The following is a 57,671-nucleotide window of genomic DNA, read 5'->3' on the forward strand; positions in this document are numbered from 1 at the left end:
GATGATGTAGGTTCCGTCTCCGTTATCTACTAATGTAGTGGTGTTGGCATCAAAAGTCACTATTGTTCCATCGATAGCAGTGTGAGTAAAGGTACCGTCGCCGTTGTCTTGTAATACATCTGGGTCGTTATTTAGTATATTAACTATATCTTCTTGACTGACTATACGTTGCCATTTTGCCCCATCCCAATAATGATATCCAGGAGCAATATCTCCTACCACAGTATTGGTGTTATAAACTAAAAGACTAACAACATTGCCGTTAGTAATTGTAGTCGCATCTGTACTGTTTGTAAGTGAAATTCTGGGAATTAAGACCCCTTTACTGTTAGATACTACATCTAATTGGGATGAGTTATCTGGCAAAGGTGTTCCTACACCTACTTGCGCATAGGTAGTTCCTATAGTTATTAAGAACAATAGCGTAATTATTTTTTTCATAATGCGTTTTTAAAAAATTATTTTCATTAAAGGTTTAAAAGGCAAAGAGCCTGTGATAATAGCAATGGCAAAGAAATAATGATTTGTTGGGCTATGTAAACGCCATGTAATAAATGAGCTTATACAGAAATAAGTGTTCTATTATTGAAATAAGTGGAAAAACAGAGGAAAATACGTGGTATATATCTTATGTAAAACTTTTTTAAAGATTTAATTTTTATTACTAACGCTCCTTAAATACGCTACATAATTTGTAAAAACTTGCAAAGCGCTTCATACCTTCTTACTGATACCTTTAAAGAAACTCCATTTCTTAAAGTGCAAGAAATACTAGGTAAAGTATCAATTCTTGATACAAAGTTTAAGTTTACTAAATACTTATGATGAATTCTAAAAAATTGAAATTTGCTTAATCGCTTCTCGTAAGCACCTAAGTTCTTACTCGATATTTTTAATTCGCTATCAACCGAAGTGAATTGTGTGTACTTACCTTGTGCTTCACAATACATCACATTTTTAATGTCTATAAATTCAATTTTTTTAAACATAGGAATAGCGAGAATGGTATTAATTTTTTTTGCATGTTGTTGTTGATCAAAACCATAATAGCTTTTAATTTTTGATATCGCTTTTATTAAAGCTTCTCTAAAATCTTCCTCTTTAATAGGCATCAACAAGTAATCTATTACATTATATTTAAGAGCAGTTAAAGCGTATGCATCGCTACTAGATAAAACTATAGTTTGAAAATCTACTATACCACAATTATCAAAAAAATAGTTAATATCATTCTTATTGGATATTGCATTTAATATAACTAAATGAGGCTTTCTAGCTTTTAAAAGATTTATTCCTTCATTAAAAGAATTTGTTACGCAAAGAGCTTGTTTATCTACAAAACTGTTATTAAGATATCTCCTAATTACCCTATCATTAACTTTATTCTTATTAATTAAGAGAATTCTGTACATTTAAAATTTGCTTTTGTAAGAAGTTTATTTTTTAATAAAAAGCACAGGTAAAAAAAATCAAAACCCTAAAAATCAATGATTTAAACAAATTAAAACGCTAACCTTTTAGTATCAAATGTCATCATTATACTTGGAGTATATAAACAAAAAGTAATAAGTGTAGCTATACACAAACAAGTGTACCTTATATGGAATATGTGTGAAAAACACTTCATTGTTTGAAGGCAGAAGTGTCATTAAGGTGTAAGTTTTTAATCTATAAAACACATAAAGTGATCAATTATAATTACTAAATTTCTTTATAATTAATACTTTGTTTTATATTCTTTTAATCCCTATATTTAAATCGCAACTAAATTGTTTTTAAAAATCTCTCTAAACTTAAATGTTAAGCCTTAATAAATAAACTTTAATTATTTTTTATTTGCTTACTTTTTTGTTTGTAATTACTTTACATAAACCTATAATATCTAAGTTAATTAAACACATACATTTTAAAAACAATTTCTTAAGTGGAATCTCTAGGTTATACCTAAGACTCTAAATTTGTCAAAAAATAATTATCTTTTGTGACATAATTATCATCATTGTGTCAAAAGGAATAACTTAACCCCTAAAATTTGCTATGAGACAAGCTAAAACCCTAATTGTTGATGACGAGAAAAAAAACATTAAATTACTAGAACACTTTATTAAAACCTATTGCCCAAACATTAAAATAGTTGGGAAAGCTTCTACAAGAAAAGACGCTATTAAACTTATAAATGAAAAAGAGCCTGAGTTAATTTTCATGGATATTATTTTAGATGCAGGCACAGGTTTTGATGTTTTAGAAACCATTAAACACTCAAAATATAAAGTCATTTTTGTATCATCTTATAGTGAGTATGCCATTAAAGCATTTAAGTTTAACGCTATAGATTATATTTTAAAACCTATAGCTATAGAAGAATTGATTTTGGCTGTTAACAAGGCTTATGAAGATATTGAAAATGAATTATTTACATTACCAGATCAAGTACAAAATTTGTCTGGAGCTTTTATACAGAATATCCCTCTTGATTTTATAGCGATTTCTTCAATTAACAAAATTGAATTTGTTAAATTAAATGATATAATTTATTTAAATTCTGAAGGCAGGTACACAGTTTTTAATCTTGTTAATAATCAAAAAATAGTAGCTTCCAGAAATATTGGTGAGTTTGAAAATATTATTAACGAAAATGATTTTTTTAGAATTCATAATAGCTACATAGTAAACTTAAAGCATGTCGAAAAAATCACTAAAGTAGATGGTAATTATTGCGAAATGTCTAATAAAGAATCACTCCCTATTGCTAGAAGAAGGCAGGAGCAATTAAATCGATTTCTACGTATCAAATAATTTCATATTAATCAAACTATTTATTCTGTCGTACTACATTATTGCTACTAGAATAAAAACTATTAAGCAAATAGCTGTACTCGTATGTGTTATATAAGTTTATTAAACAGTTATAAATTTTAAATTCGTTTTCCAAATCATTTTTTGAAGGTAACGACTCTAAGAATGAATAGATTTCTCTACTACACAATTGAGCTTGACTTTTTAAATTTATATTAGAATATGGTTCTTTATTTATTATATCTGTATTAAAGACTTTTCTAAATACTCCAAACCAAGAATTTGATTTTGCTTTTTTAAAAATACCTTGTATTAATTCATCATCAAAGTAAGGCTCGCTAGTTGTTTCTATAAACTCAAAATATTTATTGAATTGATATTTTATTACAAACTCTTCACTTTCATCAAATTGAATAAATGAGTTTTTCAAAAAAAGATCTGCATCGCATGTATTAACAAAGCTAATAACGTGCTTTGTTAATTTAGCTTTAGAAAACTTTTTTTTCTCTCTATTATTATACTCATCAAGAATTTGATGTGCATAATCGGAGGCATTATTTATTATTTTACGTTCTAAAAAATCATTTTTATTTAGAATATTTTCTTTAAATGAAATGCCTATAATTTTGAACCAATCGTTCAATTTAAACATACCTTCTATTTGCCTTTTTAACTTTAAAGTAAAAGAACGATTGTCATAAAATAAAATTATTTCTTTAATCGAATATCCGTAAGCGTATAATTTTAAAAAGTTAAGCTGCTCTTCATTTAGTTCTTTATCAAATGTTTGTACCATACATAAATTTTAGGGAGGGGCCAGATAATTTTGCTTGGAATTATTGATTATTGCTATTAATCATTAACTGTATAAATAAAAAAATCTATTTACTTAGCTAAAGTATCATAACATAGTACTTAAGCAGGAGCATAAATTAATAAACGTAACATATTATGTAATAAGTGGTGTTTTATATAGTTTAATGTGATAAATTAAGAAGTTTTATATAAAAAAATGGCTGTTAGCTAACCTTAAAAGCGACAAAACCCTATTAATCTGAAGATTAATAGGGTTTTTGTTGTAATTGATATTAATAATTTTGTCGGGGTGGCAGGATTAACCTCAACCTCTCTCACTCCCTATATTTACTGTTATTCTATAACTTTCATCTATTTATGCACACCTAATTGCACACCAAAACTATAAAAAGAACTTCGAAGATATAATTTGATCTTCTTTGGTGTTATAAAGGTACAAATTATATAAAAATAAAATTATCCAAAACTTTGACTTTTCTTTGAATTATTTATTTAGTAATTGATTATTTTCTAATCTCTAAACAATACTCATCATGCTTTTACTGTAATACATTTACATCAATATCGATAAACAATAAAATGTTTTAGATTACCTATCATTTCTTAAACCAATTCCTTTTACTAAAATTTTAAAATTATTTCTCTAATAATATGGTATTAAAATCATACTCTCCAGGATTGGGTACATATTGTTTGGCTACCACATAATCGCTCTCTTCCAAAACATGTAAGTTCTGAAGGCATAAATGAGCGAATTCCGAATCTATATCGACCAGTCGAGGCTGGATCTTACCGGTTTTATCCTGTAAATCGGTTAAATATATTGGTAAGATCTCCCCTTTTGAATTAGCAGAGACTAAGCAACCGCTCTTTCCTTCATCGAACAGCTTTTTAACCCCAATGCCCAACAGCGTACACAAAGTAAGTGTTAGACTGCAACAAAAAGTGAACTTTTAAAGTGTTTCTGTTAAATTTTTACTTAATTTCTCTAGTGATTTCCCTTTGGTTTCCGGCATTTTAAAGTGCACCCAGATAAGCTGCCAAATCATCATAACAGCGAAGAATGCAAACACAACTCCTGGACCTATGATGGAGAACAGGGAGGGTATAAGTGATGGAATTGCAGCCGCCAAAACCCAGTGCACAGAGGAACCAAAAGCTTGACCAGATGCCCTTAAGTGATTGGGGAAAAGTTCTGAAATAAAAACCCAAATTACAGTGCCTTGCCCCATTGCATGGGCTGCAACAAAAACAAAAAAGCAAGTAACTATAACTATTCCTCCCCAGTTAAAAAAGAATGCTGCGGCCACCAAACCTAGTGAAAGAATGTATCCAAAAGAACCAATATACATTAACTTTTTCCTTCCGGACCTGTCTATTAAGTACACACCTAACAAAGTGAAAACCACATTAATAAAGCCGATACCTACACTACTCAATAATGCCGAACTTGTTCCAAGACCAGCCTCTTCCAAAATTCTTGGGGCATAATACCAGAAAGCATTAATACCTGAAAACTGATTAAAAAAGGCTATAAAAAAAGCCAGTAATAAAGGAATTCTATATTTTTTTAAAAAAATATGCTCATTATTCTTAGGCGTATCAAGATTAATAGATTTTATAAATAACTCTATGTCTTTTTGAGGATCAATTATTTTAAGTGTTTTAATTGCCTCATTAATCTTCCCCTTTGTTATTAACCATCGTGGGCTTTTAGGAACTCTAAAAATTAATAGACAAAAGATAAACGCAGGAAAGGCTTCAACGCCGATCATCCAACGCCAAGCATTTTCACCAAGATTGCTTAATAGATAATTAGATATAAATGCTACAAGCACCCCAAAAACAATACTAAATTGATACATTGCTACTAAGCGCCCCCTTTTTTTTGCTGGTGCTATTTCTGAAATATAAGCTGGTGCTGCAATTGTAGATGCCCCTACACCTAATCCGCCAATAAATCTAAAAAAGGCAAATGTATAGGGATCATTTACCGTTGCTGAACCAATGGCAGAAACAAAATACAAAACACCAATCCAAATAAGCGTATTTTTTCGCCCTATTCGGTTGGTTGGAATGCCTCCAAATATTGCGCCTATCACAGTTCCCCATAGCGCCATAGCCATAACCACCATACCATGAAAAAGATCTGAGGAGCCCCATATATTTTGTAAGGTTTTGTCTGCTCCTGAAATCACTATGGTATCAAAACCGAATAAAAATCCAGCCAATGACACTGTAAATGACCAAATAAAAATTTTATTCATGAAATTCATTATATCCTGTTTTTGATTCAATTTGGTTCTCCAAGTTGTAAATAGCTTCAGCCATCTTCTTTCCCAAATCTATATATCCCTCACTATTGTAATGTGCTGCATCTGAATAATTATAATTAGCTGTAGTTCTAACTATTTCTGAATTTTCGTCTATTCTTACATACTTTTCCTGAGCATGTTGAACCAGCTCGCAATAATTCCATACTTTTCCATCAGTGTCTTGTCCTGAATCAGAAATTTTCCCAATTACAACGGGTAAATCATCCTTTAACAAACTTGCTCGAATTAAATTCAATAATCTCCTTAAATTTGGATAATAGCGCAATGCAATCTCTTCTGTATAGTAGGCATCACTCTCTCCTTGCATCCAAATTATTCCAGATGGCATAAATAGGTCCGCTATCCCATTTGAATCAATATCATTTTTACTAAAAGCCGACCTTATGGTATTTAAAAAATGATCATATTGATTTAGTCCATTGGTCCCTCGATAATCTGGCTCCCATGAGCCATACTCCCCTGCGGCTAAACTATCAATAGACGTCCCCCCTCTTGAATATTTAATTATTGCAATTTTATCATTCGGGTAAAGCTCTTGCAGTCTTTTACCAAAAGACAACTCCAGACCAAATCTATCTGAAAGGTTATTACCTTTCTGATCTGCTGAAAATCCATAGCCATGACCAGGTTGCATAATGTTCCATTTTCCTAAACCTCCATTAGTCTCATTATCACCGACTGGGTTTCCATGAAAAATCCAAATATTTTCCACGGACTTTTCAAACGAATTTGGCAATTGATCGTTATACCCAAAACCATCCATATTTGACTGCCCTCCCAAGTAATAAACCCTTATTACCTCCTTTTTTTGACCATAAGTGAAAATGGATTGTACAATTATAATTAAAAGCCATATTTTATTTAATCTGATTGGATTCATCTTTACACCTTTTAGTTACTCTTGATTTATTGCTTTGTTAATAGCTTTCATCACTATGGGTTCCATGATTTTATAGCCGGCAAGATTAGGGTGAACACCATCATAAGTAAACTCTTTTTTCAATCCATTTTTATCTGCCTGTCCCATGTAGGGATGATCAATAGTGATAAGGTCATAACGTTCAATTAGATGCTCTATAGGCATATCACCAAATTCTTTAAGCGAGCGCACATCCCATTTTATTATGACATTAGGATGACTCTTTTTAAATTCCTCTGATGTAGCAATTAACGGTTCATATCCTCTTGGATGATCCCAGGCTATTCCCTTAAGTTCAATCATTTTTTATAGTTTTAAATCCTTTGCATTGTTTAATCTATAACCAACAAATATTTACAGGTGTCTCTACTTCAACCAAAGAATTCAAGTTCAATGTTCCATCTATCTCATTAATTTCAAATACTGCTATTGTGCTTGAATCCTGATTCGCAGCAATGAGCCATTCACCACTTGGATCCATATTAAAATCACGAGGGGTCTTACCCTCAGTTGATTGGTGGGCAACAACCGTTAATTTCCTTGATCCCTTATCAACCTTAAAAATGGCGATAGTATCCGAACCTCTATTAGAGGCATAGAGGTATTCTCCGCTGGGGTGCATTCTTATGGCAGCACCTCCAATCGCTCCTAGGTATGCTCTTGGAACAAATGATATTTTCTGTACAATCTCACTTTCTCCACCACGCAGATCCGCAACAAATATTTCCCCAGTCAACTCGCTTAAAACGAACGCAAGTTCTTCTTTGTTATCCATAACCATATGGCGCGCGCCACTCCCTGCTTCAATTTTTATGTCTAAAGCCGGAGTTTTTTTCCATTGTCCTGTTCTTGAATCGATTCGATATGCCTTTGCCATATCCAGCGTTAAATCGACCACATATATGTGGTCATTACTGAAAGGGTAAACCATATGGGCATGCGGGGCTTCCTGTCGTTTTTGATTAAGCCCAACACCTTCATGCTTAATTTCCTGTTCGCAAGCCGCTAGACGGCCATCTTCCATAATGGGATAAGACAAAATGCTACCTGAGACATAACAAGCAACCACTAATTTATCCTGTATAATTGCTAAATGGCAGGCATAATCGCCATTAATCTTTTGCGTATTCAAAAGCGTTAACTGTCCTTTCTTTTCAATTTTATAGGCATGAACTTGAGGATTTAAGCTTTCGTACATTTCCTCAACGGCATATAAATGGTTCCTATCCTTTGAAATCACAAGATAACTCGGGTTTCTTTGTAAGGTATTATGCAAAAGCTCTATCGCCCCTGATTCAGAATTAAGCTGAAAACACCCGATTCCTTTTCCTGTTGGATTAGCCGCAGGTGCTCCCTGTTGTGTATAACTACCTGTATAAAACATGATTATTGTGGTACGGTGGATTATTTTTTCTTACCAATTTAAGAAACCTATTTCTTTCAATTTAACTTTCTTTTCTAGTTGGTCTAGGGTCATATTGTATTGTATTATTCATATAACCGCCATCAATATACAGATCAGCACCATGAATATATGAGGCCAAATCACTAGCCAGAAATGCTACAGAATTGGCAACATCATTAACTTCTCCTATATTTCCCGAAGGAATCCATTTTTCGAATTTATCTCGTCCAAAATTGTTTATTTCTTCTCTATTCATACTGGTTTCAATCGCTCCTGGAGCAACAGATATGACCCTGATATTACTCTCTGCCAATTCTAAGGACAAACATTTAGAAAACATTTTAAGACCTGCTTTTGCCGAACAATAATGAATTAGCCCTTTCCTTGGTACCACATCATGAATTGAAGAAATATTAATAATAACACCTCCGCCTGTTTTCTCCATTCTTAATCCTGCTTGTTGCGCACACAACCAAGGCCCTTTTAAATTAATATCTATAATTTTATCCCACTCCTCCTCTGTTAGATCTAGTACATGATTGATAGTTTCTACTCCTGCATTGTTTACCAATATATCTACCCCTCCCATTTTTTCATCAACAGTTAAAAACATTTTTTTTACGTCGCTACTTTTAGCTACATTGGCATAAACTGACCATGCTTGAACACCGTAGTTTTTTTTTAATTCAGAAACCAATTCTTCTGCTTTTTCTTTATTGCTATAATAATTAACAAGCACATCGGCGCCACATGCTGCTAACTTTATGCAAATTCCTGCTCCAATACCCTGACTACCTCCCGTAACCAAAGCCTTTTTTCCTCTTAAATCTATGCTCTCCATTTATAAATTCATTTTGATGTTATTTTCTAGTTTTTTCTCTCCAGAATCTTTCTATTTCTTCCAATGATTTACCCTTAGTTTCAGGAACAAACTTCCATATAAACCAAATGGCCGGAAGTGTTAGCAAAGCGTAAATAAAGAAAGTCCCAGAGGGCATTACTGCTTTTATTAAAACTGGATTGGTAAGGGTTATTACAAAACCTGTTACCATTAGTGAAAAACTACCTAATGATACTGCCAGTCCTCTTATTCGAGTTGGGAATATCTCACTAATAATAACCCATACAATTGGTCCGAAGGAAAAGGCAAAACTTGCCACATACATTAATAATGGAATGATAACAAATTTAGATCCTATCGCAAATAATATCCCTACTCCGGTTAAAGAGACAAAAGCTCCCATAACGCCAATTAAAAGGAGTTTTTTTCTTCCAAACTTTTCAATATTCATAATGGCAACAAAAGTAAATGCACAATTTACTATGCCTACCAATACGGCTCCTAAAAAAGAACTTTCAACACTATTAATAGATTCATTGATGATATTGGGTGCAAAATACATGATAGCAGCAATACCACTTAAGTGGGCAAACATGGGCAGCAGTATCCCAATCCAAAGTGGAATTCTTAAAAATGGCTGAAACAATTCTTTTATACCACCTTTTTCAGAACCCACCATTTCTTTTATCTCAGCCATTTGTAATTCGGCATGCTCTTTTCCGTTGATTTTTATCATAATTTGCATGGCCTCATTATACCGCTCTTTAGAAACCAACCACCTTGGTGTTTCGGGAACCACAAAAAGAAGGGTTAAAAATAGTAGCGCAATTGGTATTTCGGTACCAAACATACCACGCCACAGTTCATCTACAAACAACCAATTAAAGAAACCTGAAGGTGCATTAGAAATAACACCCGCAGCACTTCCTGCATGATTTAAAACGATCCAATCCACCAAAAACGCCAATAGAATTCCCAACGTTATAGAAAGTTGGTACAACGAAACCATTTTACCCCTGTTCTGTGGCAATGATAGCTCTGAGATATAAATGGGTGCCACAACAGATGTAATACCGACACCTATGCCCCCAATAATGCGAACAACTAACAAAAAATTAAACGCCTGTCCTACCTCTGATGTAACCCACATTGGGTTTTCTAAATCACCCAAAAACTGAGGAGGCAGCATAGAACCCAATGCAGAAATGGTTAAACAAACAGCAGCAATAATTAAGGCCTTTTTCCTGCCTAAGCGATCCGTAATCATCCCAGAGACAATACATCCAAAAATGGTTCCCAGAAGTGCCGAGGAAACAACCCATCCAAGCATTACGGGAGTTAATTGAAACTGTTGTTCCAGAAAGGTATTACAACCGGATATTATGGCAGTATCATAGCCGAAAAGAAAGCCTCCTATAGTTGAGACAAAACTGATTCCTAAGAGGTATTTAGACGTTTTGGTTTTCATGTTTATTCATTATTTAATTCATAAAGAAGACTAGCAAATGATTCTCCTAAGCTTATATACCCAGCACTATTGTAATGTGCGCCGTCTGAATATCCGTAATCTTTAGTGTCTCTTACAATTGCTGCATTTTTATCTATTCTTGCATATTTTTCTTGAGCATATTGAACTAACTCACCATATTTCCACATTTTCCCTTCTTTATTCATTCCTGAATCCGATATTTTTCCAATAACAACAGGTAAATCATCCTTATGCAATGCGGCACGAATAAGGTCCATCAACCTCTTAAGATTTGTATAATATCGCAATGCTACTTCTTCAGTATGAAGTGCATCGCTTTCTCCTTGCATCCAAACAATTCCTGAGGGTATTAATCGATCAGAGTGGCCATCACCGTCTATATCTGATATTGCATACGCCTTATGCATAGTTCTGAGAAAAAAATCATATTGATTGATTCCCATTTTGTCTTTATCACCATTATAATCAGGATCCCAAGATGCAACTTTCTGAATACTGTCAATTGAAGTCCCTCCATGAGAATATTTAATAATTGCAATTTTCTGATCGGGGTAAATTTCCTGCATCCTTTTTGCAAAGGAAATTTCGACTCCGAACAAATTAGACATTATATTTTTATGCCCATCGAATGAAAACATTTCACCATGACCCGGTTTCAATTTTTCCCATTTTCCAAGTCCTGCCAATGAATCATTAACCACGCTAGGGGTACCATGAAAAATAAAAACATTTGCAAACTCTTGATTTAAGGACTTTGGCAAATCTTTATTGATACCATATCCAACCATATTTGACTGACCTCCCAAAAAGAAAACTCTAATCCCGTCCGTTTCTTTATGCTGACCGAACATAATGAATGGAAGAACCATAAAAATTAATACTACTCTTAGTCTAATATCTCTCATAAAAGAAAATTATTTACATAATACCAAACTTATTGAAAGCATCTACAGTACTCATACCATTCTCTAAGGCTTGTTTTACCAATTTTTCTCCTCTAGCTTTTTCAATCGCGCCAGTAAAAGCTTCGGCAACCACTTTTTCAGGCACTACCAATACACCATCCCGATCTCCGTAAATGATATCTCCGGGATGGATGCGTACACCTTCTATTTCAATAGGGACACGATAGTCTATAACTTTACCCCTAGGCCCTTGATCCTGTGCATAACCTCCATAGGAAAATGTAGGAAAATCAAGATTCAAAATTTCATTTGTATCCCTAGACCAGCCGTGTAAAACAGCACCCGAAGCTTTCAATTTTATAGCTCTAGTACTCATTAAACCACCCCAAAGAGCATATCTTGGGGAAGATCCCGAACAGATATATACCTCGTTTTCTTGAAGACTATCTAAGGCTTCAAACATAATTCCAAAGGGTTTTTTCATCATTGGATTGTTAGTTACCTCTGCAGTCTCTTCAAAAACATCAGCTTCCAAAACTGGCATAGCTCTACCTATAACCACAAAATCATCACGCAACGGTTTTATGGTTGGTGGTAAAAATTGATGTTGAAGCCCTAGTTTATCCAAAATATCGCCGACAAGAGCCACAAAAAGTTCCTTTTTTGCAATATCAAAAAGCTCTTTATCATCTTTCCATAAATTCATAATTCTCTATTTTTTTAATCTATTATTAGTTAGTACTTTATTAACTTCAACACGCATAGCAGACAGCTGCTCTAAATCCAGTTTATAATACTCAAAATCAGACAGATGCGTATTAGCTTTTTCTACAATCAACACCTTACTTTCCTTTTCCATCGCAATATTATGCCAAGTACCCTTAGGTACATTATACGTCACCATAGGCTTCATATATTCGGCAGTAAAACTCAAACGGTTATTTTCAAATACCGCAGCTATCAATACCGCCTCGCCTTCCAGTAATACAAAAACTTCATCTGTTTCATAATGGACATCTATCTTTTCTATATTTTTGATGTCCTGATCTTCAATATAATTTAATTGTGCTACCTGCCAATCGCCCTTAATTAAGAAAGGATGAAACCCTCTTTTTTTAATGATAAACTGCTGAATTGTTCCTTCCTTATTTATTTTATGCATATATTTTTAATATTTAATCCCATTTTACTTTTTCAATATGAGCATATAGGTATCAATGGCATTCATGCCTATATTAATGCTAATTTCCGTACCTGTTTGGGCTTCAATAGTTTTTTCCTCCTTTTCTATCAAATTTACCTTAATCAACTCCTTGCATTCTTCGGGTAGTTTTATTGTTACCTGTTTATCCTTTCCTTCCATTTCTACCAAACGCACTATAATACCCTTACCATCTTCACTCCTTTTAACAGTGCTAATGCGCACCATGGGATCGGACACTTCAAAAAAACCAGTGTTTTCTCCTAATACTCCTTTAGTGTTAAGGTTTTGTTTTAAAACAGTCCATAATTTATGATTGGAAGCGGTACCAAACTGGTAAGGTATACTTTCACTTGGATTATGCGATGTCATTGAAAACTTAAAATGGTGGTCTCCTGTTTGATGGTACCAATTTCCTTCCCCATGACAACTTTTATGCGATGACAAAAGAATCCCCTGTAATACAGAATAATCTACTGCTTCGCGAGTGGGATCAATCCAGTCTGCCAAAGCAACATCTGTAGCAAGCGTCACGCCAAATGTTTCATTCTCCGAACTAATAAAATTCATTACCTCCCTCGGGTGAATGGCATCAGGTTTTTGATCGTATGTACCGCCCCAAGCCCAACCCATAGGAGCTTCCTTCATTTCGGTTTTACCTACTTCGGCTATGGCCAAAGGCACTTCATATTTAATCTTTGCATCTTTGGTATTAATAGGAAGCGCAAAACGGAATTCGCGATTATGGGTACCATCCCAGTTGAGTAAATCAACAAAAAAATCAATCTTCTTGTCTTGATGATACACACGTATCCTTTGAACTACTTGGGCATGTTTGAATTTGGTTCGTGTTTCATATTCCGTAAAAACTTCCCCATCCACCAAAACACTCCAATTTGAAGGATTGGCGCTCGTTATTTCATAAGTCGCATTATATGAATTTCCATTGGGGTCAAATACACCATTCATTTTAGGCTCCGTCATTTGCGTAAATTCACCAGCGCCATTACCATCGTATTCCAGCATCATCACATCGCCACCAGAGAACTTTGTTGTATTCAAAACTTCTTTGTTTAAAACGTGGTCATATAAATATGTAATTCCTCCGTTACCAAGATGCATCGTGTAATACGCATTGGACAACATATTTGGTGCTATTTTTTTATTGACTCCCGAACTATTGGCAGCTCCACGCTTTAAATAGAATGTTTTATATCCAATGGAAGGAATATCCGAAGCATAAAAGTGTAATTTGTTTTTGTCCGATGCACTAGCCTGTGATGGCACCATTTTTCCATTATTATCTACAACATGGTATTTGTTTGCATTCGCTATGGTAACAGATGCCAATCCACTTCGTTTCCACGAAAGATCATTATATACCACTATGGCATTCTTCTTATTGGTCTTGATATTTTTAGAAATACCTTTCAGGGATTTCCCAACCAACCTATCCGCTTCATTTGCAGCAAACTCCAATTTTGATTTAAATATACTATCGGTTATATGGCCATTTTTACCTCCCCAACCATGATCCGGGTAAATAGACTCCTCAAAAGCCTTGGACAAATCGTCTTGAGGGTAATTTGCAAAACTATTGTTCAATATGGATTCAACGGCACCAAATATCTCGGCCGAGGGCAACAATCTACCGGCTTTTCTTGAAGCTGTTATGGCTTTGTGATGACCGGGACCATGGATATATGCCCAGATATTGGGACGATCCCCTTCAAGATCTTCAAAGTCAGCGTTTGGGTTTCTAACATCAGATAGAAAATCCGCCACCGTCGAATGCCTTAAAGTCGGAATTTTAGCTCCTGTCTTGGAAATGATGGTATTCCATTCCTTAACAAGCTTACCATAATCTGTTGGACCAGAAGCATCGTTACTAATTACAATAGCAAAATGTGGTGAGAGCTTGCGTTCCCTATAATAATCACTCCAAATTTTAACCCTGTTCTGAATTTTATGCATGGCTTCAATGGCATCCTCATCAAAAAGCTTATAAAACATAGCTGCCCAACCATAATTGCCCGGTGAATATGTAAGTACTGAAGAACCATCTGGTGAATGCCAATCGAAAAAGCCTTCTTTCATTCTAGAAACAAATAGGTTTTTGACCCCTGATTTTGCTAATATCTGCGGAAATTGCAATGTTCTCCCGGGAACATCGGTATTAAAGGCTGTTTCCTCATTGATCCCATCAAAGTTGTTTTTAATCCATAATTTACCAAAATACATTTCCCTGATCAATTGTTCCCCTGTTTGCATTCCTTCATAAGGCTGATTGTAAGTGGCCCCCCAAGTAAACCTTCCCTCCCGATAGCGTTCTATTACTTCTTCCTTTCGTTCTGGTTGATCCTCAATAAACTCTTTGAGGTTTAAGGCTTGTTCCATGCCGAAATAATAATGCTCATCTGTCTTCATAATATCAAGAGCTGGTGCGATGATATCATTTATTCGTTCATGTCGGCAATATTCTGGGGTATCCATCCATGCTATATCCTGATGTGAAGACGCAATAATATGAAAGGTTCCTTCTTTAAAATAATCCCAATCTGAAGTAACCAAAGGCGTAAATAATTGCTCCTTGTTAGCGTCCCTTTTTTTGCCAACAAACTTTATAATCCCAGCTTCACCTATAACCGGTAACCAAACCTTAGCCTTTCCGCCTTCAACTTCTATTTGAAACGTTCGACCATCCTGAAAAATTACTTTTTCATAACTGTCTTTAGAATCTATATCTAAAGTTCCTTTAACTAAAATATTAGTTCCTATGTATTCATACTTATAAGGTTTCTCATATTCAATTGAAACGGTAGCCTTGTTTGATGAATTTTGAGAAAACCCAAATCCCATTATCAATACAAAAAAAATAGTGCAAATATTATATTTCATCATTAAATTATTTTTACTTATTGAACTCATCTTGATCTTTTATAAAACTATTATTTGTTTCTTTATTAATTTACCAAACTATTTTAAGCGTTATAAAATCAGTTGGTGGCACTGCTATAGCATCTTTAACCACTTCCCCTAAACTATCATCCTTCATATTGTATTTATAAACCCCTAATGGTAGTTTACTTTTCCAGTTTAAACGAACATTCTCTATATGGTTTGATAAAGAGCGTAGTCTTATTAGGGCCGATTTGCCATCTTTACTGGTTTTAAAAACTGTAGCAAACACTAAAGGATTGCCCTCAATTTCTAAAATTTGTGCTAAATCAAAATCTTCTGTAATCGTTGTTGCTATTAAAGGCTGAAACTGCTCATTTCCAAAATGATTTGCCTTGGCAATGTCACTTTTTGTATTATATGGAAGTATTGCATATTTAAAACTGTGTATTCCTTCCTGACTTAACTGGAAATTGGTATGCCAATGATTATTCATAGCCCATGAATATATAGTCCCATTAGGATTTAGTTTATCTACCCATTGCTTAGATTCAAAAGCAGAGCCTATTATATTTGCTCTAATATCACCGACCTCAAATACTGGCACGTCTAAAGACGTCCACGCGATACTCTTATCCCCTTCTGAAACATCTACCCAGCGTCTGGCTGTTATCCAATTCCTATTAGCGCCTAATAACTGTTCCTTTTCAATTTCCATTTTACCCCATGGTATGTCTACAATTATTTCCGGATCTTCCATATTAAAAGCAAAACCAAAGTGTACACCTTCCTTATCGGTAGTTCTTATCTTATCTACTATATTGTTAATTTCTATATGTGCCTCATTCTTATAAAGTGAAACCTCCCTTACTAGCTTGTGCACTCCTTCCGCTGAAGATTCTATAACAATTTTAGTCATCAAAGGACCATTTTCTTTTATAAAATACTTGTTGTTCCTTGTTCCAAATGCCTTATCCGTATTATCATCTTTTTTTAAATAATGGTAACTGTTAACCGAAAAATTTTCATCTTGTTTTACAAACTCTTCGCCTTCTCTTATTATACTAGATATGTCGCCTGTGTTTTTGTTAATAGTAACCTTTACAATACCATTGTCTAAAACATTGTCGTTACCTAGGGTAGCTTTTATCTTTTCTTTCTTGTTTGTTAAACGATATTTTTTGCTGCCATATGCCTTAATCTCATCAACATAAAACAACAGTTCGCCTGTTGATAATTTTTGTGACAACACCTGCCCCCCCTTCTCATCAATAACAGCGTTATAATCTTCACTTTGTGCTTTCGATAATTTTACTACCCCAGACCGATTCCATGACAACGTATTGAACACTCCTAAAATTTCGCTATTTTCTTTCTCAACGGCAGTTAAAGCCTGAGATATAAGTTCATGGCTCATTGCCTTTGATTTCTCAAAATGATCAAACTTTACTTGTAAAATATTATCCGATAAAGGTTGTTGGTCTGGAACCATGTAGCACCAAGTATGTTCAGTTCCTAAAATAACATTTCTCCATGCTTCGTCGAATTTATCCCTATCAACGGGTTTATTGGAGTTTAGCATGGTCCATAATGTCTCTGCTTGCAATAAACGTTCTTTTGTTTGTCTATTTGTAGCCGTTTGCTTTGCTGCAGTGCCTAGACCATCTGTCCAATATTCAGTGAAATCTCCCTTAAACGTGGGCAGTTGGTCTCCATACTTTTCCTCAAATGCCTTTAAAATATCTGTGGCTCCGGCAATAACTAATTTAGGGTAAGCATACTCTTCGTTCCAACTTTTAACCGCTTCCGGCAAATCAGCATCAATGGGCGTATTATCTGCCATCGCCCAGGACATCACAAAAATGTCATAAGGATAATAATCAGACACCTCTAATTGAGGCAGTATTTTATTGATATATGGCTCTATAAAGTTCTCTCTTGGATTATCGGTCTTAACAATCTCCAAGAGCTTCGATGGATCTGTTTGACCAGCCATTGATGGCCAATAATCCTTCCCTTTTATTAGTGCTCCAGGATTATAGCTCCCTGCTTGTAGGAAAAGCATCTTGTTTTTTCCATTGGCATCTGCCCACCAAAATGGTTTAAAACTATGCTTAGTAGAACGTCCAACTCTATCATATCCATTATTAAATGAAAGGCAATATTTTATCCCTAATTTTGAGGCCACGGGAACTATACCCCAGGTCATTCCAGGAACGTCCACCTGAACGAATGTCTCTATTGGCTTTCCAGTAAGTTTTTCATATTTTTTACTAAACTTAAAAAACTCAATGAGCTCTTCTCCGTTTGTGTCTGTTGTTAACAGATTTGCATAACCTGCATCCAACCTTAGATAGCCTTTTTGGATACCTTCTACTATCCTATTCTTTTCTTCTGCCGAGGCCTTATTGAAGTACCTTTCAATCGGCCAAAGTCCTTCTGGATTCCATAAATACTTAGCCCCTTCTGGATAATGAGCTGTTTTTTCACCTAACTTAACGCCGTTTACCAAATTACGTGTATGGATTATTTCACAATTCGCTTGTGTATTAGTATATCCAATATCAATGTGTGAATGTGGATACAAATAAACCGTCCATAACCTTTTTTTAGGAACGACTATCCTTTTTGTAATGGTTTGAAACTTGGTTTTAATATGAATATCAATACTCGCATCATTACCAATAGAAACCCCTTCTGGAAGCAACAAGGGATATGTATCTTCTCCAGGCACTACATTTAAAACGGTTATTGATTTCCTTTTTTCAGAGGTGAAAGTTACTTGTATGTCTCCGTTATACGTATTATTATTAAAAACTAATTTCACTTCCCTACCTATACTTCCTTTTTTATGGTATTTAAAATAGGGGTGCACTATAAAGGTAATACTGTCGTTTATAGCTGTTGTTAATCTTTTGTCTTCAGGCATATTGAAAAAATCTGTATATACCTTACCAGTAAGATTGTTCTCGACATCATCTTCAGGGTTTGCCGTATTATTTTCTTTCTTTACCTCTTTGTTATGCACACAGGAAATACTTAGTAATATTCCATATAAAGCTAACACGACCAAACTTCTCTTAAACTTCATTACTTTTTAATTTTTTCTTTTTAAGAATCTCTATCTTATTCTGACTTAAAACACCTTGCCAATTACTCTATCCAACGTATTAGCCATAAACAGTTTATTAGACTATATACATCCAAACCATAGTATGAATATTCTTTTCATTAATCGCGTGCACGTTGATCTCTTTTAGACAACCTAACCCTTGTTCTAGTTGAATAGAGGGATTTCCCATGTATAAAACAGGTATAAGAAACCCCCTTATCAACTAAAAAACTAACTCAAAAACTTATTTTTATAAATACTATTAATCATTCAATAATTTTATGGCCGCTTTCATATATCCCATGGCATAAGCCATTCCCGCATACCAGGATGCATCACAGGTCATTTGAGGAGTATGATCTGGAATCAACACTCCTTCAAAATTGTTCTTCTTTAAAATTCTCAATATCCTGAACATGTCAATATCCCCTTCATCAACAAAAACTTCTTTGTAGTGAGGTACTTTACCTACTATATTCCTAAAATGGATATAGCTAATCTTATCTTTTTTACTATAGGTTTCTGTTGCTTCATAGACATCTCCTTCTGTCATTTCGGCAATAGAACCTAAGCAAAACTCAAGATTATTAGATGGGCTGGGTTTCAAATCAATCAACCGTTGATACATCTTTGGTTGATAAACCAATCTAGGAGTATTGCGGACATAAGGCATTGGTGGATCATCGGGATGGGCCGCTAATTTCACACCTGCCTCTTCGGCTACTGGTAATAATTCATCCAAAAAATATTGAAGCCTTCCCCAAAGCTCGTCATGACTTATCCTTGGTAAAGTCCCCTCAGACGCATTATCATCGTACACCATATTCCAAACCATCCCGTTAGGTATTGGCGTTTCATCCACAGTTCCATTCATACCTACAGAAACAGCATTGCCTCTTGCATAAGGGCCAATATCCCTTGAAGACACACCGGCTAGTGAAAAGTTATATCCGAAAACAGGAATTCCTGCTTCTCCTACATTTCTAATCAACTGCTTGAGGTTTTCAATCTGTTCTTTCTTTTTCGGCCCGTCCAAAAGTATATCATGCCAATGTGCAGGATCGAAGTTCTCAATAGCCTCCAATTCAAGACCATTGTCATTGATCTCTTTTTTAATGGAACGTAACAGATCCAAGCTCCAAATTTCATTTGGATCACCAGCCTTGCCCCAACCATCGGTTCCGCCTATGGGTTGATCTGCCTCATCTTTATTATGTCCAAAATAATCTACCAGATGGATTACCAAATGCGTTGCACCACATTGCTTAGCAAACTTATAGTGATCTTCATTTAGCATATGCCTGTATAATCCAAATCCTAATTTCATATGTATTTCTAAATTATTGTTGATTAAACCAAAATAACTCTACCTTAAATAAAATTAAAATTACAAATTAGGATTAAGTACTTTTTCATTTTGCGGAATAGGGAAATATCGATTGCTTTCGGCCAAAGTTTTCCCATTGGACAAGGTATATCCAATAAAATTCTCGAATCCCGTCCCATTGTATACTTTTTGGGTTCGTCGTTGGTCAAACCAAATGAGTCCTGCTTCCGCTGGAAACTCAAGGAAACGTTGTTTCCAAACTTCTTCTCTAAATTGACCCTGAGAAAGTCCAGAAACCTCTGGTAATCCAGCTCTTAACCTAACCATATTCAAGGCCAAATAGGCCAAAGCATCAGACGAACCTGTCTCGTTTTGAGCTTCTGCATAAGTCAAGAGTACATCGGCATAACGTATTAAAGGTACATCCTTACTAGAAATTCCATTTTCTGTCCTAAATGCATCGTAAAAATATTTGTAAACAGAGTTATTAAAAGTAAAACCATCTAATTCATTAAAAAAGAACCCTTGATTTTGCCCTCTTAAATCTGATGCATCGTAAAGGTTGATATAATCAGATTCAGGCTCCATCCCCCCAAAGTGCAAGCTTTGATTGGTTATTGCTTCACCTCCGAGTGGAGTGAAATATGTTGAGATCGAGGACACAATTGACGCCCCATCGTATTGAACCATAAAAATATGCTCTTCGGTATTGTCAAAAGCAGGATTACTTAACTTATCAAACCAAGTTGAAGAACCATCTGTTAGAAATAAATTGTACCAATTGGCATCAATTACCTCTTTGGCTTTATCTCTTGCTAAAACGTACTTATCCGTTTGTAAAAGTGGGTCTCCTGCCATAGTTAAATACACTTTGGCTAATAATGATTTAACAGCCCCTTTACTTACTCGACCATTTGTATTTGTATTAGGCAATCCTGCGTTTTCTGCTATTAACAGATCGGGAACGATTACTGTTTCGTACACCTCCTGTACACTGGACTTTGATAGTAGTCCATCCTCAGGAGAGGTTGAAGGAACTAAATTAAGAGGGACTTCTCCGAATATTTGTACCAGTTGAAAGTAATAATATGCTCTTAAAAAGTGTGCTTCACCCAACAACGCATCAGCAATAGTAGCTGTTAATTCTGGGTCATTAATGTTTGGAATAGAGGCAATCGCTATATTAGCTGCTTCTATACCACCATAATATGAAGTCCACAAATTCTCAGCACTCGCACTGCTAGAACTATAACTTAGCACATAAGCATCCTCTAAATCAGTATCTTGAGTTCCTACAGCAGGTTTTAATGTTCCTGTACTAACTTCCAAAATTGAAAAAGCCATTTTTGCAAAACCTGTCTTATCATATGGGAACCTTAAAAAAGCATAAATTCCATTAACAGACTCTTGAGCATCAAATAATGTGGTTCCCTCAGTTGTTTTTTCTGATCTTGGAGTCTCATCTAAGAAATCCTCACAAGAAAAAACGAAACAACAAACAACAATTAATATTATATATTTTTTCATAATCTTATTATATTTTTAAATTTATTCCCATATTTATATTCATCGCCTTTGGATATCCATTAAGTTCTATCCCTTCAGAAAATTGTCCTCCAAAAGAGCTAACCTCAGGATCGTACCCATGATAATCTGTAATGATAAAGAAGTTTTGAAGATTTAAGTAAATTTTCATCCCTTGAAGATTAACCTTTTCGAGGAAATTTCGGTCAAAATTATAGGAAAGGCTTAGGTTTTGACCTCTTATAAAGCTTCCATCAAATACTTGTCCTGAATCGGCTCCATCAAACTTCTTAATATTTTTACGAACCCTAGGGTACATGGTATTTTGATTCTCAGGAGTCCATGCCTGATTATAGAATTTTTTATACGTATTACCATATCCCATACGGTCAACAAAAAGAATTATAGAATGATCTAGAATATCGTTTCCTTTACTAATTCGTATGTCCACACTTAAATCCCAGTTCTTATACGAAAATGTGTTGCCAATATTCATTGTATAATCTGGCAAACCGCTGCCTATAATTTGTTGATCATCAAAGTTCAAGACACCGTCATTATTCTTATCTTCTAACTTAATATCTCCAGGTATTCTACCATAAACAGCAGCTTCGTCTACCTCATCTGTTCCCCAAGTTCCTAATCGATTGTAGCCCCAAAAAGCACCTGCCGATTCACCTACCCTAAAAATCTGTTGGTTCCACCATATTGGCGCGGTAAAAATATCGGCATCTTCAGTTCCAAGGGATAGAATTTTATTAACGTTCTTTGTGAAATTAATAGAGCTGCTCCAGCTAAAGTTATCGGTCATCACATTGGTACTACTAACTAACAGTTCTATTCCGTTGTTTCTAATCGACCCCGCATTTGAAAGTATGGATGAATAGCCAGTAAATGATGCTATAGGGACGTTGAACAATAGGTCTTTTGTGGTTCTACTGTAATAATCTCCTGTAATATCTACTCTATTGAAAAGCCCAAGGTTAAATCCAATATTATACTCTTCTGTTTTTTCCCATCTTAAATTATCGTTACCTATGGAGCTCTGCGAAGACCCGGTAAATCTTGTATTATTAAAGCTGACCTCTTGTACTCCTGGACTAGAAATTCTGGCATAATTACCAATTGCATCATTTCCGCTCTCTCCATAGGTAACCCTTAATCTTAAGTCACTTAAAGTTTCTGAATCCTGTAAAAATGGTTCATTGGATACCTTCCAAGCTATTCCCGCAGACGGGAAAAATGAATACTTATTGTTTTTCCCAAATCTTGAAGACCCGTCGTAACGACCTGTGAATTCAAGTAAATATTTGTTCTTATAGCCATAATTTATCCGTCCAAAATAAGAATCGGTAGTATTTCTACTAAAATCACTAAAAACAGAAGGTTCGGCTGTCCCTTGTCCAACATTATTAAAACTATAAAAATCGTCAAAATCCTGAGCAGTCAAACCAAACTGAAACAGTTCATTTTCTTGTCTTGAAGCTCCAAGTATAGCACCAAACGAATGGTTTTCATCTATAGTAGGACTATAACTCAACACATTTTCAATTAGATTTTGATTCAAATTTGCATTAGTTAAAGAAGCAGAGGTTCTGTTAACAAATGTATCAACTCGTCTTCCTATATGTGTTCTTCCTTCTGTATTATAATTTAAGATTGAATATGACGTTCTTAATTTAAGATCTTTGGTGAAATTGATTTCAGTGAAGATGTTACGGGTAACTTGTCTTTTGTAAAAGTCTCTATTCAAAGCATTTAATCTATCTTTTGGTGTTGCTCCATACCATACATCCCAAGTTCCATTAGCGTTCAGTAAATCATCAGCATTTACAGCTGTACCATCTTCATATCTAGTAGGATAAATAGGTAAATAGAAAAGAGTACTCATTGTAATATTATCAGCACCTATTCTATAATCATCTACAATGTTGGTCTTGGTATCTGAGTATGACATACTTCCTCCTACTTTCAACCAATCTTTCACCGTGAACTCACCATTAAAGCGCATGGTGTTCTTCTTCAAAAAGGTATTTAGTAATATCCCTTCATCGTCTTGTGTTCCTGCAGAAAACGAAAAATTAGAATTTTCTCCTCCTCCTCTAACATTTACAAAGTATTGCTTGGAAACAGCAGTGCGTGTTGATTCATCCAACCAATCGGTATCGTACTTTGGTAGATCTGATCGGGTTCCATCTTCTGTGAACAATGCGGGATAATCTGTTGCGTAATCATCAACAAAGAAACCACTTGGTGTACCCAAAGCCATTTGATCCTCATCTAACCTCACTTTCAAGCCTTTCCAATACTCCATACCACTTAATACTTCAGGCTTATTGGTCAACCTTGCAACTTGTAAATTCGAATTTACATCTACAGAAATCTTTCCTGATTTACCTTTTTTTGTTGTAACCAATATTACACCATTTGCCCCTCTTGCACCATATATAGCTGTAGCAGACGCATCTTTAAGGACAGTCATGGTTTCTATATCGTTGGTGTTTATTAACTCGATATCCACTCCTATAACACCATCAACAACATATAATGGTTGATTATTTGCATTTAAAGAACCCTTTCCTCTAATTGTAACCTGCATACCACCTCCTGGTCGCCCTGAGCTATTAAAAACATTCAAACCAGCTACCTTACCTTGTAAATTGTCCAATGGATTTACAGATACCCTTTCTTCCATTTTACTTGAATTAACTGTTGCAATAGAGCCTGCTATGTCTGATCTCTTGTCTGTTCCATAACCAATAACAACAACCTCATCTAATTTAGACGTACTTTCTTCTAAAGTTATATTTACTTCTTTTTTTCCCCTCACACTAATCTCTTGAGTAGAAAAACCTAAATAAGAAATAAGCAATATTGCATTTTCATCAGATACTGAAATAGAAAAGTTCCCATCAAAATCTGTTTGCACACCATTGGAAGTCCCTTTCTCGATAACATTTGCTCCAGGTAACGGTGTGCCAAAATTATCCTTGACCGTACCGGAAATCACAATTTGACTTTCTGGTTCTTTTACTCCATTAGGTGAAATGCTACTTAGCTTGGTTTCTTTAACCATGCTATCTGCATACCCCTTAGGTATTGCCATACTAGACCACGAGCCAAAAAAGACCAGTGCGAAAAGCACACAACCATCTACTTTTAATAATGATAATGGTTTTCTCATAATTTACGAATTTAATTTAGTTAGTAATTTCATTTAATTAATCTATTTCAAAGTATATTATTTTTAACTAAACCGATTTAGTTAATACTTAAAAAAATGTTTTACGTCATGATCCACAAGATTTTCTTACAATAAACTCCACTTCTAAAATCCTTTTTTTATCATTCATAGTTTTAACCTTTGTAGCTCCCATTTCATCCAATAAAATATCTACTGCCATATTTCCCATCTCCTCAACCGGTTGTAAAACAGAAGTAATTGGAGGTTCAACCAAATCGAACGCTGCCGACAAATCGGAAAAACTAACCATGGCCACTTCTTCAGGAACTTTAACATTCAATCCCTTTAAAGCCCTTAGCCCTTCACGCGCCAAATAGTGAGTTGAAAACACAAACGCATCAACATTTAATTTCGGCTCAACAAACTCTTTAATTTTCTTCTTAACGTCGGCCTCATAATTATTGTAATCTACATATATCTCTATCGGTTCATTTGGATTACCTTCGAACTTTTCAACAGCATCCCTATAACCTAAATACCGCTGCTTTAATGCCTCCAGATCAGAATTTATTGCCACAAAAACTATTCTCTTTTTCCCTTTCGACAACAAATGTTTTGTAGCCTTGTTCATCCCCCCGTAATTATCTACAACGACAAAATTCGTATCCAGATCGGGATAATTTCTATCAATTAAAACCAATGGAAAATTATTTTTCATCAACATTTTAATATCCTTTTGGTTCTTTTGTGTAGATGCCACAATCAGACCATCTACCTGTCTATTTAACATATCGCCAATAAGACTTGATTCTTTCTTCGGGGACTCGTTTGAGCTACTAAAAACAACGGTAAACCCTTCCTGAGCTGCCCTTGCCTCAATACTTCCTGCTATTTTAGCGTAAAAAGTATCTGAAATATTGGGTATTATTAACCCAATCGTCTCGGTTTTCCCTCGGCTCAATCCACGAGCTAAATGATTGGGAACATAATTGTGATCTTTAGCAAACTTAATTATCCTTTTCTGGGTTTCTTGGCTAATCTTATTTTCATCTCCTTTGTTATTAAGCACAAGAGAAACTGCCGTTTTAGAAACGTTAAGTTGTTCTGCAATATCCTTTAAATATACCTTTTTCAAACCCAAAATTAAGATTTACCTGAGATAAAACCACTAACTAAACCGATTTAGTTTAAGCAAATATATAAATTTTTTGTTGTATTCAAATATCTTTCTTCATTTTTTTATTTTTTTATTTTTTTATTCTATTAGTCTTGCTCAAAATTGTTTTTGCTTTCCACTACCAAACAAACCTCAGAAGTAATAAAAATTATTTTCTCAAATATAGCTTGCTAACTCTTTTCTATATAGTACCAATATGTTTATACTCAATTATTGCCTTTCCTATAAACTCTATCTTTAATAACTTTTCAATTTATTTCCAGATAACGTTTACTCCATTGTATCAAAATAGGAAGGGTTCAAATATGTAAAACAATGGATACACAGAATCATATTTCGATCCCTCCCGAACCAAGACTCTTTTCAATACCCCTTTTGAGTTTCATAAATGCCTTGAATGCCAATTGTGCCTTATTGGTGGGAATACTAGGGATTTGAACCCTTGATTTACGCAATAGCTTAAAGGCAACCTGTTTTTCTGTTGTGGGAAGTCCTGCCATAACAGCAAAGAATTTCTTGGGGTCTTTTGCATACAAGTTTTTGCCCTGATAGCTCTCCACAAAATTTCTATTGTACTCAAACTTTTTGTCAAAGGTCTTTTCTGCGGCTTTAAAGAACTTGTCCCTGTTAAAGCCACGTTTTACATCCTTACCGTTCAGATCGGTTTCTGATGCCCTGTACTTGGAACCTGGAGAAAGGCTATACGAATTGGTCATATCTCTTCGACTGACAATAATGTGGATATGGGTCTGATGTCCTTCCTTTTTCATGCCGTTTACTATACGTTTACCGTTCTTTTGGTGCGGGGCTTCCCTTTCCAGTTTCACTATCCTCAATTTCAGCCTATCTACACTTCCTATTTCCTCGCCCCGTTCTATTTGCCTTATCTCTTTTTTTAGTTCCATAATCTTGTTGGCATAGGCTTGGTTTTCCTGTATCTTTTTGTCTGTTTCTTTATAAAATCGTTCGTATTCAATCTTGGCATAATACTTAATATCGTCAACGGTCTTTTTAGGCTCCCTGTTAAACGACTCCGCATAATCTTTCATTAGTTCCCGTGTGTATTCCCGTAATTTTTCGAGGTCGTTACCAATGTGCCTTAATTCCCTGTGGGCTGGGCTGACGACCATGGAATAAAATTTGGGTTCTTCTTTTGCCAATTTAGCAGTATTCCCGTCAATGTCCTGTATCACCTGTTCTACTTCTACGCTGTTTTCAAATTGGTTAAAGAAATGTTCTTGCTCTTCTGGGGTCTTGCCCTCGTTTTCTTTTTCAAGATAATTGGCAAAATTGCGAACGCTCCCTTTAAAGCCTCCTCCCTGATATTGTGCTGATATGGCGATATACATAGTTTATAGATTTCTTATGGTTCTTTTGAATTTTTCGATTTCTCCTTCTGTAAGCTCCAATCGCAAATATTTCTTTCCAAAACTGCTCTTTACAAGCTTTACTTTATCCAGTACATATCCAAAATCCTTTTTTATGGAGTCCATTTTGTCCTCCAGTCGCTCGTAACGGATTTTGGGAACCGTAATTTCTATATGTTCCTGTTCTCGTTGGTTTTCCATGCTTTTGAGCTTGAAATGTTCTGTCCACTCTTTTATTTCGTCCTCATCCTCTTCTTCTAATTTTTCTTCAAAGAGTGACAACAGCATGGCATTGGTAGGCTTGGTTTGATTCTTTTCTATATCCTTGATAATAGCTATGATCGCTTCGGTACGTTTTCTATTCTTAAGTATTTCCTGTACCATGCTTTTTCCAAACTTATCATCTGGTAAAAACCCATGCCACTCAAAAAAGTCCATGACCTTATCCAAAGTCTTAGAATAACTTTTACTTACTTTTTTTGAAAAGCTCTTGAACCTTGATAAGGTCTTGTTTTTTATCCGTACTGTTTTGAATCTGTCCATATTGTGACAACTTTTTTCTGTGTTTATAGGGGTTTTAAAAGGTTTTGTTACAATTTATTTTGTCTTTTAAATTCTCTAAAAAAAACCTGAAATCCTTATAAACAGGGGCTTTGCGAAGCAAAATGGATACGTAACTGGGCGGCTGCCCGTTACCCTCTTGCTTATCAAATTCCGTCAAGCTCTGGCTTGACAAAATTCTCAACAACTGACAAAAATCAGTTGCTTTTTAACTAGATAACCAGCTTTATAAATGTATCTTTTTTAATCATAGGATGAAAACGAGAATTGTTTTCAATTGATGTGCTTTGATTCTAAAAAATATGGTTTTACATAAAACTGAAACTATAAACGTCAGATTTTGTAATTGGGTTGTTCCATTTCAGCAATGCCATTAAAAAACAATAAAAAAATTTGCTTTTAACCTTAACACTTTTTTTTGATGCTTCGGTGATTCAATATTCAGAGTTGATAAGACTTATAAAAAAGAGCGAAGTATGAGCCTGGTTTATGCAGTCGTTCAAAACTGAATATTGTTGTTTTGCCACCAAAAAAAAGTAATAACGGAGGGCTATAAAAATTCCCTTTCAATACACTCCCATAACTTTTGAGAAGCGCACCGAGAGGAAATTCTATTAAGCTTTAAAAATTGTTTTTAAGCACTTTTATTTTCTTCTTTCTTTTTAAATCGTTCTAGTAGGTTACTTATATCCTCACTAATTTTGGTTTCTACTACCCTAGCGTAAATTTGTGTGGTTGAAAGTTTGGCATGCCCTAAAAGTTTAGAAACGGTCTCTATTGGTACGCCATTGGATAACATTACCGTCGTTGCAAAAGTATGTCTAGCAACATGAAAAGAAATATTTTTGTGGATTCCACAAGATTTTACAATTTCCTTTAAATAAGCATTGGTTTTTTGGTTAGAGCTTATGGGTAATAAATTGGTTATAAAATCTGTTTCTTGTATACCTCTATACTTTTCTAGTATTGTCCATGCTTTTGGAAGTATAGGCACTTTTACTTGTTCATCTGTTTTTTCTCGTTTGGTATATATCCAATTGTTGTTATCTATACCTTTAACAATATCGTTTTCTGTTAGTTCTTTGACATCTATATAAGATAATCCCGTATAGCATGAAAACACAAAGCAATCTTTTATTTTTTGTAAGCGTTCACATGTGAATTCTGTGTTTTCTAACAATGATAGTTCTCTTTCGTTTAAATACTGCCTATCAAATTTGTTATATTTTAACTGAAATTGGCTGAATGGATTTTTATGCATCCATTCCAATTTTATCGCTAGGTTTATCATTTTTTTGAAACGCTCCAAATGTTTCATAACGCCATTGTTGGATAGCATTAATTGCTTTTTGGCGTTTTTATAGGTTCTTAGGTAGTGCTCAAAATCTGTGATAAATCTGAAATTCAATTGTTTCAAATAAATATCCTTTATTCTTTTTTTCTTTTTTAAAAACTTCAGTAGATAACGTTCTGTGGTGTAATAATTCTTCATCGTTCCTCCCTTTAGAACATGAATCATATTGACATTGTGGTAAGCAATTAACTCTTTTAAGGTTTTGCTGTTATCATCTTCTCCTAAATAACGAGACTTGATGGCATCAGAAGATAACACCTTATCTTCTTCTATAAGTTCTTTGTGACATTGAAGTAGTTTGTTATAAACCCCATCCAAATAAGAGTTTAAAATTTTGGTGGTTTCCGAATTACCTCGTCCTCTATTTTTGACATTGTCCCACTGGTTATGGTCAATACTTCGCTTTAAACTCATTTCTGAGCGTTTGCCGTTTACCGTAATACGGACATAAATGGAAATTTGATTGGGGTTACTTCTTGATTTTCTTGTAAAGAAAATAACCGTGAAGGTGCTTTTTGTTTTCATTTTAAATGACTTTTTGTTAAACAATAATTTGTAAAGACGAAAGTCAAATTATGTCTTAAAGCTCTTTAAAGTTAGCACATTTTCAGTGAACAATTGCACACCGATTTGCACACCTTTTTAATGAGAATAGATGCTTTTATTTGGAATCAAACAAAATGCATAAAAACAAAAAACACTGATAATCATACGATTAACAGTGTTTTGCTTTAACCTATTACTAGGTTCGTCGGGGTGGCAGGATTCGAACCTGCGACCTCCGCGTCCCAAACGCGGCGCGATAACCGGGCTACGCTACACCCCGAATTATGGTTATCTTTATTGGGATGCAAATATACTTTTTTTATTGATTGTACAAATGATTTATATCTAAATATTTAACAAATATTAAAGCTTTATAATTCTTTAAAAATGATAATTTAGCATTTCAATGTATTATCAATACCTAAACGTGTATTTTTCTAAAAAGATATTTTTCTTAATAACAATTTTTCAATCTACTTTTTCAAGTTTCGGGCAAATAGAAAGCAATAAAATAATTGATAGCGGAAATGGGACTCCTTTGTCTAATGTTATAGTTATAAATACTAAAACTCATGATAGTGTTGCTACTAATTTAAATGGCTATTTTAAAATTTTAAATTCTGGAAATTTTCTTATCAAAAAAAGAGGATATCAAGAAAAAGTTGTTGAATTGAAACATGATGTATATAACATTATCCAGTTAAGTATTAATCCTTCTGAATTAAATGAAATAATAATTAACTCTAAGCATCTTCCAAAAAAATTAAAGAGAGCGACAGCATCAATACATATTGTCTCATCAAAAGATATTAACCGATCAAATCATATTAACTTTAACAATACACTAAATAGAGTCCCTGGTGTTTTTATGCAAAGTGGAGCCTTAAATACCAATCGTATTACTATTAGAGGCATTGGTTCAAGAAATTTATTTGGAACTGCAAAAATTAGAGCTTATTTTAAAGATATTCCATTAACAAATGGCACTGGAGAAACGTCTATTGAAGATTTCGAGTTAACTTCTATATCACGTATAGAAATTATTAAAGGAGCTACCTCAAGTATTTACGGTGCTGGCCTTGGTGGTACAATTAATATAATACCAGAAAATGCGCTTTTAAATCAATCTAGCTTAAATACTGAATTATCCATTGGTTCTTTTGGGTTAATAAAAGGCTCCATAAATGCTAATTTTGGAGCTAAAAAGAATAGTTTTAAAGTAGTTTATAGCAATACACATAGTGATGGATATCGTGAAAACAATGAGTATAATAGACAAAATTTCAATTTGTTATCTAATCATTTTTTAAGTAAAAAAGATGAATTATCTTTCCTTTTGAGTTACATAGATTTAAAAGCTTTCATTCCAAGTTCGATTAATGAGAATTCCTATTTAAATAGTCCAAAATCAGCTGCCTTTACTTGGAAACAAGCTCAGGGTTATGAAGATTCTAAGCATGGTGTTTTTGGTGTATCTTGGAATCATCAGTACAGCAATAAATTAAAACAAATTACAAGTATTTTTACCTCTTTTAGAAACTCTTATGAGCCTAGGCCTTTTAATATTCTAGAAGAAAATACTACGGCTTTTGGTATAAGGAGCAGACTACTAAGTTATTCTAAAGTATTTAATAAAAATTTAAATTGGACATTAGGTTTAGAGCTTTTTAAAGACAATTATAAAAGTAGGACTTTTGATAATTTATATGAAACAATTCCTATAGGGTCTGGTAGTATTGAAGGAGATAAGTTATCAGATTTTAAAGAAAAACGAAATTATTACAATGCTTTTTTTGAAGCCAATTATGAAGTTTCAAAAAAAACAACTATTACAATTGGCTTGAACCTAAACGAAACAGCATATGATCTAAAAGATAGATTTCCCTTTTCTGAATCTAATGTAGATCAGTCTGGAAAGTTTAAATTCAAAAGCGTGATATCTCCTAAACTTGGTATATCTTATTTATTTTCAAAAAGCTCAAGTTTCTTTACTAGTATTAGTCATGGGTTCTCACCCATATCGCTTAATGATACTTTATTACCAGATGGGCAAATTAACACCAACCTTAAACCAGAAACGGGATGGAATTTTGAAATCGGTTCCCGCAACTCATTATTTAACGATAGATTACAATTAAATGTAGCTTTATACCGTTTAGATATTAAAAACCTTTTAGTTTCTAGAAGAACTGCGTTAGATCAATTTATAGGTATAAATGCAGGTAGAACACAACATGACGGGTTAGAATTTGCAATGAACTATAAACTAATTCAAAAGACCTCTTTTTTATTAAGCACATTTATAAATTACACTTTAAATGATTTTACTTTTAAAACATTTATAGATGATCAAGATAACTTTTCTGGCAACAAATTAACTGGGGTGCCTTCAAATATAATTAATGGAGGGATTGATTTAGATTCTAAATTTGGAGTTTATGGAAATATAAACTTTCAACATGTAGGAAGCATGCCAATGACGGACAGTAATAGCTTATATTCAGATAGTTACAATTTAACTAATATCAAATTTGGATATCAAGCAAATCTTAATAAAAAGCTAAAATTAAATATATTCTTTGGGTTAAATAATATATTTGATGAAGCTTATGCATCTCAAATTTTAATAAACGCTTCTAGTTTTGGAGGCAATGCTCCTAGATATTACTATCCTGGAGAGCCTATAAACTATTATTCAGGTGTTAACTTGAACTATGTTTTTTAATGTAAAATCAAAAAAATATTTATGATGAAAACTATTCATTCTATATTAACCATAACTTTTATTACCTGCATTGCCTGTGCTCAACAAACAGAATCTGAAATAAAAGCTGAAAGCCCAAAAACAAATAATTACAAGACAGAAGTGTTTGTTTCTGATTTGGAAATTCCTTGGGGTATGACATTCTTGCCTGACGGCAGTATGCTTATTACAGAAAAAACAGGGGAGTTAATTCTTTTTAAAGAAGGTATTAAAACAACTATTGAAAACGTTCCAGATGTTTATTTTCGTGGCCAAGGTGGATTATTAGATATAAAAGCACATCCTAATTATGAAGATAATGGATGGATTTACATAACATATAGCTCTTCTGAGGGTGATGGAGATGGCGGAAATACTGCCGTTATAAGAGCAAAACTTGATGATAATAAACTAGTAGATAAGCAAACATTATATAAAGCGACACCTAACACTAAAAAAGGACAACATTGGGGGTCTCGCATAGCATTTGATGACCAGGGATATCTATATTTTTCGATTGGAGATAGAGGCAATAGAGATGTAAACCCTCAAGATATTACTCGGGATGGCGGTAAAATTTATAGACTTAATAATGATGGTTCAATCCCTAACGACAATCCATTTATAGATAATGAAAATGCAAAAACAGCTATTTATAGTTACGGGCACAGAAACCCTCAAGGTATGGCTAAAAATCCTTTTACAGGAAATATTTGGGTTAATGAGCATGGTCCTAGAGGAGGAGATGAAATCAATATTATACAAAAAGGAAAGAATTTTGGATGGCCAGTTATTTCTTATGGTATAAATTACAACGGTACTACATTTACTGATATAACTGAGAAAGTAGGTATGGAGCAGCCTTTATTTTATTGGGTTCCTTCTATAGCACCAAGTGGTATGGCTTTTGTATCATCAAACATTTATCCTGACTGGAATAAAAACATTTTAATAGGTTCATTAAAGTTTGAGTATCTAGAGCGTCTAGTTTTAGAAAATGATAAAGTAATTAAACGCGAAAAATTATTTGAAGATATTGGTCGTGTTAGAAATGTAATTCAAGGACCAGACGGATACATTTATATTGCAGTAGAAGGAAAAGGTATTTTTAAAATAGTTCCAGAAAAATAGTAATCATATGAGGTTTCTTTTAATTTTTCTTTTAGCACTATACTCAACATTAACCGTAAATACTAAAACACTTAATTATTCTCAAACAGACCCATTAAAAGAAAGTATAAAAAGAGGTAATGAAATTTATACTGATTTTTGTGTTACTTGTCATTTAGATTCTGGTGAAGGTGTAAAGAATGTATATCCTCCATTAGCAAAATCAGACTTCTTAATAAAAAACAGAGAAGCCAGTATTCGAGGTATTAAATACGGACAAAAAGGCGAAATAGTTGTTAATGGAGTAACCTATAACGGCTATATGGCTCCTTTAGGTTTAAGTGATGATGAAGTTGCAGATGTGATGAATTACATTACAAACAACTGGGGAAATAAAAACAATAAAATAGTTACCGAAGAAGAAGTATCAAACGTTAAAAAATAAGTATCTTACTTCCATAAAGATTTTTACATTTAACTAACTTTGTAAAAATCTAACTAAACAACTAAACATGTTAATTATAGGAATTGCAGGTGGTACTGGTTGCGGAAAAACAACGGTTGTAAATCAAATTTTAAATGAACTTCCGGAAGGTGAAGTTGGTATTATTTCTCAAGATTCATATTATAAAGACACGTCACATTTAACATACGAAGAACGTGTTAAAATAAATTTTGATCACCCTAGGTCTATTGATTTTGATTTATTAGCTAATCATTTACAAGAATTAAAAAAAGATACACCAATACACCAACCCGTATATTCGTTCGTTAAGCATAATAGAACAGGTGATACTATTTTAACTCACCCAAGAAAAGTAATGATTGTTGAGGGTATTTTAATACTTACAAATCCTGAATTAAGAGATATGTTTGATATTAAAATATTTGTACATGCTGATTCCGATGAGCGTTTAATTCGCAGATTAAAACGTGATATTTCTGAACGAGGTAGAGATTTAAACGAAGTCCTTTCTCGCTATCAAAGTACTTTAAAGCCTATGCACGATCAGTTTATTGAGCCTATGAAAGAATACGCAGATATTATTATTCCTAACAATAAATACAATACTGTTGCGGTAAATATTGTTAGAACTATTATAAATGAAAAATTATAAATGGCTAAACTCAATAAAAATAAATATTTAAAACCTTTTAAAAATTGGTTTATACTCATCTTTGTAGGCTTTGTTGTTTGGATGCTATTTTTCGACACAAATTCGTGGTTAATTCATCATGAGTTAAATTCAGATATTAAAGCTTTAGAAAATGAAAAAGAGTATTATAACAGAGAAATAGAAAAAGACAATAAGGCCATTAAAAAATTAAGTACCGAAGAAGGTTTAGAAAAATTTGCTCGTGAAGAATACTATATGAAGAAAGAAAATGAGGAAATATTTATAATAGAATACGAAGACAGTTTAAAAGTAAAAAAAGATGACTAAGCGTTTGTTTGATGATTTTAATCCTGTATCGGCAAAACAATGGAAGCAAAAAATTCAAGTCGATTTAAAAGGTGCAGATTATAACGATACTCTCATTTGGAATTCTAACGAAGGTATTTCAGTAAAACCTTTTTATCATGCAGATGGATTTAGCAATCTTACAGAAATGCCCAACACTAAAGCAACACAATGGAAAATTTGTCAATCAATTTTTGTTGCTGATGTTATAAAATCTAACTTAAAAGCCATTAATGCTATTGAAAGAGGCGCAGAAAGCATCAAATTTATTATTCCAAATGATGCAGTTTCTATTGAAGATTTATTAAAAAACATTAACCCATCTACTACACCTCTCTATTTTCATTTACAGTTTTTAAATGATGAATATGTTAAACAGCTTTCTACTTTCTCTGCGAAAGCAGTAATCTATGTTCAAACAGACATTATTGGAAATTTAGCACGTAGTGGAAACTGGTTTAGCAATTTAAAAGACGACCATAAGCTTTTTGAGTCTATAGTTAAAAGCACAAATACTTTTAGCTTGGATACCTCATTATATCAAAATTCGGGTGCTAATATGGTCCAGCAACTTGCTTACAGCTTAGCTCATGCCAACGAATATTTAAATCATCTTGACAATATTATTGAAAATGAAAAAAAACAATCGCTTCAAGTTACCTTTCAAGTTTCAGTTGGCACCAACTATTTCTTCGAAATTGCAAAACTTAGAGCGCTAAGAATCCTTTGGAACACTATAGCTTCAGAATATAACATCAACCCAGATTGTCATATTGTAACTAGTCCAAGTAAACGAAATAAAACCCTTTACGATTACAATACCAATATGCTCCGCACCACAACAGAATGTATGAGTGCTATTTTAGGCGGAGCCAATACTATTTGCAATTTGCCATACGATGCTATTTATCATAAAGACAATGAATTTGGCGAACGTATTGCCAGAAATCAATTGCTTGTTTTAAAGCATGAAAGTTATTTTGACAAAGTTGATAACCCAGCAGATGGTGCCTATTATATTGAAAATCTAACTAATCAACTTGCAGAAAAATCTTTAGAATTATTTAAAGATATAGAAACTAGCGGAGGCTTTTTAAAACAGTTAAAAGAAGGCACAATTCAAAGAAAAATCAAAGAGAGTGCTGCCAAAGAACAAGAACAATTTGATACTGGTAACGAAATACTTTTAGGAAGTAATAAACATCCTAACGCTAACGATAAAATGAAACAAGAACTGGAGATATATCCATTTGTAAAAACAAACTCAAGAAAAACTTTAATAGAACCTATTATTGAAAAACGTCTTGCTGAAACATTAGAACAAGACCGATTAAAAACCGAATAACTTTAAATTTTATAACACCTATGAAAACACAATTTTTTAAACTTTTTGTAATCGCATTAGCTTTTGGTTTGATAAGTTGTAAAAAAGAAAACACACTATCAGAATACAAATTTGCAGATAAAGGACTTGTTTTAAGCTGCGAAAATGTAAACTCAAAATTATACAGCGAAGCCTTATTTGCTTTTGAAAATGATATTTTAAATTATTATGGCAAAAACAACCCCAATGCTTCTTTAATTCAAGCTTATGGGCAATTTATAAGAAATTCAATTTATGGTAGATTAAAGTTTGGAGACATCGTTTCTCCACATACTGTTAAAGTTTTTGAAACTTTAAAAAATGAAAATGATTTATGGGATGCTAATAACCCAAAAAGCTACTTAAACTATAATAGTGCTTTAGTAAATTGTATTTCAATAAACATGCAAAATGCCGACTTAAAAACAACATTTAATTCGTTATTAAAAACGAATAGCATGGGCCCAAAACCATTTGGGGCGCCATTAATGACCAATTACAGATCTACAGCTCAAGATAAATATTTAGCAACCTATATTGCTTTCGATTTATTTTATGCAAAACTATTCAACAAAGATTTATCTAAAGTTAATTCTGAGAAGCCTGCACAAAAAGTAGATTTTAATAAATTACCTCCAAAGACAAACACAGGCTCACATGCTGGACATAATCATTAATCTATTTTGAAAAAAAACTTTATCATATTATCTGTTTTATATTTTACAATTCTGAGTTGTAAAAAAAATCAAAATAAAGAAACTTCTAATTTAGAAGGAAAGTTTTATTATTCAAAAGATGCACACTTAAGTTATTATTTTCCAAATGGTTTTAGGTTTTTTATTCCAGGAAACGAAGCCGAATATGATAGCATTGTTTCTACAATAAGTAATTCAAAACTTAAAAATATCCTTTTGGGAAATTATGTAGAAAGACACATTAATCCAGCTGCAAAAAGTTTTCAATACTTGTTTAAAGAAGATTCTACGAAATATCAAAATGTTTTTGTGAATGAAGTAGATTATTCTAGACTAAATGACGCTAGAGCTAGTAGTTTTTCATTTATGAATAGAGTGCATAAAAATTCAATAAACAAAGACTCTACAAGGCACCTGAACGTGTATAAAGATTATTTTATAAACAAAAAAGATTATCAAATAATTGTAAACAAAGGTGATTTTTTATTCAATAATGATACTATCTTTTGGGAAAATTATGTCGTCTCAAAATTTTATAGAACATTTTCTATTCAAATAGAATCAAACTCAGAAATTAATTTCTTACCATACATAGATAAAGTTCAATTTGGAGACAAACGGTAATAAATCAGATTAATTAAATGCGAAAGAACATCCAACATATCAATTTAAAGTCTGAAGTTAAAAACTTGAATTTAGAAAACTCTAAATTCTTAACTGCTGAAGATATTCTTGTAAAATCAAATTATTCTAAAAGCGATTTGCAAGACGCTGAGCAATTAAATTTTGTTGCTGGAATAGCACCAAACCTTCGTGGACCATACAGTACTATGTATGTTCGAAGACCTTGGACCATTCGTCAATATGCTGGATTTTCAACAGCCGAGGAAAGTAATGCCTTTTACAGACGTAATTTGGCTGCTGGTCAAAAAGGATTATCAGTTGCTTTTGATTTAGCAACACATCGTGGATATGATAGCGACCATGAACGTGTGGTTGGAGATGTTGGAAAAGCAGGTGTAGCCATCGACTCTGTTGAGGATATGAAAGTGCTTTTTGATCAAATTCCACTTGATAAAATGTCGGTTTCTATGACCATGAATGGGGCTGTTTTACCAATTATGGCATTTTATATAGTGGCAGCTGAAGAGCAAGGCGTAAAACCAGAACAGTTGGCTGGAACCATTCAAAATGATATTTTAAAAGAATTTATGGTTCGTAATACTTACATATATCCGCCAACACCATCAATGAAAATCATCTCAGATATTTTTGAGTTTACAAGTAAAAACATGCCCAAATTTAATAGCATTAGTATTTCTGGTTATCACATGCAAGAAGCTGGAGCAACCTGTGATATTGAATTAGCTTATACTTTAGCAGATGGTTTAGAATATATTAGAAAAGGGCTAGCTGCAGGTATGAACATTGACACCTTTGCGCCTCGTCTATCTTTTTTCTGGGCCATCGGTATGAATCATTTTATGGAAATTGCTAAAATGCGAGCAGCGCGTATGTTGTGGGCTAAATTAGTAAAGCAATTTAACCCAAAGAATGATAAATCTTTAGCCTTACGTACACATTGTCAAACAAGTGGTTGGAGTTTAACTGAGCAAGACCCATTTAACAATGTAGCTCGAACTACCATTGAAGCAGCCGCAGCTGCCTTTGGAGGCACTCAATCTTTACACACAAACGCATTAGATGAAGCCATTGCTTTACCAACCGATTTTTCGGCACGTATTGCAAGAAACACACAAATATTTTTACAAGAAGAAACTAAAATCACTAAAACTGTTGATCCTTGGGCTGGAAGTTTTTATGTTGAAAAACTTACTCATGATATAGCTCAAAAAGCATGGTCGCTTATAGAAGAAGTTGAAGAACTTGGAGGCATGACTAAAGCTATTGAAGCTGGCATACCAAAAATTAGAATTGAAGAAGCTGCAGCTCGTAAACAAGCACGTATAGATTCAAGCCAAGATATTATTGTTGGTGTTAATAAATATAGATTAGAAGAAGAAGACCCCATTCAAACTTTAGAGGTTGACAATCAAACGGTTCGTAATCAGCAAATTGAAAGTTTAAACAAGATTAAATCCAAAAGAAATTCAGATAAAGTTAAGATCGCTTTATCGAAATTAACCGATGCAGCTCGAACAGGACAAGAAAATTTATTAGCTTTAGCAGTTGAGGCTGCTCGCGAACGAGCAACTTTAGGTGAAATTAGTGATGCTCTAGAAGCCGAATTCGGGCGTTATAAAGCACAAATTAAATCATTTTCTGGTGTGTATAGTAAAGAAATAAAAGACGATGAAAGCTTTAAAAAAGCAAAAGAGTTAGCAGATATTTTTGCAGAGCAGGATGGTAGAAGACCTCGAATAATGATTGCAAAAATGGGGCAAGATGGGCATGATCGTGGCGCAAAAGTAGTAGCTACTGGTTATGCTGATGTTGGTTTTGATGTAGATATTGGTCCTTTATTTCAAACGCCGCAAGAAGCAGCTAAACAAGCTGTAGAAAACGATGTACATATTTTAGGCGTTTCATCTTTAGCAGCTGGACACAAAACCCTAGTACCGCAAGTTATTGAAGCATTAAAAAACTATGGGCGCGATGATATTATGGTAATTGTTGGAGGTGTCATCCCAAAGCAAGATTATCAATATTTATTTGACGCTGGTGCTGTAGCAGTATTTGGACCTGGCACAAAAATTAGTGACGCTGCCATTAAAATTTTGGAGATTTTGATTGATTAAGTATAAATGTTCTAATTTCAACTAACTACTAACAATCAAATGGATAATTTATCAATAATAGGAGTAATAAGCTTTGTAATAGTTGCTCTATTTTTACTTTTCTCTACTTTCTTATTAACAGTAAAAACCACAAAAAAACTTAGCAATCAACTCTTAGCTAGTTTTTTAATTATTACAGCTATAGATATTAGCGTATTTTTTTATCATAATTTTATTGAGCTTCCACCAATAATTGAAATGCTAAGAATACAAATTTCTGCTTTTAAAGACCCATTTCTTTTTCTTTATATCCTTTCTGTAATTTATTCAGATTTTAAACTTAAAACTAAGCACCTTGTTCATTTAGTCCCTTGGATAATAAATATCTTCATATTATTACCTAATTTCTTTATGGCTTCTGAAAGTGCTCAAATTGATTTTTTATCTAATTTCAATGAAACTACAGAATCTTATTATATTTCTATATTAGGTAAGATTATTGAGGTCATTTATATTATCGCAGAAATTTATTATCTATTAAGGTATCGTAAATTATTATTAGAAAATTACACTAGTAAAGATGCTTTTTATAATTATCATTGGGTAAAACAACTCATCATATTTATACTTATTGGCCAAGTATTAACTTTTATAAAAGCTGTTATTAGGGATTCTGGAGATTTTGATATAGAATTTGTAAATATTTTTAGAATCATTTTATTAGCATTCGGATTATTCTTTAGCTTTTGGTTAGTGTTTAAGGCTCTTTTATCTCCAAAGTTATTTAGAGGAATTGAGGTCAACCTTCGTTTATCTAAAGAAATGATTACTAATGATGATGAAAAAGATAATAATCAAATTCAACTCATAAAAAATTATATGGATAAAGAAGAACCGTTTTTAGACCCTTCTCTAACCGTAAAAAGCCTGTCAGAAAAAATGGATTTACCACATCGTGAATTATCTATTTTAATAAACCAAGAACTTGGACAACACTTTTTCGATTTCATAAATAAATATCGTATCGAAAAAGCCATGTCAATATTAAAAGATCCTTCAAAAAAGAAACACACTGTACTCGAAATTTTGTACGAAGTTGGATTTAATTCAAAATCTTCATTTAATACCGCTTTTAAAAAGCATACAGGTACAACACCAACTGCTTACCGTAAAACTGCATAAACAAAGGACTCTGTAAAAAGTCGAACGTTTTAATTGAGAAAGTCGAACGCATTTTTTTTTAGAAATGCGTTCGACTTTTTATAATCGGTCGTGTATCGTTTCCTTCCGTTAGATATTTGCTTCAAATAAAAACAAGTATCAATTTTAAAACGAAAAATATTATGAAACGTTTAATTACTCTACTCCTTTTAATGTTTCCAACATTATTAATTTCACAAGTTAACATTAAAGGAAAAGTTACAGGTCAATCACAAGCCGTAGCTTGGGCAAATGTAGTTTTAACAAACTTAAATGATGATATTATTACAGGAAGTATAACAGATGATTATGGCACATTTAACTTAAAAGCAGAACCAGGAACTTACAAATTAACAATTAGTTTTATAGGTTATAATAGTTTCGCAAAAGAAATAACCCTAAAAAATGATTTAGACTTAGGCGCTATAGTATTAAAAGCAGATAACACACTTGACGAAATAGTTATAACTCATCAAAAAAAATTAATTGAACAAAAACCAGATCGAATAATTTTTAATGTTGAAAATAGTGTAACCGCTATTGGTGGCGATGCTTTAGATGCATTACGAATTGCTCCAGGTTTAAGAGTTCGTAATAATAGTATTAATTTACTAGGTAGAGGTGAATCTAGAGTTATGATTAATGGTCGTTTATTACAACTTTCAGCCGAAGACTTAACAAGTTACTTAAATTCTATATCTGCCAGCGATATTAAAAAAATTGAAGTTATAACCACCCCTCCTGCAAAGTATGAAGCTGCAGGCAATGGCGGACTTATTAATATTGTTTTAAAGAAAGGGCAGCTAAACTCTTGGAAAAACACCATTTCTATTGCTGAAAATATTAACACTTATCATTTTACAACATTAAGAAATAGCCTATTATACAACAAGAGTAAATTAAGTCTTTCTTTTAATGTAAATGGTGTGAAAGGAAACTCAAGAAATATTGAAGATTTTCAAGTGTATTACCCAAACAGCACTTGGGATATTGATATAAACTCCAAGGAAAGAGAAGATAATCTATCAGTACAGTTTCTGTTGGATTATGGTATAACTGAGAACACAACTATTGGGGTTCAATATTTAGGAAATACCAAAACACCAGATCTTACAGACAAGAGTATTTCAAGAATTTTTAATCATTCAAACACCCTAGATTCTTTACTTATTAATAATGGAAATAATCATTCAAAAGTAAACAGCCATTTAATTAACCTACATGCAAATACTAAATTGGATAGCTTAGGAAAGAGTATTTCTTTTGATGTAGACTATTTTACATACGATTCTAATCAGAACAGAGATTTTATAACAAATAGTTTTGCTCCAAATAATGATTTCTTGGGCGTAAATGCTACAGCAAATAACTTTTCAAATCAAAAAATAGAAAATTTCAGTGTTAAAACAGATGTAGAACATCCTTCAAAATTCATTAACCTGTCTTATGGTGCAAAAATTAGCAGCATTAAAAACAATAGTGATATTCAGTTTTTTAATACCATAACAGGAACTCCAGTTTTTGACTCGAATATATCCAACACATTTAAATACGAAGAAAACAATCAAGCCATTTACATTAGTGGATTAAAAAAAATAAATGAAAAGTGGAATGTACAATTAGGTCTAAGGCTGGAAAACACGAAAACTAAAGGCTTTTCGGTAGAATTAAATGAAACGAATACTGATAGCTATACAAAACTGTTTCCTTCTTTTTACGCAAGTTATAATAAAAATGAAAACAATAGTTTTTCATTAAGTTATGGAAAACGTATTGAAAGACCTCGTTTTAGAGACTTAAACCCTTTTCGATCTGTTATTAGTAGTAATACATTTAGTGTTGGAAATCCTTTTTTAAGACCTTCATTTGTAGATAGTTTTGAGTTTAAACACACTCACAAAAACAAATATACAACCAATGCTTTTTTAAGTATTAGAAACGACGGAGCTAGTGTTATTTTTACTTCAGATGTTGAAAATAGCACACAAATTGTAACCCGATCAAATTTTTTCAAACAGTATATCTATGGCATTGGAGAAAGCTTCCTATTTAACAAGGTTTCTTGGTGGCAAAGTCAAAATAGCCTGAATGTTATTGGTTCGAAAACAGAATTTACTATGGATATTGGAGCAAAACCTCAAAATGGCATCATGTTTAGTGCAAATTCTAGCAATAAAATCACTATAAGTAAATCTACAAAGTTACAAATAGATGCCTCTTATGATTCTCCTTTTAAAGCTGGTCTATTCAGTGTAGGAGAAACCTATAGCCTAGATTTAGGTGTTAGTAAACAGTTTTTAGATAAAGATTTACAAGTTGCTATATTAATAAAAGATGTTTTTAACACATCCAGCTTAAACAACTTAGAGTCTACTGTAAATAGTGTAAAACAAGTATATGGACAAAATGATAACAATCGTTTTATCAGACTTTCTGCTAGTTATAGTTTTGGGAATAAAAAAATAAATGAGAAAAGACGAAACTTTGGAAATGAAGAGGAAAGAAGAAGAACGAATTAAATATAATTACTTTAATAAAGTATAGCTATATTTTTTATTTCGATAGATTCTATTATATTCATAAAAATAAATAATTTAAAAAGCTAAAAATGAAAACTTTAAACCCATTAATACTTCTACTCTTTATTGCGTTTTCTAGTTGTAGTAAAGAAAAAATGTCATCTAAAAAACAATGGTTTAAAGGTAATTTACACACACATTCTTATTGGAGCGATGGTGACGAGTTTCCTGAAATTATTATGGATTGGTACAAGAGTAACGATTACCAGTTTGTAGCTTTAACTGATCATAATACTTTAGCTGAAGGTGATAAATGGATAACTATTTCAGGAGATTCTATTTATCAAAAAGCTTTTAAAAACTATTTGAATACTTATGGTTCAAACTGGGTTAACCATAGAATGGATTCTTTAAACCAAATACAAGTAAAATTAAAAACCTATAATGAATACAAGACGAAGTTTGAAGAAGATGGTAAATTTTTAATTATTCAGTCTGAAGAAATAACAGATCATTTCAATAATAAGCCTATACATATTAATGCCACAAATGTTAAACAGAAAATAAATCCGCAAGGAGGCAATAGTGTATTAGAAGTGATGCAAAATAACTTAGATGCAGCAGCTAAACAAAAGAAAGCTTTAAATATACCTATGATAACTCATATAAATCATCCTAATTTTGGATATGCTATTGGTCTTGAAGAAATGAAAGCTTTAAAAAACGAACAATTTTTCGAGGTATATAATGGGCATCCAACTGTGCATAATTCTGGAGATGCAGACCACATGTCAACAGAAATGATGTGGGATTATATTAACATAGCTTATATTGAAAATAATAAACCCTTAATGTACGGACTTGCTACTGATGATTCTCATCATTATCATAGAAAAGGTAGTAAATGGAGTAATGCTGGTAGAGGCTGGATTATGGTACAAGCAGACTCATTAAATCCTAAATCTTTAATAAATGCTATGGAAGCAGGACAATTTTATGCAAGTACTGGCGTAGAATTAAAAGATTTATCATTCAAAAACAACATGCTTTTTGTTGAAGTTAAAGAAGATAAAAATACTACTTATAAAATTTCTTTTATTGGATGTAAAAAGGGACAAGGAGAACCTGAAGAATTTGCTACTAATGAAGGAAATAAAGCTAACTTTAAATTAACAAACGAGATGCTTTATGTAAGGTGTAAAATAACTTCTTCAAAGTTACACCAAAATCCTATTGAAGATTTATTGTTTGAAAATGCGTGGACTCAACCTTTTACTTTTTCAGAATAAAAAAAGCCAATCTATAAAAATATAGATTGGCTTTTTTTCATCAAGATAGTTATTAATCAACTTTCTTATCACTTTTTATTTCTGGTGATTTTTCAAAGTCTCCAGCATTTACTACCGTCCAATTGTCAAAAGTTTTAAAGTATTTTTTAATCACTTTATTTACATCATTAACAGTTAAACTAACAACGCGATCTTCAATACCCTTTTGAAACATCATATCTCTATCAAAATATAAATTGTTATTTATGGTAGATGATAATTCGTTGTCCTTAGCTCTAGATACATTTTGCCCTTGTACCCAACTGGTTACAGCAACTTTAAGTTCATCTTCAGTAATACCATCAGCAATAAAACGCTCAATTTCTTCACTAAATCCTTTTTGTACTTTTGATGCATTCTCTGGTGCATAAATAGCATAAACCAAAATAGATGACTTCTTATCTTTTTCATCTCCATCAACACTCACTCTTCCTCCAGCACCATAACTAACTCCATCTTTTTGGCGTAAACGTCCTGCTATTCTTGAATTTAAGAATCCGCCACCAAAGATAGACCCTGCTATTTGAAGCGCCGCATAATCTTCATCAACCTGACTTCCTTCAAAAGCTAAAACCCCAATACTAATTGCATTCTTTTTGTCTGGAGTTTTAATTTTTTCGTTCGCAGCGTTGTTTGCTATATATTTATCAGATATAGGCGCATAAGCTTTGTCAGATTTAAAATCTGAAAATTCTTTCTCAAAATAATCTTTTAATGATTGCTCGTTTATATTTCCTATAGCAATTAATGTTGCATTATCAGAAATACCATAAAACTCATTATAATAATTTTGAATAGCATCAACAGTTACAGCATTAATAGCTTCAATATCTTCTTCTAAGCTTGTTCTATAAAGCGGATGTCCCTTTTTATAGTTCTGATTAAGTGCCCCTAACCTTTTACTTGCTAAAAATTGTGGTTCTGTTTTATTTTGCTCAATACTTGCTAATTCTTGAGTTTTTAATTTATCTAATTCTGCTTGATCGAATTTAGGGCTTTTAAGCATGTCTGTCATTAAAGCCAAAGTTTCCATAAGGTTTTCTTCTGTAGAACTTATATTTACATTTACACGACCATTAGATCCTCCAAAACGAATTGAAGATTTTAAAGCACTCAATTTATCTTCAATATCTTGTCTAGAGTTATTTAGTGTCCCTTTATTAAGCATTCTTGCAGTATAACTAGCAACACGCCCTTTATTCATAAAGTCGTTTACATTTCCGTTTCTAAAAGTAAATGACAAGGTTACTGATTTACCTCTATTATTCTTTTTAATAAATCCGTATTCTATTGGGGTTTTATTTAAAGTACCTGAGTCTAATCTGTTTTGAATATTCTCGTAAGACACATCAAAAGCCTCTCCTGCTCCATAACCTTCCTTACCTTTATAACTAGATACTAAAGCATCAAGTCCATCGGTATGCTCAATTTCTACACGAATAGGTGTTTTTGTTGGGTTAAAATTACCAACAGTTCTATTAGTATTTATTAAATAACGTTGTGCAGCAGCATTTACTTTTTCGGCTGTCATGCTTTCTATTCTATCTCTAGTTATAAAAGCTAATCTCCAATCGCCAGCTCCTATAAATTCACTCATATAAGTTCCTAAAAAAGCAGAATTTCTACTTATTTGATCAATCTGTTTTAACAAATTAGCTTTAGCTCGTTTAACTTCTTCTTCAGTTACTGGTTTATCTTTTAAACCATCTAATACAGAAAGCAATGTGCTTTCAGCTTCTGTTATAGATTTATCAGATGGCACATCAACATTTATATATAAAAATGATGGTTCTTTTGTGAATGGTGAAAACGACCAAAGACTAGATGCCTTTTTACCATCAACCAAAGCTTTATATAGTCTACCAGATGGCTGATCTGTTAAAACCTCTTCAGCAATTGCTAAAGCTGCATAATCTTCATGCGACCCAGCAGGTGTGTGATATAGTGCAGATACAATTTGCAAATCACCAACACGACTTAAGTTAACACGTTTCTCTCCATCTTGAGCTGGCTCAATAGTTGGTATATCTCTTAATGGTGTATTTGGGTTTTTAATCCCTGCAAACTTTTTCTCAATTAAGGCTAAAGTTTTATCCGTTTCAAATTTACCAGTAACCATTAGTATTGCATTATCTGGACGATAATACTTTTTATAAAAAGCTTGTAAGTTTTCAATTGGCACTCGCTCTATATCAGAGCGGTTTCCAATAGTAGATTTTCCATAATTGTGCCATAGAAATGCTGCACTTATAACTTTTTGCATCAAAACTCTAGTTGGCGAATTTTCGCCGCTTTCAAATTCATTTCTTACCACTGAAAATTCAGATTCTAAATCTTTTTTAGCTATGTATGAGTTCACCATTCTATCAGCTTCTAAATCTAAAGCCCAATCTAAGTTCTCATCATTTGCATTAAATGTTTCATAATAATTGGTTCTATCATACCATGTAGTTCCGTTTGGTCTAGATCCTCTTTCTGTTAATTCCTTAGGAATGTCTGGGTGGTTTGGAGTACCTTTAAAAACCATATGTTCTAACAAATGCGCCATTCCTTTTTCGCCATAACCTTCATGCCTAGAACCAACCATATACGTAATGTTTACAGTTATTGTTTGTGCGGAATTATCTGGAAACAATAGTACTTTCATACCATTATCTAACTTATACTCTGTTATACCTTCTACACTTGCTGTTTTTTTAATTTGGGCTTCAATAGATATTGAAAATGATACTAATAAAGCCAAGCATAGAGAAATTTTTAATAAATAATTAATTTTCTTCATGATGAAATATTTGATGTTTTTTGTAAATATAAGATAACTTTATTGTTTTTTTTGTTAAAAATTTAACAAAAAAATAGAGATTTCTCACAACACAATACCTCTAATCGAATGTTAACAACTTCAGTTTCCTATACTCATAAATAATTGTATTTTTACGTTTAATAAAACCAAATCATTAATGGGTAAAATCATTGCAATTGCTAACCAAAAAGGAGGTGTTGGCAAAACAACAACTTCAATAAACTTAGCAGCTTCATTAGGCGTTCTAGAAAAAAAAGTTTTACTTATAGATGCTGACCCTCAAGCAAATGCAACTTCTGGAATTGGTATAGATGTTGAAACTGTAGAAATTGGCACTTACCAACTTTTAGAGCATTCTAACTCTGCTAAAGAAGCCATAATAAAAACAGAAACACCAAATTTAGATATTATTCCAGCTCATATTGATCTAGTAGCTATTGAAATAGAACTTGTTGATAAAGATGCTCGTGAATATATGCTTAAAAAAGCGCTAGATGATATTAAAAATGATTACGATTATATTTTAATTGATTGTGCTCCTTCTTTAGGTTTATTAACATTGAATGCGTTAACAGCTGCTGATGCAGTAATAATTCCTATTCAGTGTGAATATTTTGCCTTAGAAGGCTTAGGAAAACTCTTAAACACTATAAAAAGTGTACAAAAAATACATAATCCAGAATTAGATATTGAAGGCTTATTGCTTACCATGTACGATTCTCGTTTACGATTATCAAACCAAGTTGTAGAAGAAGTGCAAAAGCACTTTAATAATATGGTTTTTCAAACTATAATTCAACGTAATGTACGCTTAAGCGAAGCCCCTAGCTATGGTGAAAGTATAATTAATTACGACGCAGGTAGTAAAGGTGCAAGTAATTACTTAAGTTTGGCAAAAGAAATTATCAATAAAAACTCCTAAATTATGGCTAAGGCAACAAAAAAACAGGCTTTAGGTAGAGGTTTATCAGCGCTTTTAAAAGACCCTAGTAACGATATTCAATCTGTACAAGATAAAAATGCCGATAAAGTTATAGGTAATATTGTTGAGTTAGATTTAGATTTTATTGAGGTCAATCCTTTTCAACCACGAACAAAATTTAGTGAAGAATCTCTTCGCGAGTTAGCCTCATCTATAAAGGAATTAGGTATTATTCAACCTATAACAGTTAGAAAATTAGGATTAAATAAATATCAATTAGTTTCTGGTGAGCGTCGTTTTAGAGCTTCTAAATTAATAGGTTTAGAAACTATTCCTGCCTATGTAAGAATTGCAAACGATCAGGAATCCTTAGAAATGGCGTTAGTTGAGAATATTCAACGTCAAGATTTGGATCCTATTGAAATTGCTTTGTCGTATCAACGCTTAATTGACGAAATTAATTTAACACAAGAGCAAATGAGTGAGCGTGTTGGAAAAAAGCGCTCTACCATTGCTAACTATTTACGTTTATTAAAACTCGATCCTATCATTCAAACTGGAATGAGGGATGGTTTTATTTCTATGGGACATGGCCGTGCATTAATTACTATTGAAGATCAATCAATTCAACTAGATATTTACGAAAAAATACTTTCTGATAAATTATCAGTTAGAGAAACTGAAGGTTTAGTGCGTAACTTTAATGCTAACGAAACCTTAGCCCCTGAAAAAAAAGACGAAGAAGAAGATGTTCCAAAATTCATAAAAAAAGGTATAACTGCTTTTTCAGAATACTTTGGACATAAAATTGACGTTAAAGTCTCTAAAAACGGAAAAGGAAAAATAACAATTCCTTTTCATTCAGAAGAAGATTTTAATCGTATAAAAAAATTAGTTCAAGGTGCTAAATAAGCTTCCAATAACAGGAATATTTTTATTTTTAAGTTGCTTTTCATTATTAGCTCAAGATAAAGATAAGAACAAAGAACTAGGAGAGCTTCCAAAAGAAGTTGTTATAGATTCTATTATTAAAATTAAAGAGCCTATTAATCCATTATCTCCTGCAAAAGCAGCATTTTATTCTGCTGTTTTACCTGGTTTAGGGCAGGCTTACAATAAAAAATATTGGAAAATTCCCATAGTTTATGTTGCTTTAGGAGCAGGAACCTATTTTTATATCACTAACAATAATGAATATAAAAGGTACCGTGATGCCTATAAAAGTAGATTAGCTGGTTTTACAAATGATGAATTTTATTTAGATTCTGAGGGCAATCAACTTGAAACACCAAGAGTGACCGACGATGGCTTGCGTCGTGCACAAAAATTATTCAGAAGAAACAAAGAAGTATCTCTTTTAGTAACCGTTGGTTTATACGCTTTAAATATTATTGATGCCAACGTAGATGCACATTTAATGCAATATAATGTTGATGAAAACTTAACATTGGCTCCACATTATAAAATAAATGAAATAGATGCTACAGGCAATCTTGGGCTAACTTTAAATTTTAAATTTTAACCCATAGTAAATATTAAGCAAATAATATAAATACATATGAATATCGCTTTACTTGGATACGGAAAAATGGGAAAAACCATAGAACAAATTGCCATAAAACGTGGACACAATATTGTTTTAGCAGTTGACAAAGATGATAAAGATTACGATATTACTAAAGCAGATGTTGCAATAGACTTTAGTATTCCAGATGTTGCTTTCAATAACATTTCTAATTGTTTAAACAACAACGTCCCAGTTATTTCTGGAACAACTGGTTGGTTAGATAAATACAATGATGCCGTAAACCTATGCAAAGAAAAAAGTGGAGCTTTTATTTACGCTTCAAACTACAGTTTAGGTGTTAATATTTTCTTTGAGCTTAATAAAACACTTGCAAAAATGATGAGTGCTTTGAAGCAGTATAATGTTACAATGGAGGAGATTCACCACACTCAAAAGCTTGATGCTCCTAGTGGAACAGCTATTTCTTTAGCAGATGGTATAATTTCTGAACACGATGGGTTTGATAATTGGAAACTAGACGAAAGTGGAGTGAACACTATTCCTATTACCGCAAAGCGGATTGAAAATGTTCCTGGAACGCATACTGTAAATTACGAAAGCGAAGTAGATACTATTTCTATAGAACACGTGGCACATAACCGACAAGGCTTTGCTTTAGGCGCTGTAATTGCTGCAGAATGGATTGTGAATAAAACTGGTATTTTTACAATGAATGATGTGTTAAATATTGGTTAATGCCTAATAAATATGTAACAGCATTTAATGCTTAACTACTAACTAAACAACAAAAATTACGATTATGACTTTAATGCAATGGTTTATATTTATTCTAATTATTCAAGTAATACATGGTTTAGGTACTTGGAAATTATACATTAAAGCTGGCAGACAAGCTTGGGAAGCCTTTATTCCTGTATACAATGGTGTTGTTTTAATGAAAATCATTAATCGCCCTTGGTGGTGGATCATTTTGCTATTCTTACCCATTGTAAACCTTATTATGTTAATAGTGGTTTGGGTAGAAACAGCAAGAAGTTTTGGTAAAAACACCAAGTTAGATACTTTTTTAGCAGTTGCAACCCTTGGGTTTTATAACTTTTATTTAAATTATATTGCCGATGTTGAGTATGTAAAAGATAGAAATATTCAGCCAAAATCTAGTTCTGGCGAATGGACAAGCTCTATTCTTTTTGCTATTGTTGCAGCAACCATTGTACATACTTACTTTATTCAACCCTTTACTATTCCATCATCATCACTAGAAAAATCCTTATTAGTTGGTGACTTTCTTTTTGTTAGTAAATTTCATTATGGCGCTAGAATACCAATGACTACAGTTGGAGCTCCTATGGTACACGACACTATTCCTATTTTAAATAAAAAATCATATTTGTTTAACGATCGTTTTGAAGAAAGAAAAACATCGTGGATAAATAAATTGCAATTGCCATACATGCGATTGCCTGGTTTTGAAAAAATTGATAGAAACGATATTGTAGTTTTCAATCAACCTGCAGATACGCTAAGAGACATGGATGTTTTTACTCCTGATAGAAACTACTACAAACCTATTGATAAGAAAACAAACCTTGTAAAGCGTTGTGTTGCTATCGCTGGAGACACTTTAGAAGTCAGAGATGGGTATGTTTACATTAACGGAAAACAAAATGTATTACCAGATAGAGCACATTTACAATTCAGTTATTATGTGCAGCCAAAAACAAATCAATTTAATGCCAAATACCTTAAAGAACGATACGATATTACTGATGGATTTAGAATTATCAATAATCAAAATACGTATGGCTTTTCTGCAATTTCTGATGAAGCCTTAGCAAAATTCAAGAACCACCCAAATGTTGCTAGTATCATCCCTATTAAAGACGAAAAAGGACGTAGAGATCCAAATATTTTTCCACATCATCCCGATTATAAATGGAATATTGATTTCTTTGGGCCTCTTTATATTCCTGAAGAGGGCAAAACTATAGATATTAACTTAGAGGTTTTACCGCTTTACAAACGTGTTATTACAGAATATGAAGGCAACACATTACAAGTAAAAGGTAATCAAATCCTAATTAATGGACAGGTTACAAACACTTATACCTTCAAACAAAACTATTATTGGATGATGGGAGATAATCGTCATAATTCAGTAGATGCAAGACGTTGGGGATTTGTTCCTTTTGATCACGTATTAGGTAAACCTGTATTTATTTGGATGAGTTGGGATGGATTTCCTAATGCTAGGTGGGAACGATTCTTCACAACTGTTAGTGGTAGTGGAAAAGCTACATCTTATTTTATTCCATTCTTAGTTATATTATTTGGTTGGATTGGGTTTAATAAATGGAGAGCAAGACGAAAAGATAAAAGTTAATATAATTTGTGATTCCTACAAAGGCAAGAATGGTATACTAATGAATGTTATACTTCATCCAACATATTTCCCAAACATTGCGCATTTTGTTGCCATAGCAAATGCAAAACATGTAGCGTTTGAAGTTGATGATAATTTCTTAAAACAAACCTATAGAAATCGTACTTATATTTACGGAGCTAATGGAAAATTGGCTTTAAACATTCCTGTTATTCATTCTCAAAAAAATCGTCAAAAATATAGGGATGTAAAAATTTTTAATGAAGAGAATTGGCAAAATCTCCATTGGAAATCGTTACTTTCTGCATATCGCACTTCTCCTTTTTTTGAGTATTATGAAGATGAGTTGCAACCATTATTTGAAGTAAAAGCAGATTATATTTTAGATTTTAATTTGAAATGCTTTGATGTTATTTGTGATTGCTTACAATTAGAATTAGAGGCATCGAAAACAGAAATTTTTCAAAAATCAATTGAAAACAAAACAGACTATAGATACTTGGTAAATGCAAAAAAAGAAGCTTCTCATAAATTTGAACCTTACACGCAAGTATTTAGTAACAAACACGGTCATATTCCTAATTTAAGCATTTTAGATTTGCTATTTAATGAAGGGCCAAATGCTTTAAATTATTTAGAATCTCAAACCTTAATACGGCTATAATGTTACAAACATTTGCGCATTATGGTTGTCATTTTTTAATACCGCTTTTAGTTGCATTAGTATGGTACAAAAGCCAATGGAAATTCGCTTTTTTAATTATGATTTCTGGTATGCTAATAGATTTAGACCATTTACTAGCAAACCCTATTTTTGACCCTAACAGATGTAGTATTAACTTTCATCCACTCCACTCCTATTTTGCTATAACTTTTTATTTATTTCTTTTAGTTCCAAAAAAATCTAGATTACTAGCTTTAGGGCTGGTAATCCATATTATTTCTGATATTGTTGATTGCTCGTTTATGTAAGATTTCTGTATAGATAGGACTGAGAAAACATTAATCTTTTTGCAAACTTAAAGTAGTCATTATCGGGTAATGATCAGAGTAGTGCTCGTTATAAGCTTTAAACCCATTCACCGCAAAAGCTTTATCAGTTAAAATAAAATCAATTCTTACAGGAAAAAATTTAAACTCGTAAGTTCTACCAAAACCATTTCCAGCTTCTTTAAACGCATCATTTAAATTGCCTTTAATTTTTCTATACACATAGGAAAAAGCAGTATTATTAAAATCTCCACAAATTATCATTTTATAATTGCATTGTTTTTTATGCATTAAAAATAATTCAGTTTGAAATTGTTGCATTTTAAATGTTGCACCTACTCTGTTAAAAAGGCGCTCAGAATCTTCTTTTTTAAGGCTTTCAACATTAGCATCAATACGCATAGACTCTAAATGAATATTATAAATTCTTATGGTGTCTTCACCTTTAACAATATCAGAAAATATAGCATTATTTCCTGTATCAGGAAACTCAATGGAACCTGAGTTTATAATAGGGTGTTGCGAAAAAATGGCTTGCCCATATTTAGTTTTCTTACCAGAAAGCTTTTCAAACTTGTATTTAAAAAAAGATAAATCCACATTTTCATGTGGGTGATATTCTTGTATGCTTAAAATTTCTGGTGATTCGGTTTTAATAAAATCGACAATATTATTTTCAATGCTATCTCCAGATATCCAATTATAAAGATTAAATAATCTCACGTTATAATTCATAACCCTAAAATTATTTGGATCTTCTATATGCTTTGAAGATGAAAATTTATATAACGACCCAAAAAAAACATAACCAATAAAAAGTACTACTAATGATAATATAAATTGCTTTTTAAGTTTAATGAGCCAGTATAAAAAAAACAAGGCATTACATAAAATTAGAAACGCAACACCTAAACTAAGTACGGATAAAACCGAAAACGTTTTAGGAGGTGTAAACGGCAAAAGAAAAGACAACAAAAGAAGGATAGCAAAAACCGCATTTATAAAGTAAATAATTTTATTTATAAAACTTAGTTTTTTCATAATACATTAGAAGTCTATTGACTTTTCTTATTTACCAGCTTTAAAAAGAAACTCTTTTTCTTCGGCAGTTAGGCTATCGTAACCGCTTTTGCTAATCTTATCTAGTATAATATCTATTTTTTTCTGATTATTAAACTGATTAAACTCGCCTTTAGTATAACCACCAACTTTACTTTTGTTTTTATGAACCGTTTTTAAAGGTGCTTTTTTCGAAAATTTAAACATACTTATAAAAGCATCCATAAATTTTTCGAACCCTTTACCAATATCTTGTCCTTTTACGAGTTGTTTTGCGTAGACATATCCTAATAAAGCACCTCCTAGATGTGCTAAATAACCACCTGAATTAGAGCCAAACAACCCCAAAACATCTAAAATAATAATAGCTACACCTATATACCAAAGTTTTAAATTAAACGTAAAAAAACGAACTTCTTGATTTGGCATATATGCGCAAATAAATATCAACAGAGCTCTAACAGCAGCCGAAGCACCAACCAACCTTGAATTAACACCAAATATATTTGGAAACAGTGTGTAACAAATCATGTATAAAAGCCCACCAGAAATAGCACCAAGAAAATAAATGTTAAGTGCCATTTTTGAACTAAACAAATTTAAAAACATGCGCCCTATAAAATAGAGCCAAAGCATATTAAATAAGATATGCCAAAGATCGCCATGTAAAAAAGCGTAGGTAATAATCGACCAAGGTTTTACTATGAAATCAGAAAAATTACTAGGTAATTCAAACCAAGAAAAACCTGTTTTTAAAACCAATCCAACTAAAAAAACAACAACATTAATAGCTATAATTTTTTCTAATACATTAAGATTAGATAATTTGTCTTTTATGTCTTGAGAGAGCGACGTCATTTAATTCCAACGATTTCTATTAAACTGATTTTTTTTCCAATACCACATAATTATAAAACCTGTTAATGCACCACCTACGTGAGCGAAGTGTGCGACATTTCCATAGCCAAAAATTGATTGTCCACTTATACCAGAAATCAAATCGATTAAAATAATACCTGGAATAAAGTATTTAGCTTTTATGGGAATTGGTAAAAAAATCATCATTAATTCTGCATTAGGGTTCATCATACCAAAAGCAGCTAAAACCCCCATAATACAGCCTGATGCACCAACCATTGGTGTATAATAAGCTTCTTGAAACGTTTTTAATTGTTCAACAGGAATTACATCAACCAAAGTGGTGCGCAATAAATTCATATTAGAATTCAAAGCATTCATAATCTCCGGCTGGGGTAAACCAGCCTCAGTTATTAAATTTAATCCTGATTGAAATTCATAATAAGAAAAAACTGTTTGCAACAAAACAGCTCCTAATCCAGCAGAAATATAAATAAATAAAAATCGTCTTGAACCCAAAACTTGCTCTACAGGTGTACCAAACATCCACAATGCAAACATATTAAACAAAATATGCGTTGGGCTACCGTGCATAAACATATGTGTAATAATTTGCCAAGGTTGAAATGCTTCATTCTTTGGAAAATACATAGAAAACCAATCATAAAATAGTTGCCCTTCTCCTATAGTTAATGTACCAATAAACATAACCACATTGATGATTAATAAATGTTTAACGGTATCTGAAATTCTCATCATATTATATAAATTTTTTATCTAATTCATCAACACTCATAGTTATAAATGTTGCTCTATTAGTAGGCGATGTATTAGGTTCTTTACAAGCAAATAAACTATTTACCAAGTGCTCTTGTTCATCTTTTTGTAAGGATTGCCCCGTTTTAATAGCTAAACTTTTTGCCATAGATTTTGCTAATAAATCAGTGGCACTAAAATGCGCATCTGGCACTTCGTTTTCTACATCACTAATAAGCTGTTCTAAAATAATAGACACTTCGCTTTCTGGTACACTTACAGGTACACCAATAATTTCAACTGATTCCTTATTAACGCTAGAAAATATAAAACCTGTATGTTCTAAATCTTCTTTTAATTGATTTATTATTTCTATGTCTTGTATAGAAAAATGAAGTTGGAGTGGGAATAGTAATTGTTGACTCACAGCTTCTTTAATTGTCATGTTTTTTAGAAAGTCTTCATATAAAATGCGTTGATGTGCCCGATGTTGATCGATGACTAACATGCCCGATTTAATTGTACTCACAATATATTTATTATGAAGCTGATAAGTAGTTTGAATTTTATCTACATATTTATCATCATCAAATATTGAGCCTGTAGATTCTTCACTTTCAAAATGTACCTCACTAAAATCTTGCTGTGTTTTTGTGCCTTTAGATTCTAATCCTACATATAAATTTTCCCAACTTGCAGCAGATTCTTTTTTGTATGTTGCAGCTTTAACTTTAGATTGGGTTTCTTCTTGAAACGGATTAAAGCTTTTATCTACCTCTATAGTTGGTGTATTTGTATTTGCTTTATTATAATTATAGGGTGTATCAAGATTTGAATCTCTATTAAAATCTAATACAGGCGCAATGTTAAACTGTCCTAAGCTGTGTTTTACAGCAGACCTTAATAAAGCATACAAAGTGTGCTCGTCATCAAACTTTATCTCAGTTTTTGTGGGATGAATATTAATATCAATAGTTTGCGGATCGACTGTTAAGTTTAAAAAATAACTAGGGTGCGTTCCACTTTTAAGCAAGCCATCAAACGCAGATGCGATAGCATGATTTAAATATGCACTTTTTATAAATCGATTATTCACAAAAAAATACTGTTCTCCTCTGGTTTTTTTAGCATATTCTGGTTTACCAACAAATCCTGAAATTTTGAGTACTTCTGTGTCTTCTTCTACAGGTACTAATTTTTCGTTGGTTTTATTTCCAAAAATATTTACAATGCGCTGTCTGTAATTACTAACAAGTAAGTTAAATGTTTCGCTTCCGTTGTTATACATCGCAAAGCTAATATTTGAATGTGCTAATGCGACACGATGAAACTCATCAATAATATGGCGTAATTCAACTGTATTTGATTTTAAAAAATTGCGTCGAGCTGGAATATTAAAAAACAAATTCTTCACAGCAATTGACGTTCCTTTAGGTACAACTACTACATCTTGAG

Annotated in this window: 45 protein-coding genes, 1 tRNA gene and 1 pseudogene (1 of these 47 running past the window's edge); 20 read left to right on the forward strand and 27 right to left on the reverse strand. The window is 32.8% G+C overall.

Annotated features, from left to right (window positions below):
* Nucleotides 1-441, reverse strand: a pseudogene (locus tag M3P09_RS16290) (hypothetical protein); the annotation flags it as partial.
* Between the two features lie 242 nt (nucleotides 442-683).
* Nucleotides 684-1,412: a LytR/AlgR family response regulator transcription factor gene (locus tag M3P09_RS16295; protein ID WP_249973936.1), complete on the reverse strand. Its 729-nt coding sequence runs from the start codon at nucleotides 1,410-1,412 to the stop codon at nucleotides 684-686.
* Between the two features lie 625 nt (nucleotides 1,413-2,037).
* Here M3P09_RS16295 and M3P09_RS16300 point away from each other — a divergent pair.
* Entirely contained in the window at nucleotides 2,038-2,796 is a 759-nt protein-coding gene (locus M3P09_RS16300; protein WP_099563939.1) for a LytR/AlgR family response regulator transcription factor, read from the forward strand.
* 16 nt (nucleotides 2,797-2,812) lie between these two features.
* Here the strand turns inward: M3P09_RS16300 and M3P09_RS16305 are convergent, their stop codons facing one another.
* The 20 genes from M3P09_RS16305 to M3P09_RS16400 all read right to left on the reverse strand — a co-directional run bounded on the left by M3P09_RS16305 (nucleotide 2,813) and on the right by M3P09_RS16400 (nucleotide 30,038).
* Nucleotides 2,813-3,592: a hypothetical protein gene (locus M3P09_RS16305; RefSeq protein WP_249973937.1), complete on the reverse strand. Its 780-nt coding sequence runs from the start codon at nucleotides 3,590-3,592 to the stop codon at nucleotides 2,813-2,815.
* Nucleotides 3,593-4,565: 973 nt separating this feature from the next.
* Entirely contained in the window at nucleotides 4,566-5,879 is a 1,314-nt protein-coding gene (locus tag M3P09_RS16310; protein WP_249973938.1) for a sugar porter family MFS transporter, read from the reverse strand.
* Nucleotides 5,872-6,828 (reverse strand): sialate O-acetylesterase, encoded by a 957-nt coding sequence (locus M3P09_RS16315; protein WP_249973939.1) that lies wholly within the window; start codon nucleotides 6,826-6,828, stop codon nucleotides 5,872-5,874. The genes M3P09_RS16310 and M3P09_RS16315 overlap by 8 nt, the downstream gene beginning before the upstream one ends.
* 15 nt (nucleotides 6,829-6,843) lie before the next feature.
* On the reverse strand, nucleotides 6,844-7,170 hold the full coding sequence (locus M3P09_RS16320) for a hypothetical protein (RefSeq protein ID WP_249973940.1): 327 nt from the start codon (nucleotides 7,168-7,170) through the stop codon (nucleotides 6,844-6,846).
* A gap of 34 nt (nucleotides 7,171-7,204) precedes the next feature.
* Nucleotides 7,205-8,251 carry a lactonase family protein gene (locus tag M3P09_RS16325; RefSeq protein WP_249973941.1) on the reverse strand — a complete coding sequence of 349 codons (1,047 nt, stop codon included), beginning with the start codon at nucleotides 8,249-8,251 and terminating at the stop codon, nucleotides 7,205-7,207.
* A 61-nt stretch (nucleotides 8,252-8,312) separates the two neighbouring features.
* Complete coding sequence (locus tag M3P09_RS16330; protein WP_249973942.1) at nucleotides 8,313-9,113, reverse strand: glucose 1-dehydrogenase; 801 nt, start codon at nucleotides 9,111-9,113, stop codon at nucleotides 8,313-8,315.
* Nucleotides 9,114-9,132: 19 nt separating this feature from the next.
* Nucleotides 9,133-10,581: a sugar porter family MFS transporter gene (locus tag M3P09_RS16335; protein ID WP_249973943.1), complete on the reverse strand. Its 1,449-nt coding sequence runs from the start codon at nucleotides 10,579-10,581 to the stop codon at nucleotides 9,133-9,135.
* A 2-nt stretch (nucleotides 10,582-10,583) separates the two neighbouring features.
* On the reverse strand, nucleotides 10,584-11,507 hold the full coding sequence (locus M3P09_RS16340) for a sialate O-acetylesterase (RefSeq protein WP_347709816.1): 924 nt from the start codon (nucleotides 11,505-11,507) through the stop codon (nucleotides 10,584-10,586).
* Nucleotides 11,508-11,520: 13 nt separating this feature from the next.
* Nucleotides 11,521-12,213 carry an RraA family protein gene (locus M3P09_RS16345; RefSeq protein ID WP_249973944.1) on the reverse strand — a complete coding sequence of 231 codons (693 nt, stop codon included), beginning with the start codon at nucleotides 12,211-12,213 and terminating at the stop codon, nucleotides 11,521-11,523.
* Between the two features lie 6 nt (nucleotides 12,214-12,219).
* Nucleotides 12,220-12,669 (reverse strand): hypothetical protein, encoded by a 450-nt coding sequence (locus M3P09_RS16350; RefSeq protein WP_249973945.1) that lies wholly within the window; start codon nucleotides 12,667-12,669, stop codon nucleotides 12,220-12,222.
* A gap of 24 nt (nucleotides 12,670-12,693) precedes the next feature.
* Entirely contained in the window at nucleotides 12,694-15,636 is a 2,943-nt protein-coding gene (locus M3P09_RS16355; protein WP_249973946.1) for a glycoside hydrolase family 38 N-terminal domain-containing protein, read from the reverse strand.
* Nucleotides 15,637-15,676: 40 nt separating this feature from the next.
* Nucleotides 15,677-18,697, reverse strand: coding sequence for a glycoside hydrolase family 38 N-terminal domain-containing protein (locus tag M3P09_RS16360; RefSeq protein WP_249973947.1), 3,021 nt, complete (start codon nucleotides 18,695-18,697; stop codon nucleotides 15,677-15,679).
* Nucleotides 18,698-18,980: 283 nt separating this feature from the next.
* Nucleotides 18,981-20,045 carry a mannonate dehydratase gene (locus M3P09_RS16365; protein ID WP_249973948.1) on the reverse strand — a complete coding sequence of 355 codons (1,065 nt, stop codon included), beginning with the start codon at nucleotides 20,043-20,045 and terminating at the stop codon, nucleotides 18,981-18,983.
* A gap of 60 nt (nucleotides 20,046-20,105) precedes the next feature.
* Complete coding sequence (locus tag M3P09_RS16370; RefSeq protein ID WP_249973949.1) at nucleotides 20,106-21,572, reverse strand: RagB/SusD family nutrient uptake outer membrane protein; 1,467 nt, start codon at nucleotides 21,570-21,572, stop codon at nucleotides 20,106-20,108.
* Between the two features lie 7 nt (nucleotides 21,573-21,579).
* Nucleotides 21,580-24,753 carry a SusC/RagA family TonB-linked outer membrane protein gene (locus tag M3P09_RS16375; protein ID WP_249973950.1) on the reverse strand — a complete coding sequence of 1,058 codons (3,174 nt, stop codon included), beginning with the start codon at nucleotides 24,751-24,753 and terminating at the stop codon, nucleotides 21,580-21,582.
* A gap of 106 nt (nucleotides 24,754-24,859) precedes the next feature.
* On the reverse strand, nucleotides 24,860-25,888 hold the full coding sequence (locus M3P09_RS16380; RefSeq protein WP_249973951.1) for a LacI family DNA-binding transcriptional regulator: 1,029 nt from the start codon (nucleotides 25,886-25,888) through the stop codon (nucleotides 24,860-24,862).
* 371 nt (nucleotides 25,889-26,259) lie between these two features.
* Nucleotides 26,260-27,279: a MobB family relaxase gene (gene mobB / locus M3P09_RS16385; RefSeq protein WP_249973952.1), complete on the reverse strand. Its 1,020-nt coding sequence runs from the start codon at nucleotides 27,277-27,279 to the stop codon at nucleotides 26,260-26,262.
* Nucleotides 27,280-27,282: 3 nt separating this feature from the next.
* Nucleotides 27,283-27,840 (reverse strand): BfmA/BtgA family mobilization protein, encoded by a 558-nt coding sequence (locus M3P09_RS16390; RefSeq protein ID WP_249973953.1) that lies wholly within the window; start codon nucleotides 27,838-27,840, stop codon nucleotides 27,283-27,285.
* 652 nt (nucleotides 27,841-28,492) lie between these two features.
* Complete coding sequence (locus M3P09_RS16395) at nucleotides 28,493-29,737, reverse strand: site-specific integrase (protein ID WP_249973954.1); 1,245 nt, start codon at nucleotides 29,735-29,737, stop codon at nucleotides 28,493-28,495.
* 226 nt (nucleotides 29,738-29,963) lie between these two features.
* Nucleotides 29,964-30,038, reverse strand: a tRNA-Pro gene (locus M3P09_RS16400).
* Nucleotides 30,039-30,164: 126 nt separating this feature from the next.
* Between M3P09_RS16400 and M3P09_RS16405 the strand changes: the two genes are divergently transcribed.
* The 12 genes from M3P09_RS16405 to M3P09_RS16460 all read left to right on the forward strand — a co-directional run bounded on the left by M3P09_RS16405 (nucleotide 30,165) and on the right by M3P09_RS16460 (nucleotide 44,878).
* Entirely contained in the window at nucleotides 30,165-32,483 is a 2,319-nt protein-coding gene (locus M3P09_RS16405; RefSeq protein ID WP_249973955.1) for a TonB-dependent receptor domain-containing protein, read from the forward strand.
* Between the two features lie 21 nt (nucleotides 32,484-32,504).
* Nucleotides 32,505-33,632: a PQQ-dependent sugar dehydrogenase gene (locus M3P09_RS16410; protein ID WP_430886769.1), complete on the forward strand. Its 1,128-nt coding sequence runs from the start codon at nucleotides 32,505-32,507 to the stop codon at nucleotides 33,630-33,632.
* Nucleotides 33,633-33,639: 7 nt separating this feature from the next.
* The gene (locus M3P09_RS16415; protein WP_199099651.1) at nucleotides 33,640-34,056 is read left to right on the forward strand and encodes a c-type cytochrome; all 417 of its coding nucleotides are present in this window, start codon (nucleotides 33,640-33,642) and stop codon (nucleotides 34,054-34,056) included.
* Between the two features lie 67 nt (nucleotides 34,057-34,123).
* Nucleotides 34,124-34,729 carry a uridine kinase gene (udk, locus tag M3P09_RS16420; RefSeq protein ID WP_099563935.1) on the forward strand — a complete coding sequence of 202 codons (606 nt, stop codon included), beginning with the start codon at nucleotides 34,124-34,126 and terminating at the stop codon, nucleotides 34,727-34,729.
* Nucleotides 34,730-35,056 (forward strand): FtsB family cell division protein, encoded by a 327-nt coding sequence (locus M3P09_RS16425; protein WP_099563934.1) that lies wholly within the window; start codon nucleotides 34,730-34,732, stop codon nucleotides 35,054-35,056.
* Nucleotides 35,049-36,419: a methylmalonyl-CoA mutase subunit beta gene (locus tag M3P09_RS16430; protein WP_249973956.1), complete on the forward strand. Its 1,371-nt coding sequence runs from the start codon at nucleotides 35,049-35,051 to the stop codon at nucleotides 36,417-36,419. Before M3P09_RS16425 ends, M3P09_RS16430 begins: the two co-directional genes overlap by 8 nt.
* 20 nt (nucleotides 36,420-36,439) lie before the next feature.
* The gene (locus M3P09_RS16435; protein WP_099563932.1) at nucleotides 36,440-37,114 is read left to right on the forward strand and encodes a hypothetical protein; all 675 of its coding nucleotides are present in this window, start codon (nucleotides 36,440-36,442) and stop codon (nucleotides 37,112-37,114) included.
* Nucleotides 37,115-37,120: 6 nt separating this feature from the next.
* Nucleotides 37,121-37,756, forward strand: coding sequence for a hypothetical protein (locus M3P09_RS16440; RefSeq protein WP_099563931.1), 636 nt, complete (start codon nucleotides 37,121-37,123; stop codon nucleotides 37,754-37,756).
* Nucleotides 37,757-37,773: 17 nt separating this feature from the next.
* Nucleotides 37,774-39,891, forward strand: a complete 2,118-nt coding sequence (gene scpA, locus M3P09_RS16445; RefSeq protein WP_099563930.1) for a methylmalonyl-CoA mutase — start codon at nucleotides 37,774-37,776, stop codon at nucleotides 39,889-39,891.
* A 39-nt stretch (nucleotides 39,892-39,930) separates the two neighbouring features.
* The gene (locus M3P09_RS16450; protein ID WP_249973957.1) at nucleotides 39,931-41,052 is read left to right on the forward strand and encodes a helix-turn-helix domain-containing protein; all 1,122 of its coding nucleotides are present in this window, start codon (nucleotides 39,931-39,933) and stop codon (nucleotides 41,050-41,052) included.
* 161 nt (nucleotides 41,053-41,213) lie between these two features.
* A complete protein-coding gene (locus M3P09_RS16455; protein ID WP_249973958.1) occupies nucleotides 41,214-43,589 on the forward strand; it encodes a TonB-dependent receptor in 2,376 nt (791 codons plus the stop codon).
* Nucleotides 43,590-43,678: 89 nt separating this feature from the next.
* A complete protein-coding gene (locus M3P09_RS16460) occupies nucleotides 43,679-44,878 on the forward strand; it encodes a PHP domain-containing protein (protein ID WP_249973959.1) in 1,200 nt (399 codons plus the stop codon).
* A 52-nt stretch (nucleotides 44,879-44,930) separates the two neighbouring features.
* On the opposite strand, the gene M3P09_RS16465 is transcribed toward M3P09_RS16460, so the two are convergent.
* Nucleotides 44,931-47,699, reverse strand: coding sequence for a M16 family metallopeptidase (locus M3P09_RS16465; protein WP_249973960.1), 2,769 nt, complete (start codon nucleotides 47,697-47,699; stop codon nucleotides 44,931-44,933).
* Nucleotides 47,700-47,877: 178 nt separating this feature from the next.
* Between M3P09_RS16465 and M3P09_RS16470 the strand changes: the two genes are divergently transcribed.
* The 7 genes from M3P09_RS16470 (at nucleotide 47,878) to M3P09_RS16500 (ending at nucleotide 53,525) form a co-directional block, all read left to right on the forward strand.
* The gene (locus tag M3P09_RS16470) at nucleotides 47,878-48,642 is read left to right on the forward strand and encodes a ParA family protein (protein ID WP_099563925.1); all 765 of its coding nucleotides are present in this window, start codon (nucleotides 47,878-47,880) and stop codon (nucleotides 48,640-48,642) included.
* 3 nt (nucleotides 48,643-48,645) lie between these two features.
* The gene (locus tag M3P09_RS16475; RefSeq protein WP_249973961.1) at nucleotides 48,646-49,554 is read left to right on the forward strand and encodes a ParB/RepB/Spo0J family partition protein; all 909 of its coding nucleotides are present in this window, start codon (nucleotides 48,646-48,648) and stop codon (nucleotides 49,552-49,554) included.
* Nucleotides 49,544-50,164 (forward strand): DUF5683 domain-containing protein, encoded by a 621-nt coding sequence (locus M3P09_RS16480; RefSeq protein WP_099563923.1) that lies wholly within the window; start codon nucleotides 49,544-49,546, stop codon nucleotides 50,162-50,164. The genes M3P09_RS16475 and M3P09_RS16480 overlap by 11 nt, the downstream gene beginning before the upstream one ends.
* Nucleotides 50,165-50,200: 36 nt before the next feature.
* Nucleotides 50,201-50,905 (forward strand): 4-hydroxy-tetrahydrodipicolinate reductase, encoded by a 705-nt coding sequence (dapB, locus tag M3P09_RS16485; protein WP_099563922.1) that lies wholly within the window; start codon nucleotides 50,201-50,203, stop codon nucleotides 50,903-50,905.
* Between the two features lie 64 nt (nucleotides 50,906-50,969).
* Nucleotides 50,970-52,553, forward strand: a complete 1,584-nt coding sequence (lepB, locus tag M3P09_RS16490; RefSeq protein WP_249973962.1) for a signal peptidase I — start codon at nucleotides 50,970-50,972, stop codon at nucleotides 52,551-52,553.
* Nucleotides 52,554-52,593: 40 nt separating this feature from the next.
* Nucleotides 52,594-53,217, forward strand: a complete 624-nt coding sequence (locus M3P09_RS16495; protein WP_249973963.1) for a WbqC family protein — start codon at nucleotides 52,594-52,596, stop codon at nucleotides 53,215-53,217.
* On the forward strand, nucleotides 53,217-53,525 hold the full coding sequence (locus M3P09_RS16500) for a DUF6122 family protein (protein WP_099563917.1): 309 nt from the start codon (nucleotides 53,217-53,219) through the stop codon (nucleotides 53,523-53,525). Before M3P09_RS16495 ends, M3P09_RS16500 begins: the two co-directional genes overlap by 1 nt.
* A 30-nt stretch (nucleotides 53,526-53,555) precedes the next feature.
* Here M3P09_RS16500 and M3P09_RS16505 read toward each other — a convergent pair whose 3' ends face one another.
* The 4 genes in view from M3P09_RS16505 to mutL are tightly spaced (at most 27 nt apart) and all read right to left on the reverse strand, a layout consistent with a single transcriptional unit that may run on beyond the window.
* Entirely contained in the window at nucleotides 53,556-54,584 is a 1,029-nt protein-coding gene (locus M3P09_RS16505) for an endonuclease/exonuclease/phosphatase family protein (RefSeq protein ID WP_249973964.1), read from the reverse strand.
* Between the two features lie 27 nt (nucleotides 54,585-54,611).
* Entirely contained in the window at nucleotides 54,612-55,460 is an 849-nt protein-coding gene (locus M3P09_RS16510) for a rhomboid family protein (protein WP_099563915.1), read from the reverse strand.
* Complete coding sequence (locus M3P09_RS16515) at nucleotides 55,461-56,219, reverse strand: rhomboid family intramembrane serine protease (protein ID WP_249973965.1); 759 nt, start codon at nucleotides 56,217-56,219, stop codon at nucleotides 55,461-55,463.
* Between the two features lies 1 nt (nucleotide 56,220).
* Nucleotides 56,221-57,671, reverse strand: the 3' portion of a protein-coding gene (gene mutL, locus M3P09_RS16520; protein WP_249973966.1) for a DNA mismatch repair endonuclease MutL. 400 nt of this gene lie beyond the right edge of the window; only the last 1,451 of its 1,851 coding nucleotides appear in the window; its start codon lies off the right edge, out of view — the gene reads right to left on this strand; the stop codon is at nucleotides 56,221-56,223.

The sequence above is a fragment of the Jejuia spongiicola genome, from assembly GCF_023502325.1.
Taxonomy (GTDB): Bacteria; Bacteroidota; Bacteroidia; order Flavobacteriales; family Flavobacteriaceae; genus Wocania_A; species Wocania_A spongiicola.

Coding starts and splice junctions, on each gene's coding strand:
- M3P09_RS16305 (WP_249973937.1), bottom strand. CDS start 3,592: ATGGTACAAACATTTGATAAAGAACTAAATGAAGAGCAGCTTAACTTT.
- M3P09_RS16410 (WP_430886769.1), top strand. CDS start 32,505: ATGATGAAAACTATTCATTCTATATTAACCATAACTTTTATTACCTGC.
- M3P09_RS16475 (WP_249973961.1), top strand. CDS start 48,646: ATGGCTAAGGCAACAAAAAAACAGGCTTTAGGTAGAGGTTTATCAGCG.
- M3P09_RS16465 (WP_249973960.1), bottom strand. CDS start 47,699: ATGAAGAAAATTAATTATTTATTAAAAATTTCTCTATGCTTGGCTTTA.
- M3P09_RS16355 (WP_249973946.1), bottom strand. CDS start 15,636: ATGAGTTCAATAAGTAAAAATAATTTAATGATGAAATATAATATTTGC.
- M3P09_RS16360 (WP_249973947.1), bottom strand. CDS start 18,697: ATGAAGTTTAAGAGAAGTTTGGTCGTGTTAGCTTTATATGGAATATTA.
- M3P09_RS16395 (WP_249973954.1), bottom strand. CDS start 29,737: ATGAAAACAAAAAGCACCTTCACGGTTATTTTCTTTACAAGAAAATCA.
- M3P09_RS16435 (WP_099563932.1), top strand. CDS start 36,440: ATGAAAACACAATTTTTTAAACTTTTTGTAATCGCATTAGCTTTTGGT.
- M3P09_RS16335 (WP_249973943.1), bottom strand. CDS start 10,581: ATGAAAACCAAAACGTCTAAATACCTCTTAGGAATCAGTTTTGTCTCA.
- M3P09_RS16330 (WP_249973942.1), bottom strand. CDS start 9,113: ATGGAGAGCATAGATTTAAGAGGAAAAAAGGCTTTGGTTACGGGAGGT.
- udk (WP_099563935.1), top strand. CDS start 34,124: ATGTTAATTATAGGAATTGCAGGTGGTACTGGTTGCGGAAAAACAACG.
- M3P09_RS16325 (WP_249973941.1), bottom strand. CDS start 8,251: ATGTTTTATACAGGTAGTTATACACAACAGGGAGCACCTGCGGCTAAT.
- M3P09_RS16315 (WP_249973939.1), bottom strand. CDS start 6,828: ATGAATCCAATCAGATTAAATAAAATATGGCTTTTAATTATAATTGTA.
- M3P09_RS16300 (WP_099563939.1), top strand. CDS start 2,038: ATGAGACAAGCTAAAACCCTAATTGTTGATGACGAGAAAAAAAACATT.
- M3P09_RS16405 (WP_249973955.1), top strand. CDS start 30,165: ATGTATTATCAATACCTAAACGTGTATTTTTCTAAAAAGATATTTTTC.
- M3P09_RS16430 (WP_249973956.1), top strand. CDS start 35,049: ATGACTAAGCGTTTGTTTGATGATTTTAATCCTGTATCGGCAAAACAA.
- M3P09_RS16455 (WP_249973958.1), top strand. CDS start 41,214: ATGAAACGTTTAATTACTCTACTCCTTTTAATGTTTCCAACATTATTA.
- M3P09_RS16375 (WP_249973950.1), bottom strand. CDS start 24,753: ATGAGAAAACCATTATCATTATTAAAAGTAGATGGTTGTGTGCTTTTC.
- M3P09_RS16495 (WP_249973963.1), top strand. CDS start 52,594: ATGAATGTTATACTTCATCCAACATATTTCCCAAACATTGCGCATTTT.
- M3P09_RS16390 (WP_249973953.1), bottom strand. CDS start 27,840: ATGGACAGATTCAAAACAGTACGGATAAAAAACAAGACCTTATCAAGG.
- M3P09_RS16370 (WP_249973949.1), bottom strand. CDS start 21,572: ATGAAAAAATATATAATATTAATTGTTGTTTGTTGTTTCGTTTTTTCT.
- lepB (WP_249973962.1), top strand. CDS start 50,970: ATGACTTTAATGCAATGGTTTATATTTATTCTAATTATTCAAGTAATA.
- M3P09_RS16340 (WP_347709816.1), bottom strand. CDS start 11,507: ATGAGAGATATTAGACTAAGAGTAGTATTAATTTTTATGGTTCTTCCA.
- scpA (WP_099563930.1), top strand. CDS start 37,774: ATGCGAAAGAACATCCAACATATCAATTTAAAGTCTGAAGTTAAAAAC.
- M3P09_RS16470 (WP_099563925.1), top strand. CDS start 47,878: ATGGGTAAAATCATTGCAATTGCTAACCAAAAAGGAGGTGTTGGCAAA.
- M3P09_RS16310 (WP_249973938.1), bottom strand. CDS start 5,879: ATGAATAAAATTTTTATTTGGTCATTTACAGTGTCATTGGCTGGATTT.
- M3P09_RS16350 (WP_249973945.1), bottom strand. CDS start 12,669: ATGCATAAAATAAATAAGGAAGGAACAATTCAGCAGTTTATCATTAAA.
- dapB (WP_099563922.1), top strand. CDS start 50,201: ATGAATATCGCTTTACTTGGATACGGAAAAATGGGAAAAACCATAGAA.
- M3P09_RS16450 (WP_249973957.1), top strand. CDS start 39,931: ATGGATAATTTATCAATAATAGGAGTAATAAGCTTTGTAATAGTTGCT.
- M3P09_RS16505 (WP_249973964.1), bottom strand. CDS start 54,584: ATGAAAAAACTAAGTTTTATAAATAAAATTATTTACTTTATAAATGCG.
- M3P09_RS16510 (WP_099563915.1), bottom strand. CDS start 55,460: ATGACGTCGCTCTCTCAAGACATAAAAGACAAATTATCTAATCTTAAT.
- mobB (WP_249973952.1), bottom strand. CDS start 27,279: ATGTATATCGCCATATCAGCACAATATCAGGGAGGAGGCTTTAAAGGG.
- M3P09_RS16365 (WP_249973948.1), bottom strand. CDS start 20,045: ATGAAATTAGGATTTGGATTATACAGGCATATGCTAAATGAAGATCAC.
- M3P09_RS16345 (WP_249973944.1), bottom strand. CDS start 12,213: ATGAATTTATGGAAAGATGATAAAGAGCTTTTTGATATTGCAAAAAAG.
- M3P09_RS16515 (WP_249973965.1), bottom strand. CDS start 56,219: ATGATGAGAATTTCAGATACCGTTAAACATTTATTAATCATCAATGTG.
- M3P09_RS16460 (WP_249973959.1), top strand. CDS start 43,679: ATGAAAACTTTAAACCCATTAATACTTCTACTCTTTATTGCGTTTTCT.
- M3P09_RS16415 (WP_199099651.1), top strand. CDS start 33,640: ATGAGGTTTCTTTTAATTTTTCTTTTAGCACTATACTCAACATTAACC.
- M3P09_RS16425 (WP_099563934.1), top strand. CDS start 34,730: ATGGCTAAACTCAATAAAAATAAATATTTAAAACCTTTTAAAAATTGG.
- M3P09_RS16295 (WP_249973936.1), bottom strand. CDS start 1,412: ATGTACAGAATTCTCTTAATTAATAAGAATAAAGTTAATGATAGGGTA.
- M3P09_RS16500 (WP_099563917.1), top strand. CDS start 53,217: ATGTTACAAACATTTGCGCATTATGGTTGTCATTTTTTAATACCGCTT.
- M3P09_RS16320 (WP_249973940.1), bottom strand. CDS start 7,170: ATGATTGAACTTAAGGGAATAGCCTGGGATCATCCAAGAGGATATGAA.